This window comes from Streptomyces sp. adm13(2018), assembly GCF_008042145.1.
Classification (GTDB): Bacteria; Actinomycetota; Actinomycetes; order Streptomycetales; family Streptomycetaceae; genus Streptomyces.
In genome coordinates this window covers 438,621-484,429 of the sequence record NZ_RDBH01000114.1, presented here as the reverse complement: position 1 = coordinate 484,429, position 45,809 = coordinate 438,621, and the positions used below count along the sequence as shown (strand labels likewise).

Annotated in this window: 41 protein-coding genes, 2 tRNA genes and 3 pseudogenes; 19 read left to right on the top strand and 27 right to left on the bottom strand. The window is 69.7% G+C overall.

Going from position 1 to position 45,809, the window contains the following annotated elements; translation table 11 throughout:
- Positions 1-257 precede the first annotated feature (257 nt).
- The 6 genes and pseudogenes from EAO70_RS14565 to pknB all read left to right on the top strand — a co-directional run bounded on the left by EAO70_RS14565 (position 258) and on the right by pknB (position 8,404).
- A pseudogene (locus EAO70_RS14565) lies at positions 258-1,075 on the top strand (FhaA domain-containing protein).
- A gap of 10 nt (positions 1,076-1,085) precedes the next feature.
- Complete coding sequence (locus tag EAO70_RS14560; protein ID WP_148003379.1) at positions 1,086-1,610, top strand: FHA domain-containing protein; 525 nt, start codon at positions 1,086-1,088, stop codon at positions 1,608-1,610.
- 179 nt (positions 1,611-1,789) lie between these two features.
- Positions 1,790-3,277 (top strand): Stp1/IreP family PP2C-type Ser/Thr phosphatase, encoded by a 1,488-nt coding sequence (locus EAO70_RS14555; RefSeq protein WP_148003378.1) that lies wholly within the window; start codon positions 1,790-1,792, stop codon positions 3,275-3,277.
- Between the two features lie 26 nt (positions 3,278-3,303).
- Positions 3,304-4,746, top strand: a complete 1,443-nt coding sequence (locus EAO70_RS14550; RefSeq protein ID WP_148003377.1) for an FtsW/RodA/SpoVE family cell cycle protein — start codon at positions 3,304-3,306, stop codon at positions 4,744-4,746.
- Positions 4,743-6,209: a peptidoglycan D,D-transpeptidase FtsI family protein gene (locus EAO70_RS14545; RefSeq protein ID WP_148003376.1), complete on the top strand. Its 1,467-nt coding sequence runs from the start codon at positions 4,743-4,745 to the stop codon at positions 6,207-6,209. Before EAO70_RS14550 ends, EAO70_RS14545 begins: the two co-directional genes overlap by 4 nt.
- Positions 6,210-6,364: 155 nt before the next feature.
- The gene (gene pknB / locus EAO70_RS14535; RefSeq protein WP_148003375.1) at positions 6,365-8,404 is read left to right on the top strand and encodes a Stk1 family PASTA domain-containing Ser/Thr kinase; all 2,040 of its coding nucleotides are present in this window, start codon (positions 6,365-6,367) and stop codon (positions 8,402-8,404) included.
- Between the two features lie 104 nt (positions 8,405-8,508).
- Here pknB and EAO70_RS14530 read toward each other — a convergent pair whose 3' ends face one another.
- The 6 genes from EAO70_RS14530 to EAO70_RS14505 all read right to left on the bottom strand — a co-directional run bounded on the left by EAO70_RS14530 (position 8,509) and on the right by EAO70_RS14505 (position 12,892).
- Positions 8,509-9,183 carry a class E sortase gene (locus EAO70_RS14530; protein ID WP_148003374.1) on the bottom strand — a complete coding sequence of 225 codons (675 nt, stop codon included), beginning with the start codon at positions 9,181-9,183 and terminating at the stop codon, positions 8,509-8,511.
- 37 nt (positions 9,184-9,220) lie between these two features.
- The gene (locus tag EAO70_RS14525; protein ID WP_148003373.1) at positions 9,221-10,531 is read right to left on the bottom strand and encodes a class E sortase; all 1,311 of its coding nucleotides are present in this window, start codon (positions 10,529-10,531) and stop codon (positions 9,221-9,223) included.
- Complete coding sequence (locus EAO70_RS14520) at positions 10,528-11,166, bottom strand: aminodeoxychorismate/anthranilate synthase component II (protein ID WP_148003372.1); 639 nt, start codon at positions 11,164-11,166, stop codon at positions 10,528-10,530. Before EAO70_RS14520 ends, EAO70_RS14525 begins: the two co-directional genes overlap by 4 nt.
- On the bottom strand, positions 11,163-11,324 hold the full coding sequence (locus EAO70_RS14515; protein ID WP_148003371.1) for a hypothetical protein: 162 nt from the start codon (positions 11,322-11,324) through the stop codon (positions 11,163-11,165). The genes EAO70_RS14520 and EAO70_RS14515 overlap by 4 nt, the downstream gene beginning before the upstream one ends.
- A gap of 64 nt (positions 11,325-11,388) precedes the next feature.
- Positions 11,389-12,072: a class E sortase gene (locus tag EAO70_RS14510; protein WP_148003370.1), complete on the bottom strand. Its 684-nt coding sequence runs from the start codon at positions 12,070-12,072 to the stop codon at positions 11,389-11,391.
- Between the two features lie 52 nt (positions 12,073-12,124).
- Positions 12,125-12,892, bottom strand: coding sequence for a DUF881 domain-containing protein (locus EAO70_RS14505; protein ID WP_148003369.1), 768 nt, complete (start codon positions 12,890-12,892; stop codon positions 12,125-12,127).
- A 140-nt stretch (positions 12,893-13,032) separates the two neighbouring features.
- On the opposite strand from EAO70_RS14505, the gene crgA reads away from it, so the two are divergent.
- The gene (crgA, locus tag EAO70_RS14500) at positions 13,033-13,287 is read left to right on the top strand and encodes a cell division protein CrgA (protein WP_148003368.1); all 255 of its coding nucleotides are present in this window, start codon (positions 13,033-13,035) and stop codon (positions 13,285-13,287) included.
- Positions 13,288-13,620: 333 nt separating this feature from the next.
- On the opposite strand, the gene EAO70_RS14495 is transcribed toward crgA, so the two are convergent.
- On the bottom strand, positions 13,621-14,505 hold the full coding sequence (locus EAO70_RS14495) for a rhomboid family intramembrane serine protease (RefSeq protein WP_148003367.1): 885 nt from the start codon (positions 14,503-14,505) through the stop codon (positions 13,621-13,623).
- 22 nt (positions 14,506-14,527) lie between these two features.
- Entirely contained in the window at positions 14,528-15,055 is a 528-nt protein-coding gene (locus EAO70_RS14490; protein WP_148003366.1) for a peptidylprolyl isomerase, read from the bottom strand.
- 165 nt (positions 15,056-15,220) lie between these two features.
- Between EAO70_RS14490 and EAO70_RS14485 the strand changes: the two genes are divergently transcribed.
- Positions 15,221-15,925, top strand: coding sequence for a DUF5324 family protein (locus tag EAO70_RS14485; protein ID WP_148003365.1), 705 nt, complete (start codon positions 15,221-15,223; stop codon positions 15,923-15,925).
- Positions 15,926-16,280: 355 nt separating this feature from the next.
- On the opposite strand, the gene EAO70_RS14480 is transcribed toward EAO70_RS14485, so the two are convergent.
- From EAO70_RS14480 to EAO70_RS14470, 3 genes and pseudogenes are all read right to left on the bottom strand, one after another.
- Complete coding sequence (locus EAO70_RS14480; RefSeq protein WP_148003364.1) at positions 16,281-16,670, bottom strand: DUF6344 domain-containing protein; 390 nt, start codon at positions 16,668-16,670, stop codon at positions 16,281-16,283.
- Positions 16,671-16,856: 186 nt separating this feature from the next.
- A pseudogene (locus EAO70_RS39175) lies at positions 16,857-17,012 on the bottom strand (serine/threonine protein kinase); the annotation flags it as partial.
- Positions 17,013-17,070: 58 nt separating this feature from the next.
- Positions 17,071-17,143: transfer RNA gene (locus EAO70_RS14470), tRNA-Ala, on the bottom strand.
- A 128-nt stretch (positions 17,144-17,271) separates the two neighbouring features.
- On the opposite strand from EAO70_RS14470, the gene EAO70_RS14465 reads away from it, so the two are divergent.
- Both EAO70_RS14465 and EAO70_RS14460 read left to right on the top strand, forming a co-directional pair.
- On the top strand, positions 17,272-17,820 hold the full coding sequence (locus EAO70_RS14465; RefSeq protein ID WP_055601717.1) for a helix-turn-helix domain-containing protein: 549 nt from the start codon (positions 17,272-17,274) through the stop codon (positions 17,818-17,820).
- A gap of 76 nt (positions 17,821-17,896) precedes the next feature.
- Positions 17,897-18,775: pseudogene (locus EAO70_RS14460) on the top strand (serine/threonine-protein kinase); the annotation flags it as partial.
- Between the two features lie 323 nt (positions 18,776-19,098).
- Here the strand turns inward: EAO70_RS14460 and EAO70_RS38485 are convergent.
- The 10 genes from EAO70_RS38485 to dnaA all read right to left on the bottom strand — a co-directional run bounded on the left by EAO70_RS38485 (position 19,099) and on the right by dnaA (position 31,898).
- A complete protein-coding gene (locus EAO70_RS38485) occupies positions 19,099-19,233 on the bottom strand; it encodes a DLW-39 family protein (RefSeq protein WP_003958712.1) in 135 nt (44 codons plus the stop codon).
- Positions 19,234-19,391: 158 nt separating this feature from the next.
- Positions 19,392-19,465: transfer RNA gene (locus EAO70_RS14445), tRNA-Ile, on the bottom strand.
- Positions 19,466-19,574: 109 nt separating this feature from the next.
- Complete coding sequence (locus tag EAO70_RS14440) at positions 19,575-20,141, bottom strand: DUF3566 domain-containing protein (RefSeq protein WP_148003363.1); 567 nt, start codon at positions 20,139-20,141, stop codon at positions 19,575-19,577.
- Between the two features lie 106 nt (positions 20,142-20,247).
- The gene (gene gyrA, locus EAO70_RS14435; protein ID WP_148003362.1) at positions 20,248-22,875 is read right to left on the bottom strand and encodes a DNA gyrase subunit A; all 2,628 of its coding nucleotides are present in this window, start codon (positions 22,873-22,875) and stop codon (positions 20,248-20,250) included.
- A gap of 41 nt (positions 22,876-22,916) precedes the next feature.
- Positions 22,917-24,947 carry a DNA topoisomerase (ATP-hydrolyzing) subunit B gene (gyrB, locus tag EAO70_RS14430; RefSeq protein ID WP_148003361.1) on the bottom strand — a complete coding sequence of 677 codons (2,031 nt, stop codon included), beginning with the start codon at positions 24,945-24,947 and terminating at the stop codon, positions 22,917-22,919.
- A gap of 356 nt (positions 24,948-25,303) precedes the next feature.
- Complete coding sequence (locus EAO70_RS14425; protein WP_148003360.1) at positions 25,304-25,864, bottom strand: DUF721 domain-containing protein; 561 nt, start codon at positions 25,862-25,864, stop codon at positions 25,304-25,306.
- Positions 25,861-26,982, bottom strand: a complete 1,122-nt coding sequence (gene recF / locus EAO70_RS14420) for a DNA replication/repair protein RecF (protein WP_148003359.1) — start codon at positions 26,980-26,982, stop codon at positions 25,861-25,863. Before recF ends, EAO70_RS14425 begins: the two co-directional genes overlap by 4 nt.
- A gap of 60 nt (positions 26,983-27,042) precedes the next feature.
- Entirely contained in the window at positions 27,043-27,921 is an 879-nt protein-coding gene (gnd, locus tag EAO70_RS14415) for a phosphogluconate dehydrogenase (NAD(+)-dependent, decarboxylating) (protein ID WP_148003358.1), read from the bottom strand.
- A gap of 120 nt (positions 27,922-28,041) precedes the next feature.
- On the bottom strand, positions 28,042-29,172 hold the full coding sequence (gene dnaN, locus EAO70_RS14410; protein WP_148003357.1) for a DNA polymerase III subunit beta: 1,131 nt from the start codon (positions 29,170-29,172) through the stop codon (positions 28,042-28,044).
- 953 nt (positions 29,173-30,125) lie between these two features.
- Complete coding sequence (gene dnaA, locus EAO70_RS14400) at positions 30,126-31,898, bottom strand: chromosomal replication initiator protein DnaA (protein WP_148003356.1); 1,773 nt, start codon at positions 31,896-31,898, stop codon at positions 30,126-30,128.
- Positions 31,899-32,294: 396 nt separating this feature from the next.
- Here dnaA and rpmH point away from each other — a divergent pair, with 396 nt between their 5' ends.
- The 9 genes from rpmH (at position 32,295) to EAO70_RS14355 (ending at position 39,022) form a co-directional block, all read left to right on the top strand.
- On the top strand, positions 32,295-32,432 hold the full coding sequence (gene rpmH, locus EAO70_RS14395) for a 50S ribosomal protein L34 (protein ID WP_007265229.1): 138 nt from the start codon (positions 32,295-32,297) through the stop codon (positions 32,430-32,432).
- A gap of 21 nt (positions 32,433-32,453) precedes the next feature.
- Positions 32,454-32,825, top strand: a complete 372-nt coding sequence (gene rnpA / locus EAO70_RS14390) for a ribonuclease P protein component (RefSeq protein ID WP_148003355.1) — start codon at positions 32,454-32,456, stop codon at positions 32,823-32,825.
- A complete protein-coding gene (gene yidD, locus EAO70_RS14385; protein WP_015034858.1) occupies positions 32,822-33,148 on the top strand; it encodes a membrane protein insertion efficiency factor YidD in 327 nt (108 codons plus the stop codon). Before rnpA ends, yidD begins: the two co-directional genes overlap by 4 nt.
- 3 nt (positions 33,149-33,151) lie before the next feature.
- Positions 33,152-34,477, top strand: a complete 1,326-nt coding sequence (yidC, locus tag EAO70_RS14380; RefSeq protein WP_148003354.1) for a membrane protein insertase YidC — start codon at positions 33,152-33,154, stop codon at positions 34,475-34,477.
- Between the two features lie 28 nt (positions 34,478-34,505).
- On the top strand, positions 34,506-35,015 hold the full coding sequence (locus tag EAO70_RS14375) for a protein jag (protein ID WP_148003353.1): 510 nt from the start codon (positions 34,506-34,508) through the stop codon (positions 35,013-35,015).
- Between the two features lie 117 nt (positions 35,016-35,132).
- Positions 35,133-35,849, top strand: coding sequence for a 16S rRNA (guanine(527)-N(7))-methyltransferase RsmG (gene rsmG / locus EAO70_RS14370; RefSeq protein ID WP_148003352.1), 717 nt, complete (start codon positions 35,133-35,135; stop codon positions 35,847-35,849).
- A 236-nt stretch (positions 35,850-36,085) separates the two neighbouring features.
- On the top strand, positions 36,086-37,162 hold the full coding sequence (locus tag EAO70_RS14365) for a ParA family protein (protein WP_148003351.1): 1,077 nt from the start codon (positions 36,086-36,088) through the stop codon (positions 37,160-37,162).
- Complete coding sequence (locus EAO70_RS14360) at positions 37,159-38,244, top strand: ParB/RepB/Spo0J family partition protein (RefSeq protein ID WP_148003350.1); 1,086 nt, start codon at positions 37,159-37,161, stop codon at positions 38,242-38,244. Before EAO70_RS14365 ends, EAO70_RS14360 begins: the two co-directional genes overlap by 4 nt.
- 160 nt (positions 38,245-38,404) lie before the next feature.
- The gene (locus EAO70_RS14355; protein WP_148003349.1) at positions 38,405-39,022 is read left to right on the top strand and encodes a GNAT family N-acetyltransferase; all 618 of its coding nucleotides are present in this window, start codon (positions 38,405-38,407) and stop codon (positions 39,020-39,022) included.
- A 121-nt stretch (positions 39,023-39,143) separates the two neighbouring features.
- Here the strand turns inward: EAO70_RS14355 and trxA are convergent, their stop codons facing one another.
- From trxA to murJ, 6 genes are all read right to left on the bottom strand, one after another.
- Positions 39,144-39,476, bottom strand: a complete 333-nt coding sequence (gene trxA / locus EAO70_RS14350) for a thioredoxin (protein ID WP_148003348.1) — start codon at positions 39,474-39,476, stop codon at positions 39,144-39,146.
- A gap of 46 nt (positions 39,477-39,522) precedes the next feature.
- Positions 39,523-40,488: a thioredoxin-disulfide reductase gene (gene trxB, locus EAO70_RS14345; RefSeq protein WP_148003347.1), complete on the bottom strand. Its 966-nt coding sequence runs from the start codon at positions 40,486-40,488 to the stop codon at positions 39,523-39,525.
- Positions 40,489-40,626: 138 nt separating this feature from the next.
- Positions 40,627-41,637 carry a hypothetical protein gene (locus tag EAO70_RS14340; protein WP_148003346.1) on the bottom strand — a complete coding sequence of 337 codons (1,011 nt, stop codon included), beginning with the start codon at positions 41,635-41,637 and terminating at the stop codon, positions 40,627-40,629.
- Positions 41,634-42,326 carry an RNA polymerase sigma factor SigM gene (gene sigM / locus EAO70_RS14335; RefSeq protein WP_148003345.1) on the bottom strand — a complete coding sequence of 231 codons (693 nt, stop codon included), beginning with the start codon at positions 42,324-42,326 and terminating at the stop codon, positions 41,634-41,636. Before sigM ends, EAO70_RS14340 begins: the two co-directional genes overlap by 4 nt.
- Before the next feature lie 37 nt (positions 42,327-42,363).
- Positions 42,364-44,052, bottom strand: a complete 1,689-nt coding sequence (locus tag EAO70_RS14330) for a protein kinase family protein (RefSeq protein ID WP_148003344.1) — start codon at positions 44,050-44,052, stop codon at positions 42,364-42,366.
- Between the two features lie 118 nt (positions 44,053-44,170).
- The coding region (murJ, locus tag EAO70_RS14325; RefSeq protein ID WP_148003484.1) for a murein biosynthesis integral membrane protein MurJ at positions 44,171-45,809 on the bottom strand (1,639 nt) is incomplete at its 5' end.

Sequence of the window (45,809 nt, the reverse complement as noted above, 5' to 3'; positions counted from 1 at the left end):
GCCCCGCCCCGGTTCGCCCCCGGAATGTCCCGATCCGCGCTCGMTCCGCGCTCGATCCGCGCCCGGACACCGACCGAGCCCCCGCTCCCACAGCCGGGTGCGGGACACTGTCCACAGGCCGCCTCTACGATCCGTGGGGAAAGCCTGTGAGAGGTGACACTCGTCCACAGGGCAGAGAAGGGGAACCAGCCGATTTCCCGACGCGTGGATACGATCAGTAAGCAGTACCAGGACGACAACGACGGAGGAGGTGCCCCATGGGAGTGATGAAGCGTTTCGAGCAGCGTCTCGAAGGTCTGGTCAACGGCACCTTCGCCAAGGTGTTCAAGTCCGAGGTCCAGCCTGTCGAGATCGCCGGCGCGCTCCAGCGCGAGTGCGACAACAACGCGCAGATCTGGAACCGCGAGCGGACGGTCGTCCCCAACGACTTCATCGTGGAGTTGAGCGCGCCGGACTACGAGCGCCTCAGCCCCTACTCGGGTCAGCTCGGCGACGAGCTCGCCGGCCTGGTCAGGGACTACGCGAAGCAGCAGCGGTACACCTTCATGGGACCGATCAAGGTCCACCTGGAGAAGGCCGAGGACCTGGACACGGGTCTGTACCGCGTACGCAGCCGCACCCTGGCGTCGAGTACGTCACAGCCGCAGCCGCCCACCGGCGGCCAGCAGCCCCACCAGCAGCAGGGCCAGGGACAGGGCCGCGGCGGATACGGGTACACGGCCACCGGCCGGCGGCCGCGACCGGAGGCCGTCCCGCGGCCCCCGGCCCCGGTACGCACGGGGGAGCGGGCGGTCAGGTCCGCCGCTGGATCGAGATCAACGGCACCCGCCATCAGATCTCCCGCCCGACCCTGGTCCTCGGCCGCAGCACCGACGCGGACGTGAGGATCGACGATCCCGGCGTCTCCCGCCGGCACTGCGAGATCCGGACCGGAACGCCCTCGACGATCCAGGATCTGGGTTCCACCAACGGCATCGTGGTGGACGGGCAGCACACCACCCGCGCTACGCTCCGCGACGGCTCGCGGATCGTCGTGGGCAGCACCACCATCGTTTACCGGCAAGCCGAAGGGTGAAGCGGGGGCAATGTCAGAGCTGACCCTTACGGTCATGCGGTTGGGTTTCCTGGCCGTTCTGTGGCTGTTCGTCATCGTGGCCGTGCAGGTCATCCGCAGCGACCTCTTCGGTACGCGGGTCACCCAGCGCGGTTCGCGGCGCCAGGAGGCGCGACCTCAGCAGCAGCAGGCGCGGCAGGCCGCCGCGCCGCCGCAGCAGCGTGGCCAGCAGAGCGCGGGCGGTGGGCGGCAGCGCCGCGGCGCCCCGACCAAGCTGGTCGTGTCCGAGGGCACCCTCACCGGCACGACCGTCGCCCTCCAGGGGCAGACGATCACGCTGGGCCGGGCCCACGATTCGACGATCGTGCTGGACGACGACTACGCGTCCAGCCGGCACGCCAGGATCTACCCGGACCGGGACGGTCAGTGGATCGTCGAGGACCTCGGGTCGACGAACGGCACGTACCTCGACCGGGCCCGTCTCACCACCGCTACACCCATTCCGCTGGGCGCGCCGATCCGCATCGGCAAGACCGTCATCGAGCTGCGGAAGTAGTGCTACATCATGAATAGGCGCGAGCGGAGCGAGCGAGTCGGGACGGTCCCCGCCACAGTCCGTGGCGCGGCCCCGACCGGAGCGACTGAGGCGACCGGCGTGACCGGAGCGACCGGAGGGTGGGCAGTGTGGGTCGAGACCGGCTGTACCCCGATGCAGCGTCGACAGGGCAGGTGCGCATGACTCTGTCCCTGCGATTCGCCGCGGGCTCGCACAAGGGCATGATCCGCGAGGGGAACGAGGACTCCGGCTACGCCGGGCCCCGACTCCTCGCGATCGCCGACGGCATGGGCGGCCAGGCCGCCGGCGAGGTCGCCTCCTCCGAGGTGATCTCCACCCTCGTCACGCTCGACGACGACGTGCCCGGCTCGGACATCCTCACCTCGCTCGGCACGGCCGTGCAGCGCGCCAACGACCAGCTCCGGATGATGGTCGAGGAGGACCCGCAGCTGGAGGGCATGGGGACCACGCTCACCGCCCTGCTGTGGACCGGCCAGCGGCTCGGTCTGGTGCATGTCGGCGACTCGCGCGCCTATCTGCTCCGCGACGGTGTGCTGACCCAGATCACCCAGGACCACACCTGGGTCCAGCGGCTCGTCGACGAGGGCCGGATCACCGAGGAAGAGGCCACCACCCACCCGCAGCGCTCGCTCCTCATGCGCGCGCTCGGCAGCGGCGACCACGTCGAGCCGGACCTCTCCATCCGCGAGGTCCGCGCCGGCGACCGCTACCTGATCTGCTCCGACGGCCTGTCCGGCGTGGTGTCGCACCAGACGCTGGAGGACACCCTCGCCAGCTACCAGGGCCCACAGGAGACCGTGCAGGAGCTGATCCAGCTCGCGCTGCGCGGCGGCGGCCCCGACAACATCACGGTGATCGTCGCCGACGTCCTGGACGTCGACGGCGGCGACACCCTCGCCGGCCACCTCAGCGACACCCCGGTCATCGTCGGCGCGGTCGCCGAGAACCAGGCCGCCCAGCTGAGCGACGGCGGCGCGATGCAGACCCCGGCCGGCCGCGCCTCGGGACTCGGCCGCCCCGCCCCGCACCAGCAGCAGCCGCCCGCCGGCGGATTCGGCCCGCCCGGAAGCGGCGACGAGGGCCACGGCTACGGCGGGATGCCCCCGCAGGGCTCCTTCGAGTCGTACACCGAGGACGACTTCGAGAAGCCGCGCAAGGGCCGCAGGTGGCTGAAGCGCACCTTCTTCCTGATCCTCGTCCTCGCGCTCATCGGCGGCGGCCTCTACGGCGGCTGGCGCTGGACGCAGACCCAGTACTTCGTCGGGTCCAAGGACCAGCACGTGGCCCTGTACCAGGGCATCAGCCAGGACCTGGCCTGGGTGTCGCTGTCGAAGGTCGAGAAGGACCACCCCGAGATCGAACTCAAGTACCTCCCGGCCTACCAGCAGAAGCAGGTCGAGGACACGATCACGGGCGGCAGCCTCGCGAAGGCCGAGACGAAGATCGCCGAGCTGGCGGTGCAGGCCTCCGCCTGCAAGAAGACCGCCGAGCGCCGCGCCGCCGCCGAGAAGGCGGCCGACCAGGCCAGCAAGCCGCCGGCCGACGGCGCCACCCCCGACCCCAAGCCCACCACAGCCGCTCCGACCCCGGGTCCCACCCTCACCGCGGAGGAGCAGAAGCTGGCCTCGAACTGCGGCAAGCAGTAAGCACCCGTAGGGGGCCTTTCACCACCATGAGCGTTGTCACCAACACGACCACCATCGGCGCGATCGAGGCGCCGAGCCGCCGCAACACCGAGCTGGCGCTGCTGGCGTTCGCCGTCATCATCCCGGTGTTCGCCTACCTCAACGTGGGCCTGGCCATCGACGGCAAGGTCCCGGCCGGCATGCTCGGGTACGGACTCGGGCTCGCGCTCCTGGCGGGCGTCGCCCACCTCGTGGTGCGCAAGTGGGCCCCGTACGCGGACCCGCTGCTGCTGCCCCTGGCGACCCTGCTCAACGGCATGGGCCTGGTGCTGATCTGGCGGCTGGACCAGTCGCCGCGGCTGATCGCCCTGGCGAAGCGCCAGTACGGCGCGTTCAGCGCGTCCGCGCCGAACCAGATGATGTACTCCGCCATCGGCATCGCCATGTTCGTGGGCGTGCTGCTGCTCCTGAAGGACCACCGGGTCCTCCAGCGGTACACGTACATCTCCATGGTCGTGGCGCTCGTGCTGCTGCTGCTCCCGCTCGTCCCCGGCCTCGGCGCGGACGTCTTCGGCGCCAAGATCTGGATCCGCGTCGGCGGCTTCTCCATCCAGCCCGGCGAGTTCGCCAAGCTGGTCCTGGCGGTCTTCTTCTCCGGCTACCTGATGGTGAAGCGGGACGCGCTGGCCCTGGCCAGCCGCCGCTTCATGGGGCTCTACCTGCCGCGCGGCCGTGACCTCGGCCCGATCATCACGATCTGGGCGGTCAGCCTCCTCATCCTGGTCTTCGAGAACGACCTCGGTACGTCGATGCTGTTCTTCGGCATGTTCGTGATCATGCTGTACGTGGCGACCGAGCGGACCAGCTGGATCGTCATGGGTCTGCTGATGGCCGTCGCCGGCGCCGTGGTCGTCGGCTCCACCGCGAGCCACGTGCAGTCCCGTGTGGCGGCCTGGCTCGACCCGTTCGAGTGCCTGAAGACGGCGCCCCCCGGCACCAACATGGCGTACGCCTGTGACCAGATGACCCAAGTGCTGATGTCCTTCGGCTCCGGCGGCATCCTCGGCACCGGTCTCGGCCAGGGCAACTCTGACCTGATCCAGTTCGCCGCGAACTCCGACTTCATCTTCGCCACCGTCGGCGAGGAGCTCGGCCTCGCCGGTGTGATGGTCTTCCTGCTCCTCTACGGGCTGATCGTCGAGCGCGGCATCCGCACCTCCCTCGCCGCCCGCGACCCCTTCGGCAAGCTCCTCGCGATGGGCCTCTCCGGCGCGTTCGCGCTCCAGATCTTCGTCGTCGCCGGCGGTGTGATGGGCCTCATCCCGCTCACCGGTATGACGATGCCGTTCCTCGCGTACGGCGGATCCTCGGTGATCGCCAACTGGGCTCTGATCGGCATCCTGATCCGGATCAGCGACACCGCGCGCCGCCCGGCGCCCGCGCCCGCCCCGTCCCCCGACGCCGAGATGACCCAGGTGGTCCGTCCGTGAACAAGCCGCTGCGCCGGGTCGCGATCTTCTGCGGCCTGCTCATCCTCGCCCTGCTCGTGCGGGACAACTGGCTCCAGTTCGTCCGTGCCGACGAACTGAACGCGCACCCGAAGAACACCCGCGTCCGGATCGAGCGCTACGCCAACGAGCGCGGCAACATCATCGTGGACGGCAAGCCCATCACCGGCTCGGTCGACTCCGGCGACGAGTACTTCAAGTTCAAGCGGACCTACATCGACGGCCCCATGTGGGCCCCGGTCACCGGCTACGCCTCGCAGGCCTACGACGCCAACCAGATCGAGAAGATCGAGGACGGCATCCTCACCGGCAACGACGACCGGCTCTTCTTCGACCGCACGCTCGCCATGTTCACCGGCGACAAGAAGAAGGGCGGCGACGTCGTCACCACCCTCAACGGGGCCGCCCAGAAGGCCGCCTTCGAGGGCCTCGGTGACAAGACCGGCGCCGTCGTGGCCATCGAGCCGTCGACCGGCAAGATCCTCGCGCTCGCCTCCACCCCCTCGTACGACCCCTCCTCGTTCGCCGGCTACTCCACCAAGGACGAGAAGGCCTGGGTCGCCCTCGAGAAGGACAAGAACAAGCCCAAGCAGAACCGCGCGATCCGTGAGATCTACCCGCCCGGCTCCGTCTTCAAGGTCGTGACCGCCGCCGCCGCCCTGGAGAACGGCAAGGTCAAGGACATCGACGCGAAGACCGACACCCCCGACGGCTGGAAGATCCCCCTCTCCAACAAGGAGATGATCAACCACGCCCAGGGCTGCGCCAACGCCAGCCTGAAGCGCGCCCTCGACATCTCCTGCAACTCGGTCTTCGCGAAGCTCGGCGACGACGTCGGCGTCGAGAAGATGAACGAGATGGCCGAGAAGTTCGGCTTCAACGCCGAGCAGTTCACCCCGGTCCGCTCCTCCGCCTCCGTCTACGACAAGAAGGCGGACCGCGGCGGCAACGCGCTCTCCTCCATCGGCCAGTTCAACACCGCGACCACCCCGCTCCAGATGGCGATGGTCACGGCGGCGATCGCCAACGACGGCAAGCTGATGAAGCCGTACATGATCGACGAGCTGCGCGCCCCCAACGTCGACCTGCTCAAGAAGACCGAGCCGGAGGAGATGAGCCGCCCGGTCTCGCAGGAGAACGCGCAGCTGCTCCAGGAGATGATGGAGAGCGTCGTCACCAACGGCACCGGCGGCAACGCCGACGTGAACATGGACGGCGTCAAGGTCGGCGGCAAGACGGGTACGGCCCAGCACGGCGACAAGAACGCCAAGCGCCCCTACGCCTGGTTCATCTCGTACGCGAAGACCGACCAGGGCTCCCCGGTCGCGGTCGCCGTGATCGTCGAGGACTCGGCCGGCACCTCGCGTGAGGACATCAGCGGCGGCGGCCTCGCGGCCCCCATCGCGAAGGCCGTGATGAAGGCGGTTCTGAAGACCCGGAGCTGACGTCCCGGCTCCGTTCATGCCACGTACCGGTCAGGTATCAGCTACCGGCCCCGGGCGGAACGTCTCCCCGGGGCCGGTACCGTATCCGCGAACAGCACACACCGCCGGACCACCCATGGGTGCGGTCGGGACAGACGGAGAGGGCTGGATTAGCTATGGAAGAGCCGCGTCGCCTCGGCGGCCGGTACGAGCTGGGCTCGGTGCTCGGCCGTGGTGGCATGGCCGAGGTGTACCTCGGACAGGACACCCGGCTCGGCCGCACCGTCGCCGTGAAGACGCTGCGGGCCGACCTGGCCCGCGACCCGTCCTTCCAGGCCCGGTTCCGCCGTGAGGCACAGTCCGCCGCCTCGCTGAACCATCCGGCGATCGTCGCGGTCTACGACACCGGCGAGGACTACGTCGACGGGGTCTCCATCCCGTACATCGTGATGGAGTACGTCGACGGTTCGACCCTGCGTGAGCTGTTGCACTCCGGGCGCAAGCTGCTCCCCGAGCGCACCCTCGAGATGACGGTCGGCATCCTCCAGGCACTGGAGTACTCGCACCGCGCCGGCATCGTGCACCGTGACATCAAGCCGGCGAACGTCATGCTGACGCGCACCGGCCAGGTCAAGGTCATGGACTTCGGCATCGCGCGCGCCATGGGCGACGCCGGCATGACCATGACGCAGACCGCCGCGGTCATCGGCACGGCCCAGTACCTCTCCCCCGAGCAGGCCAAGGGCGAGCAGGTCGACGCCCGCTCCGACCTGTACTCCACGGGCTGCCTGCTGTACGAGCTCCTCACCGTCCGCCCCCCGTTCATCGGTGACTCCCCGGTCGCGGTCGCGTACCAGCACGTGCGCGAGGAGCCGCAGCCGCCGAGCAACTTCGACCACGAGATCACGCCCGAGATGGACGCCATCGTCCTCAAGGCGCTGGTCAAGGACCCCGACTACCGCTACCAGTCCGCCGACGAGATGCGCGCGGACATCGAGGCCTGCCTCGACGGCCAGCCGGTCGCGGCGGCCGCCGCGATGGGCCTGGGGATGGGCATGGCGGGCGCGCCCGCGTACGGCGGAGGGTACGGGGGCTACCCCGAGGACCAGCCGACGACGGCGCTGCGCCAGGCCGACCCGGCGGGCCAGACCTCGATGCTGCCCCCGATCAACGCGGACGACGGCGGCTACGGCTACGACGACCGCCCGGACCGCCGCCGCGGCGGCCCGAAGAAGTCGAACACCTCGACGATCCTGCTGGCCCTCGCGGGCATCCTGGTGCTGGTCGGCGCCATCTTCATCGGTGTCTCGCTGTTCGACAAGAAGGACGGCACCCGCCAGGTCACCGTCCCGCAGCTGGTCGGCCAGACCGTCGCGGTCGCGACGGACCGGGCGGCCAACGCGGAGGTGAAGATCCAGGAGGCCGGCACCGAGCGCTGCGACCAGCCCAAGGGCACGATCTGCCGCCAGGTGCCGGTCGCGGACAACATCGCGAAGATGGACACCGGCAGCACGATCCAGGTGTTCGTCTCCGAGGGCGCCCCGCTGGCCGAGGTCCCGGACGTGCAGGAGCAGTCCCAGGAGCGCGCCGAGAAGACCCTGAAGGACAAGGGCTTCAAGGTGAAGGTCGAGCAGGAGGAGTCCGACGAGGACCCGGGCACGGTCCTGCGCCAGAACCCCGACGGCGGCACCAAGGCGGAGCGGAACTCCGAGGTGACGATCACCGTCGCGAAGCAGAAGCTGCTCCAGCTCCCCGACGTGAAGACGCGGAGCTACGACCAGGCCGTCCAGCAGCTGAACGGGGTCGGCTTCACCAACATCACCAAGGAGGACGTCGACTCCGACCAGCCCGCGGGCACCGTCGTCGACCAGACTCCGCAGGGCCCCTCGGACCAGTCCAAGGAGACCCAGATCACGCTGAAGGTCTCCAAGGGCCCGCAGCAGACGCAGGTCCAGATCCCCGGCGGCCTGACCGGTAAGCCGTTCAAGGAGGTCAGGGACGCGCTGCAGGCCCTGGGCCTGACCGTCGTCCAGAAGGGTTCGGACAAGGAGGACGCCATGGTCCTCAGCACGAACCCGCCGGAGGGCTCGACGGTTCCCACCACGCAGCCGATCACCGTCATGACGCTCGGCGGCGGGGGCGGCGGAAACAACGGGAACGACGGCAACGGCGACAACGGGGACAACGGCGGCGGCATCGGCGGCATCTTCGACTGACGCCCGAGCAGTAGCACGCGGGAACGGGGAGGGCCCCGGCAACCACTGGTTGCCGGGGCCCTCCCCGTTCGCCGTCTCATCCCTTGCGCCCGGCGGCGCCTCGCTCAGCCCAGTTCGGCCGGCGGCGTCCGGTCGCGGTCGACCTTCTCCGTGCGCACCAGCTCGCCCCAGACGATGTAGCGGTAGTCGGAGGTGTACATGGGGGTGCAGGTCGTCAGCGTGATGAACCGGCCGGGCTTCGTCTTCCCCGACTCCTCGGGGACGGGCTGGAGGACGTCCACGTTGTACTTCGTGGTCTCCGGCAGGGTCTTGTAGACCTTGTAGACGTACCAGGTGTCCTTGGACTCGAAGACGATCGGGTCGCCGTTCTTCAACTTGTGGATGTTGTGGAACTTGGCGCCGTGTCCGTCGCGGTGCGCGGCGAGCGTGAAGTTGCCCTGCTTGTCCTGCGGGAGCGCGGACTTGATCGGATCGGTGTAGTAGCCGGCGACGCCGTTGTTGAGGACGGAACTCTGGGTGCCCTGCTTGACCAGGACCTCGCCGTCGCCCATCGCCGGCACGTGGAGGAAGCCGATGCCGTCCTTGGTGTCGAGCGCGCCGGGTCCGTCGGCCCAGCGGTCGCGGACCTGGGCGCCGTCCTTGTCGGCGGCGCGGTCGGCGAGGACGTTCGTCCACCACAGCGAGTAGACGACGAAGAGGCCGAGCACCAGGCCCGCCGTGATGAGGAGTTCACCGAAGAGGCTGATGACTCCGGCGATCCGATTACGCACGCGTGCCACTAGGTCGTCCCGTCGTCCCGTCCGGAGGTGTGGGGACTCAGCCTACGAGCGCTTGGGGCTTTCCCTGACTGCGCGGGCGTTCTTCTACGAGCCTGCCCCACACGATCATGCGGTAGGTGCTGGTGAATTCGGGGGTGCAGGTGGTCAGGGTGAGGTAGCGGCCGGGCTCGGTGAAGCCGGATCCCTTGGGCACCGGGTCGATGACGGAGACGTTCGAGGGGGCGGTCTGCGGCAGGATGCTCGCCATCTCGTAGGTGTAGTAGGCGTTGCGGGTCTCCACGACGATGGGGTCGCCGGGCTGGAGCCGGTTGATGTAGCGGAACGGTTCGCCGTGGGTGTTGCGGTGGCCGGCGACGGCGAAGTTGCCCTGCCTGTCGGAGGGCATGGCCGTCTTGAGCTTGCCCTCGGCGTAGTGGCCGACCATGCCCTTGTCGAGGACCTTCGCCTTGTTGATGCCCTCGGCGACCGGGACGACGACGTCGAGCTTGGGGATGTACATGATGGCGAAGCCCTCGCCCGGCTCGAACACGCCCGGCTTGCTGTCGTCCTCCCCGGCGCCGTCCCGGGCCCAGGTGTCCTCGATCCGCTCCTTGGCGCGGTCCGTCTCCTGACCGGCCAGCACGTTCGTCCACCACAACTGGTAGGCCACGAACAGCAGCATGACCACGCCGAACGTGATGAAGATTTCGCCGACGGCGCGGCTGGCGACGACCCCGACGCTGTCCTTGGCGGCGCGGGCGGCCCGGCGTGCCTCGACGCGGGAGAGCGGGGCTGCGGGGCCCGCGGGGGCTGTTGCGCCGGCCGGGGTGGCGGTCGCGGCGGCGGGGCCGCCTCGGCGTCCCTTGCCCCGGGTGCCGCCCTTGGCCGCCCGTCGGCGCTCCGCCCGACCGGGCCCGGGAAGGGGCTCCACGGCCTCCAGGACGGTCGTGTCGCCAAGGGAAGGCCGCCGAGGAGTCTCGGGGACGTCCGAAGGCTCGTAGGGCTCGTACGAGGCCGTGGGGGCGTCTCCGCGGGGAGCCTCGTAGGGGGTCGTGCTGGGAGCCTCGCGACGCGCCTCGTACGGGGTTGCGCGGGGAGCCTCGTAGGCGGGCTCCGGGGAAGCCTCGTACTGGTAGGCCTGTTGGGGCTCCTGGTACGCCTGGCCCTGGCCCTGGTAGGCCTGCCCCTGCTCCTGGCCCTGGTAGGCCTGCCCCTGCTCCTGGCCCTGGTACGTCTGCTCCTGCCCCTGGTACGGGTACGGCGCCGGGGCCGGTTCCTGGTACGGCGACGGGGCCGCGTAGGGGTCCGCGGGTATCGGCTCGGGCTCCGGATCGTTCGACGCCCGGAACCAGGGGGAGCCCGTCGTCACGCGACGGCCTTGCCCACCACCGGCGCGAGCCCCGCCGACCGTCCGACCGCCCCCTTGTCGCCGCACTGCTCGAGCCAGTTGGCGAGCATCAGGTGCCCGTGCTCGGTGAGGACGGACTCGGGATGGAACTGGACGCCCTCGACGGGCAGTTCACGGTGGCGCAGCCCCATGATGATGCCGTCCTCGGTCCGCGCGGTGACCTCCAGCTCGGCCGGCAGGGCGGCGGGCTCGGCGGCGAGCGAGTGGTAGCGGGTCGCGGTGAACGGCGAGGGCAGCCCGGCGAAGACGCCCCGGCCCTCGTGCGTGACGGGGGAGGTCTTGCCGTGCAGCAGCTCGGGCGCGCGGTCGACGACTCCGCCGTACGCCACCGCCATCGACTGCATGCCGAGGCAGACGCCGAAGACGGGCACGCCGGTGGCCGCGCAGTGCCGGACCATGTCGATGCAGACCCCGGCCTGCTCCGGCGCGCCGGGCCCGGGCGAGAGCAGGACCCCGTCGAACCCGTCCTGGGCGTGGCTCAGCTCCACCTCGTCGTTGCGGAGGACTTCGCACTCCGCGCCGAGCTGGTAGAGGTACTGGACGAGGTTGAAGACGAAGCTGTCGTAGTTGTCGACGACGAGAATGCGCGCGCTCACTGGCCGTCCACCGTCACATCGTTGAACGGAAGCAGCGGCTCCGCCCAGGGGAACACGTACTGGAAGAGGACGTAGACGACCGCGAGGGCCAGCACGATCGAGATCAGCGCCCGCACCCACGCGTTGCCCGGCAGATGCCGCCAGATCCAGCCGTACATGACGTCGACCGCCCCTTCCGTTCGTTACGGGGACCAGAGTACGGGGCGAGGGGGCCGTCGGGGGTCAGCTGTCCAAAGCCTGTGGACGACCGTCGGCGACCGGGAGCGTGGCGTCGAGGTGCGCCCAGACGACGAGCCGGTGGCTGCTGCCCCACTCCGGCTCACAGGTGGTGAGGGTGAGGTAGCGGCCGGGCCCGTCGAATCCCGACTTCGCGGGGACGGGGTCGATGACGCCGACGTCGGTGGGCACGGTCCGGTACGGCGCGCGGTCGACGCGGTAGGTGAACCAGGTGGTCCCGTCGGTGAGGACGATCGGGTCGCCGGCGCGCAGCCGGGGGAAGTCCTTGAAGGGGTCGCCGTGGGTGCGGCGGTGGCCGGCGACGGCGAAGTTGCCGGTGGCGCCGAGGCGGGCGGTGCCGGCGTAGTGGCCGAGGCCCTTCTTGAGGGTGTCGACCCCGGTGCCCTGGAGGACGGGCCACTTCCAGTCCCTGCCGAGCCGGGGGACGTACATGACGGCGATGCCCTTGCCGGGGGCGTACGGCGCGGCCTCGGGGGCGGTGGGCGCGGCGGTCGGGAGGGCGGTCGGGAGGGGGGTCTCGGTCCACGCGCGCTGGAGGGTGTCGATCTGGCCGGCGCTCGCGCTCGCGGCCTGGACCCCGGTCCAGTACAGGACGTACGCGACGAAGAGGACGATCAGGGCCCCGACGGTGATGCACAGCTCGCTGAAGGTCCTCACGACGAGACGCAAGCGCCCCTCCCGCAGTCGGCTCCCGGCGGTGCCGGGCCAGCCGCGCGTGGCGTCAGCCGACCGGCTTCGCTTGGTGGAGGTCCACTGTGCCCGAGTACCCGGGAAGAGTCACCGCCCGGTGGTCGTCGACTTTCCAGCCGAGCCCGTACGCCTTCACGTACAGCTGGTAGTTCTGGATCGCCGGGGAGGCCGAGAGGGCCCGGTTCAGCTTCCCCCGGTCGCCCACGGCGGTGATCTTGTAGGGGGGCGAGTAGACGCGGCCCTGGAGGATCAGGGTGTTGCCGACGCAGCGGACGGCGCTGGTGGAGATGAGCCGCTGGTCCATGACCCGGATGCCCTCGGCGCCGCCCTGCCACAGCGCGTTGACGACGGCCTGGAGGTCCTGCTGGTGGATGACCAGGTCGTTCGCCTGCGGCTCGGGGTAGCCGGGGGCGGCGTGGGCGTTCGGCGGGGCGTCGTTGAGGGTGACGGTGAGACCGGAGCCGGAGATCTCGGTGGTGCCGGCCGCCTTCTCCAGCGCGTGGAGTTTCGCGTCCTCCGCGCGCGTGGAGCCGTCGTCCCGGGCGGCGAGGGAGTCGACCTGGGAGCGGAGGGCCGAGGTGGACTCGTCGAGTCCCTCGTTCTTGTGACTGCGCTCCTCGATCAGGTCGGAGAGCCGCAGGAGCGAGGCGTCGGTGCGGATGTTCGTACCCTTGGCGGTGTTGAAGCTCGTGACGAAGATCAGTCCGGCGAGGGCGAAAACGGCAAGGGTGAGCACCCGGACGGGGCGCCACCTCGCGGTGCGGCCCGGTCCTCCGGGAGTGCCGGCGGAATTGCTCAACGTACCCTGATCCCCTTCGGTGCCGCGGAACCACTACGCTAACGGACGCCTGGGGGACGCAGTCGTCCTCCTTCGTCACATCCCGGCGTCAGCCACAGTTCCCTGCGCGGTCACGCAGCGCATCGACAGGAGAGTCCCTCGTGCCGAAGTCACGGATCCGCAAGAAGGCGGACTTCACGCCCCCGCCCGCGAAGCAGGCCACCTCGATCAAGCTGACCAGCCGCAGCTGGGTGGCGCCGGTGATGCTCGCGCTGTTCGCCATCGGTCTGGTGTGGATCGTGGTCTTCTACGTCACCGACGGTTCGATGCCGATCGAGTCGCTCCGGAACTGGAACATCGTGGTGGGCTTCGGCTTCATCGCGGCCGGGTTCGGCGTCTCGACGCAGTGGAAGTAGCCCAGAAGCCCCGAACAAGCACGAACACCAGGGGTACGGCGGCCGTCTAGCGGTCGTACGGGCTGCTCGTCAAGCTCTCCCCTGAACTTATCCACAGCGTTGTGCACAGCACTGGATAACTTACGAAGATCTGTGGATAACTCGCACGCGGTTGACGCCGGTATGACCGGAATCACCCTCGGCCGAGACGACGGAGCCCCTCGCCTCCCTGGAGAAACACCAGGTCAGAGGTGAGGGGCTCCGTCCTTCCCCACAGAGTGGGGAGAGTCCGCCACGCACTGTGGATAACTCTGGGGAAAGCTCACCGAGAAGCTCGTCCACAGCCCTGTCCGCTCAGGTGAGCGTCGCAGAGCGGGCCAGCACGATCCCCAGGTCGATCAGCAGCACCAGGGACAGCGCCCCGTACTGCACCAGGTTCCGGCGGGCCCTCGGCGCGTGCACGAGCGCGTACGTCACCACGGCGCCCGCGACCAGACCACCGACGTGGGCCTCCCAGGAGATCCCCGGTCGGGTGAACGTCATCAGCAGCGACAGGGCGACGAAGAGGACCACCGGCCGCATGTCGTGGCGCTGCCGCCGGGCGAGCACCACCCAGGCCCCGATCAGGCCGTAGACGACCCCGGACGCGCCCAGCGAGGGCTGGTTCTGCGCGGCGACCAGATAGGCCAGCACGGAGCCGGAGAGCCCGGAGAGCAGACACAGGGCCGCGTACCGGATCCGCCCCAGCTCGGGCTCGACGATCCCGCCGATCACCCACAGGCCCAGCACGTTGAACAGGATGTGCCAGAGCTCCTGGTGGAGGACGGTCGAGGTGAGCAGCCGGTACCACTCGCCGTCCGCGACCCCGACGAGCTCGCCGAGCGCCGGACTGTACGCGTAGCCGATGAGCACCAGCTCGTCGACCAGCCGGTCGCCGAACGCCAGTACGGCGAGGTACACCGCGAGGTTGATCCCGATGAGGATCTTCGTGACGAGGCGGCCGTCCGACGCGACCCGGCCGCCCGCGAGCGTCCGCGGCTGGTTGGCGTCGGCGGCGTGACCGGTCCCCGACCCGCTGCGCACGCAGTCGGGGCACTGGAAGCCGACGGAGGCGGAGACCATGCAGGAGGGGCAGATCGGCTTCTCGCAGCGCGTGCAGCGGATGCCGGTCTCCACCTCGGGGTGGCGGTAGCAGCGCGGCACACCGGTGTGCTCGCGCTCGGAGGGTTTCGGTTCCATGGGAGGTGCCGTCCCGTCCGTCTCAGCGCTTCTCGATCACCACGGAGTCGATGACCACGTCCTGGAGCGGTCGCTCGGTGTGCGGGTCGGTCGCGGTGGCCGCGATCGCGTCCACGACCTTCCGGCTCTCCTTGTCCACGACCTCGCCGAAGATGGTGTGCTTGCGGTTCAGCCAGGTCGCGGGGGCGACGGTGACGAAGAACTGCGAGCCGTTGGTGCCCGGGCCGGCGTTGGCCATGGCCAGCAGGTAGGGGCGGTCGAAGAACAGCTCCGGGTGGAACTCGTCGGCGAACTCGTAGCCCGGGCCGCCCGTGCCGTTCCCCAGCGGATCGCCCGCCTGGATCATGAACCCCTTGATGACCCGGTGGAAGACCGTGCCGTCGTACAGCGGGTCCGAGGAGACCGTGCCGGTCGCGGGGTGCGTCCACTCGCGCTCACCGCCGGCGAGCTCGACGAAGTTCCGGACCGTCTTCGGGGCGTGGAACGGCATCAGCCGCACCTCGATGTCGCCCAGGCTGGTCTTGAGGATCGCGTACAGCTGCTCGGCCACGGTCGCCTTCCGTCCACGTCATGTCACGTCTGTCGCTGCCGTGTCCGATCCTCGCATGCCCCGGATGCCCACCCCACATGCCGGACTTCGCTCCGGGAGGCATGATTCCGAAAAGGATGGAGAAGCGAAAACCCGACATCGTCGCCACCGAGGAGGAGGAATCCCGTGACCCGCATGGACAGCGTGCGCGCCGCGTCAGATTCGGCGAAGGAGAGCGTCCTGCACGCCGCGGAAGCGGTGGCGCCGTACGCCGGCACGGCGAAGGACCAGGCCGCACACTACGCGCACGAAGCGCGTGTGGTGATCGCGCCGAAGGTCTCCAAGGCCGCTCACCAGGCTCGGGCGCAGGCTCGGGCGCAGTACGACTCGTACGTCGCACCGCATGTTCCGCCGCGGGTCGACGCGGCCGCACAGCGTGCGGCGGTCAAGACCCGTCGGGCCTACCGTCAGGCGGCCGACTACACCGCCCCGCGTGTCGAGCACGCGGTCGCCGCGACCGGTCCCGTCCTGGAGGAGGCCGGGTCGCGTTCCACCGCCGCCTGGGCCGCGCTGCGCGGGCAGGTGACACCGGGAGAGATCCACAAGATCGTGAAGAAGCACGAGCGCCGGGCTCGGGCCGGACGCTTCGCCAAGGGCCTCTTGGTCGTGGGCGTCGTCGTCGGCGGCGCCTTCGCCGCCTGGAAGTGGTGGGACAAGCAGGCCAATCCCGACTGGCTGGTCGAGCCGCCCGTCGCCACCGAGGTGGAGGAGGGCGCGGTTCTGGCCGCCTACGAAGAGGGCGGGGATGTCCTCGACCCCGAGGTGGAGGCCAAGGTGTCCGAGGCTGAGGCCGCGGCCGAGGAGGCCGGCGACCACGACGAGCGCCGCTGACCCACGGGAGCTCCGCCGGACCGTTCCGGCCGACTCCCACCGACTGTGACCAGGGCCCTGTCGTTCTCCGCCGGGGTCCTGGTTGCTGCCTGGGTGCGGGGTGCTGCTGAGGTGCGGGTGCCTGCTGCGGTGCGGGGTGCTGCTGAGGTGCGGGTGACGGCCGAGGTGCGAGGTGCTGCTGAGGCCCTGGTGACGGCCGAGGTGCGGGTTCCTGCTGCGGTGCTGGGTGCTGCCGAGGTGCTGCGGGGTCCCGCGGTCGCGGGATCGTGCGAGGCGAAGCCGTGAGCAAGCGTGCTGATACGAGTGCGAGTGCGGGTACGAGTGCGGGACGTGCGCATCATCGTCTCCCCGGTCCCTACGCCGCCGCGGCGAGCGCCAGCTCCGTCAGCGCGGCCGGCTCGTCGCCCTCGGTCGTGGTGGTCACACCGGCCGCGGAGCGGTTACGGGTGGCCGGGGAGGAACCGTGCGCCTCGGCGGCGATGCGCTGCTTGATCGTGGGCGGCAGGGAGCGGTCGCCGACGAGCGGCAGGCGATGGGCCCGCGGTGCCGGTACGGAGGCGAGCGCGGCCCGCTTCTCCGCGGCGGCGGACGCGCCGGCGGCGGCCGGACCGGCCGGCTCCTCCGGCTGCTGGACGCCGTGCTGCTGGGCGGCCGCGGCGGTGCCCGCCAGGCCGACGGAGGCGAGCAGGGCGAAGAGGACGGAGATGAAGGCGGTCCAGAACTGCTTGACCTTGGCGGTGGCCATGGCCCCTCACTTTCGTGATGTTCTCGAATGGTTCATTTCGGTTTGCGCGCTTTACGTACTTTCCTCATGATGTGGATGCGCGCCCGTTTTCCACGGAACGTCGCCGCCGTCGCGCAGTTCTTCCGATGAACACCACCCGTCCGGAGCAGTGGCCCGGCCCGGTCCCCCGTTCGACGCCCACAGGGACGGTCGGGGACCGACGGAACGGATTCGGTGGGCCAGGGAGCCGCCGGCGACCAGGTCCATGGTGAACAGGACCTTGTCGTCGTCGGCGGCCCAGCTGGCCGGCGCGAGGACGTGCGGATGGTCGATCCGCAGCGCCTGTTCGCGGACGAAGCGGAGCCCACGGAAAGCACCCCCTGTGACCTGCGTTTCCGCAGTTCACAGGGGGTGCTTTCCGTGGAGCCTAGGGGAGTCGAACCCCTGACATCTGCCATGCAAAGACAGCGCTCTACCAACTGAGCTAAGGCCCCGGAACGAGAACAGCGTACCGGGTCACCCCCCATGCCCGGCAAAAGGATTGGGACTCCCGGTCGGCGACCACGCTCCGTAAGATGCTGACCGAGGTTCGCAGTGGCGAACCTAGGGATGGGGAGAAGAAATGGACGCAGCGCAGCAGGAAGCCACGGCGCGAGCCAGAGAGCTTCAGCGCAGTTGGTACGGAGAGCCGCTGGGGGCGCTCTTCCGTCGGCTGATCGACGATCTCGGACTCAACCAGGCCAGGCTCGCGGCGGTGCTGGGGCTCTCCGCGCCCATGCTGTCCCAGCTGATGAGCGGCCAGCGGGCCAAGATCGGCAACCCGGCCGTCGTCCAGCGCGTCCAGGCGCTCCAGGAACTCGCCGTGCAGGTCGCCGACGGCACCGTCAGCGCCGCCGAGGCCACCGACCGCATGGACGAGGTCAAGAAGTCGCAGGGCGGCTCCGTTCTCACCAGCACCGGTCAGCCGGCCACCGGGTCGGGCGCCCCGACCGTGCGCAGGGTGGTCCGCGAGATCCAGTCGCTGCTGCGCTCCGTAGCCGCGGCCGGCGACATCATCGACGCCGCCGACTCCCTCGCCCCGGCCCACCCCGAACTGGCAGAGTTCCTCCGGGTGTACGGCGCGGGACGCACCGCGGACGCGGTCGCGCACTACGAGTCGCACCAGAACTGACGCGGCCGGCGGCCGGCGGCCGGCCGGCATCGCCTCGACACGGACCAACGGACCAACGGGGAGCGGACGCAGCACGATGGGTGAGGTTTTCGCCGGGCGGTACGAGCTGGTCGACCCGATCGGGCGGGGCGGTGCGGGCGCGGTGTGGCGCGCCTGGGACCACCGGCGCCGCCGCTACGTGGCGGCCAAGGTGCTCCTGCAGAGCGACGCGCACACCCTGCTCCGCTTCGTCCGCGAACAGGCGCTGCGGATCGACCATCCGCACGTCCTCGCGCCGGCCAGCTGGGCCGCCGACGACGACAAGGTCCTGTTCACCATGGACCTGGTCGCCGGCGGCTCCCTGGCCCACGTGATCGGCGACTACGGCCCGCTGCCGCCCCGGTTCGTCTGCGTCCTGCTCGACCAGCTGCTCTCGGGCCTGGCCACGGTGCACGCGGAGGGGGTCGTGCACCGAGACATCAAGCCCGCGAACATCCTCATGGACGTCACCGGGACCGGGCGGCCGCACCTGCGGCTGTCCGACTTCGGCATCTCCATGCGCAAGGGCGAACCCCGCCTCACCGAGACCGACTACGTGGTGGGCACGCCCGGCTACTTCGCGCCCGAGCAGCTGCTCGGCGCCGAACCCGACTTCACCGCCGACCTGTTCGCCGTCGGCCTGGTCGCCCTCTATCTGCTCCAGGGCCGCAAGCCGGACTCCCGCGCCCTGATCGAGCACTACGCGGCCCACGGCGCCCCCGGGGCTCCCGAGGGCGTCCCCGAGCCCCTGTGGCAGGTGCTCGCCGGTCTGCTGCAACCGGACCCGCAGGCCCGCTTCCGGACGGCCACCGGCGCGCGCAAGGCCCTGGCGGCGGCCGTCGAGATGCTGCCCGAGCCCCACCCCGACGAGGAGCGGGTCGAGATCTTCGACCAACTCGGCCCGCTGCCGCCCGGCTTCGGCCCACAGGGCCCGACGGGCCCCACCGACGGCGAACAGGTCGGCGGTGAAGTCGGGTTCGGCGCCGAGCAGCTGCTCGGGCGCGAAGTAGCCGGGCGTGCCCACCACGTAGTCGGTCTCGGTGAGGCGGGGTTCGCCCTTGCGCATGGAGATGCCGAAGTCGGACAGCGCCCCCACCGCGGCGACCGCCGTGATCAGGGCCCCCGCCCTCCGGCCGAGGCCGCCCTGCGTCGTCACGCGCTGCTCCTCTTCACTCAAGCACGTCGGCTTTTTGCTCAGGCAAAGCAAAGCCCCGGCCCGCTCTCGCGCGGCCGGGGCTTCACCCACAGAGGGTTCGGGTCTCAGACACCGGAACCTGCGGGCACGGAGTCGGTCGCCTCCGTCCACAGGTCCTGCTCGGCGCGATCCGCCTGGATCTGGCGGTACACGAGGAGCCCGCCGATGGCGGCCAGTGCGACCAGGAGCAGCTTCTTCACCGCGCGACCTCGTCTTTCGTTGACGTAGGAGACTTCTGACGCCCACTCTACACATCGACCGATACCGATCGGTGACCTGTACGAGGTTCAAACCTCCCAGGGACCCCGGACAACGAAATCGACCCGGACGGAGGAACCGTCCGGGTCGATCTTCACTGTGGGGCTAACAGGATTTGAACCTGTGGCCTCATCCTTATCAGGGATGCGCTCTAACCAACTGAGCTATAGCCCCGCCGCGCTCTGCGGTGTATGTCCCGCGCGCTGACTCCTGAACATTAGCGCACAGGAGGGCCAGTCCCAAAATCGGTAACCGACCGGCCCCCTCGCAGGTCACTCGGCTGTCACTCGTCCTCGGCGAGCGTGAGCTCCACACCGCCCACGAAGCCGGCCGACAGGTTGTAGATGAACGCGCCCAGCGTCGCCAGCGCGGTCATCAGGACCACGTCGATCACGGCGATCACCGAGGTGAACATCAGCACCCGCGGCAGCGAAAGGAACGACTGCAGGTCGAAGCCGTTGGACTCGTTCGAGCCCGTGGCCTCGCTGATCGTGCCGCCGACGGTCGAGAAGACGCCCATGGCGTCCATGACCATCCACAGCACCGCCGCGGCGACGACCGTGCAGATGCCCAGCGCGATGGAGAGCAGGAAGCTCACCTTCATCACCGACCACGGGTCGGCCTTGGCCACCCGCAGCCGCGCCTTGCGCGTTCGGGGCGTCGTGCGGGCCCCCGTACGCGGCCGGCGCACCGCGCCGGTCTGACCGCCCGCCGTGCCGCCCGGCGCCGGAGCGCCGTACGCCTGCGGCGGGTGGTACGGGCCCGCCGACTGCTGCGCGCCCGCGCGCTCGCCGGGCAGCGGCCCGTTGTAGGTCTCGTACGAGGGCTGCTGCCCCCGAGTGTCCGTCACCGCAACCCCCTGGGAGTCCGTGGCGGAGCCACGGGCGCCGTTCGCTCCAGCACCAGCAGAAGCTCCGGCGGCCGCCGATCCGGCGCCCGTGGCTCCACTCACGCTCTTACTCCTCGTGCTCCCCGGCCGAGGGCTCCGTGCCCTCGACTGCCTCGGTCTCGACCACGACGGTCCCGACCGCTGCCTCGGCCGCCTCCACGGCGCCCTCGGCGTCGACTGCCTCGTCGATGTCGTCGTCCTCGCTGCCGGCCTCGGCGTTCCGTGCGATGCCGACGACGGCATCACGCTTGCCCAGGTTGATCAGCTGGACGCCCATGGTGTCACGGCCGGTCTCCCTGACTTCGTTGACTCGCGTGCGAATCACACCGCCGGACAGCGTGATGGCGAGGATCTCGTCCGTCTCCTCGACCACCAGCGCGCCCACGAGCGAGCCACGGTCCTCCACGATCTTGGCGGCCTTGATGCCGAGGCCGCCACGACCCTGGACGCGGTACTCGTCGACGGGGGTGCGCTTCGCGTACCCGCCGTCGGTCGCGGTGAAGACGAACGTACCGGGCCGGACGACATTCATCGAGAGCAGTTCGTCGTCGGTTCGGAAACTCATCCCCTTGACGCCCGATGTGGCACGTCCCATCGGACGCAGCGCGTCGTCCGTGGCGGTGAAGCGGATCGACTGCGCCTTCTTGCTGATGAGCAGCAGATCGTCCTCGGCGGAGACCAGTTCGGCGCCGATCAGCTCGTCGTCGCGACCATCCTCGGTCTCCCTGAGGTTGATCGCGATGACACCGCCGGCCCGCGGCGAGTCGTAGTCCTTCAGCGCGGTCTTCTTGACCAGGCCGGCCTTGGTGGCGAGCACCAGGTAGGGAGCGGCCTCGTAGTCGCGGATCGCCAGGATGCGGGCGATCTGCTCGTCCGGCTGGAAGGCCAGCAGGTTGGCCACGTGCTGGCCGCGCGCGTCCCGGCCGGCGTCGGGCAGCTCGTACGCCTTGACGCGGTAGACCCGGCCCTTGTTCGTGAAGAACAGCAGCCAGTGGTGGGTGGTGGAGACGAAGAAGTGGTCGACGATGTCGTCCTGCTTCAGCTTCGTGCCCCGCACGCCCTTGCCGCCGCGCTTCTGCGAGCGGTAGTCCTCGGTCTTCGTCCGCTTCACGTAGCCACCGCGCGAGATGGTGACGACGATGTCCTCCTCGGCGATCAGGTCCTCGATGGACATGTCACCGTCGAAGGGCACGAGCTTGGAGCGGCGGTCGTCGCCGAACTTCTCGACGAGCGCGGCCAGTTCCTCGCTGACGATCGCGCGCTGGCGCTCCGGCGAGGCCAGGATCGCGTTGTACTCGTTGATCTTCGCCTGGAGCTCGTCGTGCTCGGCGACGATCTTCTGGCGCTCCAGGGCGGCGAGCCGGCGGAGCTGCATCTCCAGGATCGCGTTGGCCTGGATCTCGTCGATCTGGAGCAGGTCCATCAGGCCGCCGCGGGCGACCTCGACCGTGTCGCTGCGCCGGATGAGCGCGATGACCTCGTCGATCGCGTCCAGGGCCTTGAGCAGGCCGCGCAGGATGTGGGCGCGCTCCTCGGCCTTGCGCAGCCGGAACTTCGTCCGGCGGACGATGACCTCGATCTGGTGCGTCACCCAGTGGCGGATGAACGCGTCCAGCGAGAGGGTGCGCGGCACGCCGTCGACGAGCGCCAGCATGTTGGCGCCGAAGTTCGTCTGGAGGTCGGTGTGCTTGTACAGGTTGTTGAGGACGACCTTGGCGACGGCGTCGCGCTTGAGCACGATGACGAGGCGCTGGCCGGTGCGGGACGAGGTCTCGTCGCGGACGTCGGCGATGCCGCCGATCTTGCCGTCCTTGACCAGGTCGGCGATCTTCTGCGCGAGGTTGTCCGGGTTGGTCTGGTACGGCAGCTCCGTGACCACCAGGCACTGGCGGTTCTGGATCTCCTCGACCTCGACGACCGCGCGCATCGTGATGGAGCCGCGACCGGTGCGGTACGCCTCCTCGATGCCCTTGCGGCCGACGACGAGCGCGCCGGTGGGGAAGTCCGGGCCCTTGATCCGCTCGATCAGGGCGTCGAGGAGCTCCTCGTGACTGGCGTCGGGGTGCTCCAGGGCCCACTGGGCGCCCGCCGCGACCTCGCGGAGGTTGTGCGGCGGGATGTTGGTCGCCATGCCGACCGCGATGCCGGCGCTGCCGTTGATCAGCAGGTTCGGGAAGCGGGACGGCAGGACCGTCGGCTCCTGGTTCCGGCCGTCGTAGTTGTCCTGGAAGTCGACGGTCTCCTCGTCGATGTCCCGGAGCATCTCCATCGACAGCGTCATGAGCTTGCACTCGGTGTACCGCATGGCGGCGGCCGGGTCGTTGCCCGGGGAACCGAAGTTGCCGTTGGAGTCGACGAGCGGCATGCGCATCGACCAGGGCTGGGCGAGGCGGACGAGCGCGTCGTAGATCGAGGAGTCGCCGTGCGGGTGGTACGTACCCATGACGTCGCCGACGACGCGGGCGCACTTGTAGAAGCCCTTCTCGGGCCGGTAGCCGCCGTCGTACATCGCGTACAGGACGCGCCGGTGGACGGGCTTGAGGCCGTCCCGTACGTCGGGCAGCGCGCGGGACACGATGACGGACATCGCGTAGTCGAGGTACGAGCGCTGCATCTCGGTCTCGAGCCCGACGGGCTCGATCCGCAGCGTGGGCTCTTCTTCGGTGGTCCCGGTCGGGGTGGTTTCGTCGGCCATTGCTGGTCGTCAGTCCTTTCGTACGGTCAGCTGAGACCGACTCAGATGTCGAGGAAGCGAACGTCCTTGGCGTTGCGCTGGATGAACGAGCGGCGTGCCTCGACGTCCTCGCCCATCAGCACCGAGAACAGGTCGTCGGCCTGCGCGGCGTCGTCCAGGGTGACCTGGCCGAGTACGCGGTGCTCGACGTCCATGGTGGTGACGCGCAGCTCCTCGGCGTTCATCTCGCCGAGACCCTTGAAGCGCTGGATCGAGTCTTCCTTGATGCGCTTGCCGCTCTGCTTGCCCAGCTCGACGAGCGCGTCCCGCTCCCGGTCCGAGTAGGCGTACTCGAAGTCGTCCCGGCCCCACTTGATCTTGTAGAGCGGGGGGCGGGAGAGGTAGACGTGGCCCGCCTCGACCAGCGGCCGCATGAAGCGGAAGAGGAAGGTCAGCAGCAGGGTGTTGATGTGCTGGCCGTCGACGTCGGCGTCCGCCATCAGGATGATCTTGTGATAGCGGAGCTTCTCGATGTCGAAGTCCTCGTGCACACCGGTGCCGAAGGCCGAGATGAGCGCCTGGACCTCGGTGTTCTGGAGGATCTTGTCGATACGGGCCTTCTCGACGTTCAGGATCTTGCCGCGGATCGGCAGGATGGCCTGGTACATCGGGTTGCGGCCGGACTTGGCCGAGCCGCCGGCGGAGTCACCCTCGACGATGAAGATCTCGCACTTGGCCGGGTCGTTCGACTGGCAGTCGGACAGCTTGCCCGGCAGCGACGCCGACTCCAGCAGGCCCTTGCGGCGGGTCAGGTCGCGGGCCTTGCGCGCGGCCACGCGCGCGGTGGCGGCCTGGATCGACTTGCGGATGATGTCCGCGGCCTCGATCGGGTTGCGGTCGAGCCAGTCGTTGAGGTGCTCGTAGACCGCCCGCTGCACGAAGGTCTTGACCTCGGTGTTGCCCAGCTTGGTCTTGGTCTGGCCCTCGAACTGCGGCTCGCTCAGCTTGACCGAGATGATCGCGGTCAGACCCTCGCGGATGTCGTCGCCCGTGAGGTTGTCGTCCTTCTCGCGGAGCAGCTTCTTGTCGCGCGCGTACTTGTTGATCAGCGAGGTCAGCGCCGCACGGAAGCCCTCCTCGTGCGTGCCGCCCTCGTGGGTGTGGATGATGTTGGCGAAGGAGTACACGCCCTCGCTGTAGCCGCTGTTCCACTGCATCGCGACCTCGAGCGACAGGGCCTTGTCCTTGTCCTCCGCCTCCAGGTCGATGACGGTGGGGTGGACCAGCTCGCCCTTGCGCGAGTTGAGGTACTTCACGAAGTCGACGATGCCGCCCTCGTAGTGGTACTTCACCGTGCGCGCGGCCGGCTCGGCGGCCGCCTCGGCGTCGGGGTCGTCGGCGCCGACCGTGGCCTTGGCGGACTCGCGCTCGTCGGTGAGCGTGATCGTCAGGCCCTTGTTGAGGAAGGCCATCTCCTGGAAGCGGCGCGAGAGCGTCTCGAAGGAGTACTCGGTCGTCTCGAAGATGTCCGGGTCGGCCCAGAACGTGACCGAGGTGCCGGTCTCGTCGGTCGCCTCGTGCTGGGCGAGGGGCGCGGTCGGGGCGCCCATCTTGTAGTCCTGCGTCCAGCGGTGGCCGTCCGTTTTGATCTCGACGGAGACCTTGGTGGACAGCGCGTTCACCACGGACACGCCGACGCCGTGCAGACCGCCGGAGACGGCGTAGCCGCCGCCGCCGAACTTGCCGCCCGCGTGCAGCACGGTGAGCACGACCTCGACGGCCGGCTTGCCCTCGGAGGCCACGATGCCGACCGGGATGCCGCGGCCGTTGTCGATGACGCGCACGGCGCCGTCGGCCAGGATCGTCACGTCGATGGTGTCGGCGTGGCCGGCCAGGGCTTCGTCGACCGAGTTGTCGACGACCTCCTGCACCATGTGGTGCAGACCGCGCTCGCCGGTCGAGCCGATGTACATGCCGGGGCGCTTGCGCACCGCATCCAGGCCTTCGAGGACCTGGATGTTGCTGGCGGTGTACTGGTTGTTCTCGTTGGGGTCGCCGGAATCGGCCACGAAGCGCCCTTTCTGGCACAGCACAGGCCGTTCTCCGGGCATACGGGAGCGGCTGCGTCGTTCGACTTGTTCCGCAGGGTGGCGGGATTGTCTCCCAGTCTACCGGTAGCGCCGACAGTCATGGGGGTTTGCCGGTGCCTGAGTCCGCATGTGCCGCCCTGAGCGGGAGCCAAACGACTCCCCATATCCGGACAGGGGCTCCAGAGCCCCCTGACGGCCACCCAGCGCTTCGGACCGATGCCTCGCTGTGGGCACTCGCCGCTCGGGGTGGAAGGGGGGCGGACACGACCCGTCCGCGCGGTGTCCCTCTCCCGGACCCGCGCCGCGTGAACAGCCCCCGGTGAGGGCTACCCGCAGGTAGCTCTCACCCGCTGTCAGGGCTACCCGTAGGTGTCCCCGGGGCCCACGGAACCCGGCGCCCGCAGCGGGCCGTACCCGCGCCGGGGCCCGCCCGGCCCGAGCACCCTGATCATCCGCACGGTGCCGTGGCCGAGGTCCTCGTTGAGCCGCGCGACCAGCGTCGGCGCCAGCAGCCGCAGCTGGGTGGCCCAGGCCGTGGAGTCGCACTGCACGGTCAGCACGCGGGCGTCCGGCTCGTCGTCGAACCGCACCGGTACGCAGTGCTTGGCCAGGTCCTCGCCGACGATCTGCGGCCAGCGGCCCATGACCCCGCCGACGGCCGCCGGCGTCTCCCAGCCCCGCTCGGTGATCAGCCGGTTGATCGCGGCGCCGAGCGCCATCGGGTCGCGCCCGTCGGCGCGCGGGCCGGAGCGCAGGCCGCCCCCGCGCCGGGCCTGCTTCTTCTGCTGGGCGGCCGCGCCCCTGGCCCTGGCCTGTTCCTTGGCGGCGCGCAGCGCGACCCGGGCGAGGTCCACCCCCGAGGACTCGGGAACGGCCGGCGCCGGAGTGTCCACAGGCTGGGGAAGGTTCTCCTCGCTCATGCGCGTTCCACCTCTCCTCCGGCCACCCGGTACCGGGTCCCCGCGAGGACCCCCGGCACGTCGTCGTCGACGGCGGCCGTCACCAGGACCTGCTCGCCGCCCGCGACGAGCTCCGCGAGCCGCTCGCGCCGCCGCGCGTCCAGCTCGGCGAAGACGTCGTCGAGGACGAGGACCGGCTCGTTGCCCTCGGACCGCAGCAGGTCGTACGAGGCCAGCCGCAGCGCGAGGGCGTACGACCAGGACTCGCCGTGACTGGCGTACCCCTTCGCGGGCAGCTCGCCGAGCTTGAGGAGCAGTTCGTCGCGGTGGGGTCCGACGAGGGTCACGCCCCGCTCGATCTCCTGCTTGCGGACCTCGGACAGCGCGGCGATCACCTGCTCGTACAGCTCCTCGCGGGTGTGGCCGGTGCCGGGCGCGGAGGGCCGGTACTCCAGCTGGACCGGCCCGCCGCCGGGCGCGAGCTGCTCGTACGCCTTGTCCGCGAGCGGCTGCAGTACGGCGATCAGGTCGAGCCGCTGGGCGAGCAGCTCGGCCCCGGCCCGCGCGAGGTGCTGGTCCCAGACGTCCAGGGTGGACAGGTCCATGCCGCGGCCGCCGTGCCGCCGGGCCATCGCGGCGGACTTCAGGAGCGTGTTGCGCTGCTTGAGGACGCGGTCGTAGTCGGAGCGCACGCCCGCCATGCGCGGCGCGCGCGCCGTGATCAGCTCGTCGAGGAAGCGCCGGCGCTCGCCGGGGTCGCCCTTCACCAGGGCGAGGTCCTCGGGCGCGAACAGCACGGTCCGCACGATGCCGAGCACGTCACGCGGTCTGACCTGCGAGGACCTGTTGATCCTGGCACGGTTGGCGCGGCCGGGGTTGAGTTCGAGCTCGACCAGCTGGGAGCGCTCGCCCTGGGTGACGGCGGCGCGGATCACCGCGCGCTCCGCCCCCATCCGGACGAGGGGGGCGTCGGAGGCGACGCGGTGGCTGGCGAGGGTCGCGAGATAGCCGACGGCCTCGACCAGATTGGTCTTGCCCTGGCCGTTCGCGCCCACGAAAGCGGTGACGCCCGGGTCGAGCGGGACCTCGACCCGGGCGTAGGAGCGGAAGTCGGCCAGCGACAGATGCGTGACGTGCATGGTTGGGCGCCGACCTTCTTCCCCCGGCGGCTGTGCACCGCGGGGTGCACAGCCTGTGGATTACTTCTTCGTCTCGACCGCGTGGCCGCCGAACTGGTTGCGCAGCGCGGCGATCATCTTCATCTGCGGGGAGTCGTCCTGACGGGAGGCGAACCGCGCGAACAGCGAGGCGGTGATCGCCGGCAGCGGCACGGCGTTGTCGATGGCGGCCTCGACCGTCCACCGGCCCTCGCCGGAGTCCGACGCGTAGCCGCGCAGCTGGTCCAGGTGCTCGTCCTCGTCGAGGGCGTTGACCGCGAGGTCCAGCAGCCAGGAACGGATGACCGTGCCCTCCTGCCAGGAGCGGAAGACCTCGCGCACGTCGGTGACGGAGTCGACCTTCTCCAGGAGCTCCCAGCCCTCGGCGTAGGCCTGCATCATCGCGTACTCGATGCCGTTGTGGACCATCTTCGCGAAGTGGCCGGCGCCGACCTTGCCCGCGTGCACCGAGCCGAACTCGCCCTCGGGCTTGAGCGCGTCGAAGATCGGCTGGACCTTGGCGACGTCCTCGGCGGAGCCGCCGTACATCAGCGCGTAGCCGTTCTCCAGGCCCCAGACGCCACCGGAGACGCCGCAGTCGACGAAGCCGATGCCCTTGGCCGCCAGCTCCTCCGCGTGCTTCTCGTCGTCGGTCCAGCGGGAGTTGCCGCCGTCCACGACGATGTCGCCGGGGGAGAGCAGCTCGGACAGCTCGTCGATGGTGGACTGGGTCGCGGCACCGGCCGGGACCATGACCCACACGACGCGGGGCCCCTTGAGCTTGGTGACAAGCTCTTCGAGGCTCTGGACGTCGGCGAGGTCCGGGTTGCGGTCGTATCCGATGACGGTGTGGCCTGCGCGGCGGATGCGCTCGCGCATGTTGCCGCCCATCTTGCCGAGACCGACGAGACCGAGCTCCATCAGAGATTCCTTAAGCGTCGTGTGCGGTGTACCCGGGTCCGAGCCTACGCCCGGACCCGGGTGCACACCTGTGGGGTCAGCCGCTCAGGCGATCCCCCGGAAAGCGCGACGCGGACCGGCTCAGCCGCTCAGGCGCACCGGCATGATCAGGTACTTGTAGGCCTCGTCCGCCTCGGCGTCCAGGGCCGGCCTGCCGCTCAGCAGCGCCGGCTTCGTGGAGGTCGTGAAGGAGAGCTGGGCGACCGGGGAGTCGATCGCGCTGAGGCCGTCCAGCAGGAAGGTCGGGTTGAAGGCGATCGAGATGTCGTCGCCCTCCAGCTGCGCGTCGACGCGCTCCACAGCCTGTGCGTCGTCGCTGGAGCCGGCCTCCAGGATCAGCACGCCCTGCTCGAAGCTCAGCCGGACCGGGGTGTTGCGCTCGGCCACCAGGGCCACGCGCTTGACGGCCTCGACGAACGGCGCGGTCTCGATGACCGCGACCGAGTTGAACTCGGTGGGGAAGAGCGTCCGGTACTTCGGCAGGTCGCCCTCGAGCAGGCGGGTGGTGGTGCGGCGGCCCGCACCCTCGAAGCCGATGAGGCCCTCGCCCTTGCCGGAGCCCGAGAGCGCCAGGGTGACCGTGTCGCCGCTCGTGAGCGCCTTGGCGGTGTCCAGGAGGGTCTTCGCGGGCACCAGGGCGACCGCGGAGGCGTCCGGGGACTCCGGCTTCCACAGGAACTCGCGGACCGCGAAGCGGTAGCGGTCGGTGGAGGCGAGGGTGACGGTGTCGCCCTCGATCTCGATGCGCACACCGGTGAGCACGGGCAGCGTGTCGTCCCGGCCGGCGGCGATGGCCACCTGGGCGGCGGCGGAGGCGAAGACCTCACCGGGGACGGTGCCGGTCGCGGTGGGCATCTCCGGCAGCGCCGGGTACTCCTCCACAGGAAGGGTGTGGAGGGTGAAGCGGGAGGAGCCGCAGACCACGGTCGCCCGTACACCGTCTGTGGAGATCTCCACCGGTCGGTTGGGGAGGGCGCGGCAGATGTCGGCGAGCAGGCGGCCGGAGACCAGGACGGTGCCGTCCTCCTCGACCTCCGCCTCGACGGAGACCCGGGCCGAGACCTCGTAGTCGAAGCTCGAGAAGCTCAGCGCGCCGTTCTCGGCCTTCAGCAGCAGGCCCGCGAGCACGGGAGCCGGCGGACGGGCCGGGAGGCTGCGGGCCACCCAGGCCACCGCCTCGGCAAGTACGTCGCGCTCCACCCGGATCTTCACCGGAACCGCCTCCTGCTTGTTGCTGGCTCTTCGTCGACTGCGGGAACCAGTCTGACGTACGCCGCAGACACTCGGTGCTGCTGCGGGTCAAGTCGCGACGAGAGCGGCTCGGAGCTCCGGCGCCGAGTTGTGCACAGGCCCCACTTCGAAGCGGATTCCTAGCTAACTCTGAGTGGGAGTAGTAGTAGGGCCTGTGGAAACGGTGGATAACGTCGTTTTCCCAGGTCAGACCCGATTTTTTGTCCACCGAGCCTGTGGGTGGAACCGGTGGACAACTAGGGCTCTCTGTGGACACCCGAAAGTTCTGCACACCCGATACACAGGCCACGGGGAGTTCTCCCCAGCGCTGTCCCCAGGTTTACCCACGTTCCCCACAGCCCAACCGTCCTCGTTGGTGTGACGGCTTTCACTCGACGCGGTGAGCGGAGCCGATTCGTTGCCGAACAGTGGACAGGGGTGTGGAGAAGCTGTGGGCAACGGACCGTCCCCTGTGGGCGGCCAGTGGACAACTTTCCGGAGCCCCTGTGGACGGATCCTCTGTCCACAGGCTGTGGAGATCTTTTACCAACAATTCCACAGGGGCCTGACCTGGGGTGATGGTCTGTCAACAGCCTGGCCTGTGGACACAATCCGGATAACTCAACAGTCCCCACCCTGTGGACGGGAGATCATCCCGCAATCTGTGGAGAACCCGCCACCGGAACGGAGTAATCGAACAGCCCGTCCCCCGGACGAGGGCTCCGTCGGGGTCCGCGCACGCCCGCGGAGGGCTCCGGAAGCCCTCCGCGCCCTCTCCCGGAGGGCCGGGACAGCGCGCGGACGACCCCCGTGGCCGACCGCAGAACGGCTCCAGGGGAAGCGCGCGCGGGAGCGCCGGGAACGCCGACGGGCGCCCCGGGGAGGTGTCCCGGAGCGCCCGTCGGAGGCGGTCGGCCGCGGTCGCGGCGCCGGCGTCAGCCGTTCTTGATGCGGTTGGTGAGCTCGGTGACCTGGTTGTAGATGGAGCGCCGCTCGGCCATCAGCGCGCGGATCTTGCGGTCCGCGTGCATCACCGTCGTGTGGTCGCGGCCGCCGAACTGCGCGCCGATCTTCGGCAGCGACAGGTCCGTCAGCTCGCGGCACAGGTACATGGCGATCTGCCGGGCCGTCACCAGGACGCGGCTGCGCGAGGATCCGCAGAGGTCCTCCACCGTCAGACCGAAGTAGTCGGCGGTGGCCGCCATGATCGCCGGCGCGGTGATCTCCGGCGAGGAGTCCTCGCCGCCCGGGATCAGGTCCTTGAGGACGATCTCGGTGAGCCCCAGGTCCACCGGCTGCCGGTTGAGGCTCGCGAAGGCCGTCACCCGGATCAGCGCGCCCTCCAGCTCACGGATGTTCCGCGAGATCCGGGACGCGATGAACTCCAGCACCTCCGGCGGGGCGTTGAGCTGCTCCTGCACCGCCTTCTTGCGGAGGATCGCGATGCGCGTCTCCAGCTCCGGCGGCTGCACGTCGGTGGTCAGGCCCCACTCGAAGCGGTTGCGGAGCCGGTCCTCCAGGGTCACCAGCTGCTTGGGCGGCCGGTCGGAGGAGAGCACGATCTGCTTGTTCGCGTTGTGCAGGGTGTTGAAGGTGTGGAAGAACTCCTCCTGCGTCGACTCCTTGCTCGCGAGGAACTGGATGTCGTCGACGAGCAGGATGTCCACATCGCGGTAGCGCTTGCGGAAGGTGTCGCCCTTGCCGTCGCGGATCGAGTTGATGAACTCGTTCGTGAACTCCTCGGAGCTCACGTACCGCACGCGGGTGCCCGGGTAGAGGCTCCGCGCGTAGTGCCCGATCGCGTGCAGCAGGTGCGTCTTGCCGAGCCCGGACTCCCCGTAGATGAAGAGCGGGTTGTACGCCTTCGCCGGCGCCTCGGCCACCGCGACCGCGGCCGCGTGCGCGAAGCGGTTCGAGGAACCGATGACGAAGGTGTCGAAGAGGTACTTGGGGTTCAGCCGCGCGTGCGGCTCACCCGGTGCCCCCGCGCCGCCCTGCCCGGCGGAGGAACCGTGACCGCCGTGGCCTCCGCCCGGCACCCCCGGCCGGGGACCGGGACGGACGCCGTGGCTCTGCGGGTCGGGCAGCTCGGCCCGCTCGGGACGCTGCTGCTCGTAGCTCCGGGGCGGCTCGTCGTACCGCGACGGCCGGGACTGCTCGGGGCCGCTCGGACCGGTGTACGGGGCCCGCTCCTGGTAGCCGCCCAGCCGGGGCTGCTGCCAGGACAGATCCTCCTGGGTGCGCGGCCAGGACCCGGGGTCGGGGCGCTGCTGCGCGTAGTCCGGGTAGGCCGGGCGCGCGGTCGGCAGGCCGTCGTCGGGCATCGGCCGGTGGCCGTAGCCGTCGTACTTGTCGTACGGCTCGGGCTGCCGGCTCTCGTCGTACCGGGGCGGCTGTGACTGCTGGAGCGGCGGCGCCGGCGGGGTCGGCTCGCCGACGGAGTCGTCGACGGTGATCGCGATCCGGATCGGACGGCCGCACTCACGGCTGAGCGTCTCGCTGATCAGCGGGGCCAGCCGGCCCTCCAGGACGCGCTTGCCCCACTCGTTCGGCACGGCGAGCAGCGCCGTGTCCGCGACGAGGGCGAGGGGCTGGCAGCGCTCGATCCACTGCTTGTCCTTGGGCTCGATGCCCTGCTGGCCCTCGGAGAGGAGATGCTCCAGGACGCGTGGCCACACTGCGGCAAGATCAGCAGGAACGTCAGCCACAGGGCACGCTTTCTCGCAGGTCCCACGATGGTGTGGTTCTCGGGGACGACGGGTCGATGTCCAAGAGGACAGATCCGCGGGGAACAGGTAAGGACAGAACGGAAAAGATTGTGGAGACCAACCACGGTAGTCGCGGCGGCTGACGTGGTTCAAGTTGTTGTCCACAGGCTGTGCACAATAGGAGGTGGCGACAGGTCGGTTTGACCGGATGGCGTAGCCGCGCGTACCGTAACCAGGTCGAGTTGTCGATGGCTGCTGCCGCCTGCCTCCGATGGGCAAAGATCACGGTCTGTGATCGTGAAGCGGTGCACTCGGGCGTATTGCGAGCTACTCGTGGGCGCACGGTGACAGCCAGGCGATGTCCCGCCATCTACGAATCATTTCTGGAGCCCCCGAGTGAGCAAGCGCACCTTCCAGCCGAACAACCGTCGTCGCGCCAAGACCCACGGCTTCCGCCTGCGGATGCGTACGCGCGCCGGCCGCGCCATCCTTGCGAACCGCCGTTCCAAGGGTCGCTCGGCGCTGTCCGCCTGATCCGCTTAAACAGGTCATGACGTGCTGCCTACCGAGAATCGGCTGAGGCGGCGCGAGGACTTCGCAACCGCGGTACGCCGAGGTCGCCGGGCTGGTCGCCCGCTCCTCGTCGTCCACCTACGCAGCGGTGCAACGAACCCGCACGCGCCTGGGGAGAGCGCTCCCCCGGCACGTGCGGGTTTCGTCGTGAGCAAGGCCGTGGGCGGCGCTGTCGTACGCAATCAGGTCAAGCGTCGCCTGCGCCACCTCGTCCGCGACCGGCTCTCCGAGCTGCCCCCCGGTAGCCTGGTGGTCGTACGGGCGTTGCCCGGAGCCGGCGACGCCGAACACGCACAGCTGTCCCGAGACCTGGACGCCGCTCTCCAGCGGCTGCTGGGAGGGGGCGCGCGATGAAGTACCCGCTGCTGGCTCTCATCAAGCTGTACCAGTGGACGATCAGCCCGCTTCTCGGGCCCGTCTGCCGGTACTACCCGTCGTGTTCCCACTACGGATTCACGGCCATCGACCGGCATGGCGCGATCAAGGGCACGGCCCTGACCGCCTGGCGCATCCTGCGGTGCAACCCGTGGTCGCCCGGCGGTGTGGACCATGTCCCCCCGCGTAAGCGCCCCCGCTGGCACGAAATGCTGAGGAACGCGCTGCGCGGCGACAAGGGCGGGTCCACCGCCGAGACGAGCCCGGCCGCAGAGACCTCGCCCAATGCTCAAGGAGCCTGATTAGTGGACACGATTGCCAGTCTGTTCAGCTTCATCACCACACCTGTCTCATGGGTGATCGTCCAGTTCCACAAGGTGTACGGGGCGCTCTTCGGCCCTGACACGGGCTGGGCCTGGGGCCTGTCCATCGTGTCCCTCGTGGTGCTGATCCGTATCTGCCTGATCCCGCTGTTCGTCAAGCAGATCAAGTCGACCCGGAACATGCAGGCGCTCCAGCCGAAGATGAAGGCGATCCAGGAGCGCTACAAGAGCGACAAGCAGCGTCAGTCCGAAGAGATGATGAAGTTGTACAAGGAGACGGGTACCAACCCGCTCTCCTCGTGCCTTCCCATCCTGGCGCAGTCGCCGTTCTTCTTCGCCCTCTACCACGTGCTCTCCAGCATCGCCTCGGGCAAGACCATCGGCGTCATCGACGACCAGCTCCTCGCCAGCGCCCGGCAGGCTCACATCTTCGGTGCCCCGCTGGCGTCGAAGTTCACGGACTCCGCCGCCGAGGTCGCCGCGCTCGACGCCTCGCTGACCTCGGTCCGCATCGTCACCGCGATCATGATCATCATGATGTCGGCCTCGCAGTTCTTCACCCAGCGCCAGCTGATGATGAAGAACGTCGACCTCTCGGTGAAGACCCCGTACATGCAGCAGCAGAAGATGCTCATGTACATCTTCCCGGTGATCTTCGCCGTCATGGGCATCAACTTCCCCGTCGGTGTCCTCGTCTACTGGCTGACCACCAACGTGTGGACCATGGGCCAGCAGATGTACGTGATCAACCAGAACCCGACCCCGGGCAGCAAGGCGCAGGACTCCTACCTCCAGCGCCTGCTGAAGAGCATCACGCAGCACGGTGAGGTCCGCGGCCGCCGCCGCAAGACGATCGTCAAGGTCATCGTCGCCAAGGGCAGCGACCGCAACGAGAACGAGCGCCGCTTCTTCGCGGGTCTGACCAAGGCGGGCTTCGCCGCCCAGGCCGACGGCACCGTGATCAAGGGCGACACGATCGTCGCCGACGCCGAGGGCGCCGCCGCTGCCAGGCGTCAGCAGCCCAAGCGTCAGACCAAGGCCCAGCGCCAGGCCGCCGCGGCCCAGCACGCCACGGCGAAGGACACCGAGGAAGCTTCCGAGGCGGCCGCCGAGGAGGCCCCGGTGACCTCGCTCGAGAAGAAGCCCGAGGGTTCCGCCCCGGCCGGCGCCAAGGAAGAGCCCAAGGGCGAGGCCCAGGGCGACAAGCCCGCACGTCCCCGCGCCAACTCCGGAGGGGCCCGCCAGCAGGGCAAGTCCGGTCAGCGCAAGGGCCAGCAGCGGCCCAAGCACCCGTCCTCCAAGAAGTAAGCCTCGCGAAGCAAGAAGGAGTCCATCCGTGACGGAAGGCACCATCTCCGCCGCCGCCGAGGGTGGCGACACCCTGACCCGCCTGGAGCAGGAGGGTGAGATCGCGGCCGACTACCTCGAAGGCCTGCTCGACATCGCCGATCTCGACGGCGACATCGACATGGACGTCGAGGCGGACCGCGCCGCGGTCTCGATCATCAGCGACTCGGCGCGCGAGCTGCAGAAGCTCGTGGGCCGCGACGGTGAGGTCCTGGAGGCCCTCCAGGAGCTGACCCGGCTGGCCGTGCACCGCGAGACCGGTGACCGCAGCCGTCTGATGCTCGACATCGCGGGATTCCGCGCCAAGAAGCGTGCCGAGCTCGCCGAGCTGGGCGCCAAGGCCGCGGGCGAGGTGAAGTCCACCGGCCAGCCGGTCAAGCTGGACCCGATGACGCCGTTCGAGCGCAAGGTCGTGCACGACGCGATCGCCGCCGCCGGTCTGCGCAGCGAGTCCGAGGGCGAGGAGCCGCAGCGCTTCGTCGTTGTTCTCCCGGCCTGAACCCTCACGTAGTGTCGGCCCCGTCTGTTCGCAGGCGGGGCCGATCTTTGTCAGCCTGATAGTCAGCCATCACAGCGCGCCCGCAGACGATGCGTGCGGTACGGAAGGACGGTTCCCGTGACGGAGGAAGCGCAGCTCCCCGAGGCTCCGGAGCAGGCGCGGACAGTCTTCGGCGAGTACTTCCCGGAGGCCGTGCGGTACGCGGAACTCCTCGCGGACGCGGGTGTGAAGCGCGGTCTGATCGGCCCGCGTGAGGTGCCCCGGCTGTGGGAGCGCCACCTGCTGAACTGTGCCGTCCTCTCCGAGGTCGTCCCCGAGGGCGTCACCGTCTGCGACGTGGGCTCCGGAGCCGGCCTGCCCGGCATCCCGCTGGCCCTGGTCCGGCCCGACCTGAAGATCACGCTCCTGGAGCCGCTCCTCCGCCGGACGAACTTTCTCCAGGAGGTCGTCGAGCTGCTCGGCCTCGATCATGTAACCGTGGTCCGCGGGCGCGCGGAGGAGATGCTCGGCAAGATCACGCCGGTGCACGTGGTGACGGCCCGCGCGGTGGCGCCGCTCGACCGGCTGGCCGGTTGGGGCGTGCCCCTGCTGCGCCCGTACGGGGAGATGCTGGCGCTCAAGGGTGACACCGCGGAGGAGGAGATCAGCGGAGCACGTGCCGCGCTCTCCCGTCTCGGCGTGGTGGAGACCTCCGTGATGCAGGTGGGCGAGGGGATCGTCGATCCGCTGTCCACCGTGGTCCGGGTTGAGGTCGGCGAGAGCCCGGGCGGTGTGCGATTCGCCGCCAAGCGCGCCAAGGCTGCCCGGACCAGCAAGACCCGTCGACGCCGCTGAGCGTCGCATTCGTACCATTTCGGAGTGTCGAACGGTCCCGGCCCAAGAGCAGGGGCATGGTGTTTCACGTGAAACGTCGCTCACTGCTGCAGGGAATCATCAGCCGCGGTCGCGCGGCTGCCACGCCCCGGGACCGTCGACCTCGCGTGAACCCACCCACGAGGGTGACGAGGATGTCCACAGAGGTGGATTCACCCACAGAACCACCGGCCTCGCTGGTTCACGACCCCGAAAGCATGGCAGGCTCTCCCCATCGCGAGCCTGAAGCCGAGGAGAGTGAATCCTTGCGGTCCGACGCCAACATCGCGGGACCGATGACCGATCCGGTCCCCGGTCCCCGAACCGAATCGGTGGGGGAGGATGTTTCACGTGAAACACCGCCCCCGATGGACGACACCCCCATTGGTCGTGCTGCCCAGCTGGCAGTAGAGGCCCTGGGTCGTGCCGGTGAGGGACTTCCCCGCCCGGCGCAGACGCGCGTGATGGTGGTCGCCAATCAGAAGGGCGGCGTGGGCAAGACGACCACGACGGTCAACCTTGCCGCGTCCCTCGCCCTCCATGGCGCCCGGGTCCTGGTCATCGACCTCGACCCGCAGGGCAACGCCTCCACGGCGCTCGGCATCGACCACCACGCCGAGGTGCCCTCGATCTACGACGTGCTCGTGGACAGCAGGCCGCTCTCCGAGGTCGTGCAGCCGGTCCTGGACGTCGAGGGCCTGTTCTGCGCCCCCGCGACCATCGACCTCGCCGGCGCGGAGATCGAGCTGGTGTCGCTCGTCGCCCGTGAGAGCCGCCTCCAGCGCGCGATCCAGGCCTACGAGCAGCCGCTCGACTACATCCTGATCGACTGCCCGCCCTCGCTCGGCCTCCTCACGGTCAACGCCATGGTGGCCGGAGCCGAGGTGCTGATCCCGATCCAGTGCGAGTACTACGCACTGGAAGGACTCGGCCAGCTCCTGCGGAACGTCGACCTGGTCCGGGGCCACCTCAACCCGGGACTCCATGTCTCGACGATCCTGCTCACCATGTACGACGGCCGGACGAGGCTCGCCTCACAGGTCGCCGACGAGGTGCGCACCCACTTCGCCGAGGAGGTGCTGCGGACCAGCATTCCGCGGTCCGTCCGCATCTCGGAGGCACCGAGCTACGGGCAGACGGTCCTCACCTACGACCCGGGCTCCAGCGGTGCCCTGTCGTATCTCGAAGCGGCCCGTGAGATCGCCCTGCGGGGGGCGGCCGTGCACTACGACCCGCAGCACGCCCATGTCGGGCACCAGAACCACCAGCGCAGCATGTCGGAGGGGATCCAGTGAGCGAGCGACGTAGGGGATTGGGGCGTGGGCTCGGTGCGCTGATTCCCGCTGCTCCCCAGGAACGGCAGTCGCCGTCGAACGGCGTGGGCGTGGCCTCGCCCGGCTCGACGGCCGGCATTCCTTCGGATCGCGGGGTGGCGGCCGCGAAGCTGGCGTCGCTCCCGCAGAGCACGCAGTCGCCGGAGTCGGCGCCCTCGTGGAACGGCGCCGAGCCGGTGGTCCGGCCGGAGCCCCCGGCGGGTGCCTACTTCACCGAGCTTCCGCTCGACTCCATCGTCCCCAACCGGCACCAGCCCCGCGAGGTCTTCGACGAGGACGCCCTGGCGGAGCTCGTCGTCTCCATCAAGGAGGTCGGCCTCCTCCAGCCCGTGGTCGTGCGCACGACCGAGGAGGGCTATGAGCTGGTCATGGGTGAGCGGCGTCTCCGGGCGTCCAAGGAAGCGGGTCTGGAGCGGATCCCGGCGATCGTCCGGGACACCGACGATGAGAAGATGCTCCTGGACGCGCTCCTGGAGAACCTCCACCGTGCCCAGCTGAACGCGATCGAAGAGGCGCACGCCTACGAGCAGCTGCTCAAGGACTTCGGCTGCACGCACGATCAGCTCGCGGAGCGGATCGGGCGCTCCCGTCCGCAGATCTCCAACACGCTGCGTCTGCTGCGGCTGTCGCCGGCGGTGCAGCGGCGGGTGGCCGCCGGGGTGCTCTCCGCCGGGCACGCGCGGGCGCTGCTCGGTGTCGACGACCCGGAGGCCCAGGACAAGCTGGCCTACCGGATCGTCTCCGAGGGTCTGTCGGTGCGGACCGTCGAGGAGATGGTGAGCCTCATGGGTTCCGAGGAGCCCGACGCGGTGAAGCCGACGAAGCCGCGAGCCGGTGGCCGGGTGTCGCCCGCGCTCTCGGATCTCGCCTCCCGCCTCTCGGACCGCTTCGAGACCCGGGTGAAGGTCGACCTCGGGCAGAAGAAGGGCAAGATCGTCGTCGAGTTCGCCTCGGTGGATGATCTCGACCGCATCCTGGCGACGCTGGCTCCCGGCGAGGGCCGGGTCATGGACCAGCATGCCGAGAAGGGGGCGGAGGGCTGAGGCCTTCCGCTGTCGCAGGCCGCTGAGGGCGGGCCGTGCTCTGGTTTCACCGGAACGCGGTCCGCCCTTTGCCTGTGAGCGGTGTCATCCGGATCGGCCGATGGATACGATTCCAAGAGGCGTATCCGTGATCGATTCGCGAGGGAAGTGAGGCGCGGCCGTGGGGCGTCGGCTCGTACCGCTCACGCTGGACAACCTTCCGGATCTGCCCACGAGGTGTCGCTCCTGCGTCTTCTGGGAGCTCGATCCCGTCAGCGGGGAAGCCGCGGTGAAGGCGGGGCGCTCAGAGCCGGAGAAGGAGGCCTGGATCTCCGGGGTCCTCCTGGAGTGGGGTTCCTGCGGCCGCGTGGTCTATGTCGACGACGTACCGGTCGGCTATGTCCTCTACGCTCCCCCGGCCTATGTACCGCGTTCCACCGCCTTCCCCACGAGCCCGGTCGCGGCCGACGCGGTGCAGCTGATGACCTCCTGGATCATGCCGGAGTATCAGGGGCAGGGACTCGGCCGGATGGTCGTCCAGACGGTGGCCAAGGATCTGCTGCGGCGAGGCTTCAAGGCCATCGAGGCGTTCGGGGACGCCCGGTGGAAGGAGCCGGCCTGCGTGCTGCCGGCCGAGCATCTGCTGGCGGTGGGCTTCAAGACGGTCCGTCCCCACCCCGCCTACCCCAGGATGCGGCTGGAGCTCAGGACGACGCTCTCCTGGAAGGAGGACGTCGAGATGGCGCTCGACCGGCTCCTCGGTGCGGTCCAGAAGGATCCGGTCCTGCGGCCTCTGTAGCGCCGGGCTCGGCGTGGTGTGCTCAGGCCCACGCGAACGGCCCGCCCCTTTCCGGGGGCGGGCCGTTCGTTGTTTCACGTGAAACGCTGCTTCGGTTTCACGTGAAACAGAAGCGGGAGTATCAGGCCTTGGTCGGCTCGACGAAGCCCTCGAGGTCGCGCAGGATGGCCGCCTTCGGCTTGGCACCGACGATCGTCTTCACGACCTCGCCGCCCTGGTAGACGTTCAACGTCGGGATCGACATGACGCCGTACTTGGCAGCCGTGGCCGGGTTCTGGTCGATGTTGAGCTTCACGATCTCGATCTCGCCGTGCTCGGCGGCGATGGCCTCGAGCGACGGGGCGATCTGGCGGCACGGGCCGCACCACTCGGCCCAGAAGTCCACCAGGACAGGCTTGTTGCTCTTGAGGACGTCCTCTTCGAAGGAAGCGTCGGTCACAGTCTTCAGGGCCACAGCGGCCTCCTTGATCTCGCGGGGTGTGGGATGGGGAGAGTGGGTGTCAGACCGCGGGGGTCTCGGCCAGCTTCTCGCTGTCGGCGAGGGCGGCCAGGAAGCGCTCGGCGTCCAGCGCGGCGGAGCAGCCCGTGCCGGCGGCCGTGATGGCCTGACGGTAGGTGTGGTCGACGACATCGCCGGCGCCGAAGACACCCGTGAGGTTGGTGCGCGTCGACGGGGCGGAGACCTTGAGGTAGCCCTCCGCGTCGAGCTCCAGCTGACCCTTGAAGAGCTCGGTCCGCGGGTCGTGGCCGACCGCGATGAAGAGCCCGGTGACGGGCAGCTGACGGGTCTCGCCGGTCTTCGTGTCGCGCAGGGTCACACCGCTGAGCTTCTGCTCACCGTGAATCTCGGTGACCTCGCTGTCCCAGGCGAAGGAGATCTTCGGGTCGGCGAAGGCACGCTCCTGCATGGCCTTCGAGGCACGCAGGCTGTCGCGGCGGTGGACGATGGTGACCGTCTTGGCGAAGCGCGAGAGGAAGGTGGCCTCCTCGATCGCGGTGTCGCCGCCGCCGACGACGGCGATGTCCTGGTCCTTGAAGAAGAACCCGTCGCAGGTGGCGCACCAGGAGACACCGCGGCCGGAGAGAGTGTCCTCGTTGGGGAGGCCGAGCTTGCGGTGCTGCGAGCCGGTGGTGACGATGACGGCCTTGGCGCGGTGCACGGTGCCGGCGGTGTCGGTGACGGTCTTGATCTCACCGGTCAGGTCCACGGCGATGATGTCGTCGGGGACGAGCTCGGCGCCGAAGCGCTCGGCCTGGGCCCGCATGTTGTCCATGAGGTCCGGGCCCATGATGCCGTCGCGGAAGCCCGGGAAGTTCTCGACCTCGGTCGTGTTCATGAGGGCGCCACCGGCGGTGACGGCACCTTCGAAGACCAGGGGGTTCAGCGACGCTCGGGCGGTGTAGAGCGCAGCGGTGTAACCCGCGGGCCCGGAGCCGATGATGATCACGTTACGGACGTCGCTCACGGGTTTCTTCCTCGTCTCTGCAGACTGCCACTGCCTACGGGGCGGTTGTCTCGGTCACTCTCACCCCACCCAACGGATCCTAAGGGGCGTACATTCCCGAAACCGCCGCGCGGCACCGCTGCCGGACGGAGAGAGGGGTCAGGAGCGGGGGTAGGTCTCGCTGAACAGCAGATCAGCGGCCGGGCTTCCACTCCCGGCGGTCCGTTCCGCGCAGGAGGCATCCACCACATAGGCCTGGACCCGCTTGCTGTCCGCGGGGTCGCTGAGGACCAGGAGGTAGGCCGGCTTCCCCTGGTACTCGCCTCGCTCGTGCTGCAGCACCGTGTCGGAGCGACCGGTCCCGGCGACGACGCAGCCGGGGACGGCGCCGTCCCTGTTCCGCTGGGGGGCGGTGCCCTGGCCTTCGGCCGACATCGACTCCGGCGTGATGCCTCGGGGCGTGATGGCGGAATCGCCCTTGGCCAGGAGCGCGCTGACCCGGTCCTCCACCGGAGCGCCGGAGAAGGAATTGAGGGCGGCGGCGCTGCTGTCGGCCTTGGTGGTGCCCGCCTGGTCTCCGGCGGTGACGTCGGCCGACTGGCTGAGATAGAGGCTCGTGCCGAGGATCACGGCACCGAAGGCGGCGCCGAGCGTCGAGAGCAGGGCGATGCGGCGGCGACGCGGCTTCCCGGCCCGTCCGGGGCCGGTGGCGGCACCGGAGCGACCGGCGGGACGATCGGCGGCCCGGCCGACGGAGCGGTCGGAGGAGCGGTCGGTGGGACCGGAGGAGGAGTGTGTGACCGAGGGAGCCGTGTCGGCGGTGTCAGCCGTGTCGGCTGGGTCTGGGGTGTCTGCTGCGTCAGGCTCCGTTTCACGTGAAACGGAGACGTCGCCGTCCGGCGTGGTGGCATTGAGGAGGGCTTCGGCGGCGAGGGCGGCGTCGATGCGCCCCGCGATCTCCGCGGGCATGCGGGGCGGGCCGGGAAGGGTGCCGAGAAGCCCCCGGATCTCCTCCAGGGAGGTGCGTACATCCGCGCAGAGGGGGCAAGCGTCCAGATGTCGGCGGACCGCGGCCGAGCGGGTCGGTGAGAGAAGCCCCTCGGTCAGCTCGGAGATCTCCGAGACGTCCGGGTGCTGTGTGGTGTTGGCCTTGTCGGCCGTGGAAGTCACGTGCGCCCGCCTCCGCCCTTCACAGCAGCTGGATCATTCGTTCCGGTGTCCGTCGGCCCCGGCACCGGTGGGACGGATGTCCCCGGCGTCCGGTTCCTTCCCCCGTCGGGTGCTTCGGTACCCACGGATTCGGCGCGCAGATGAGTGACCATCGGAAGCAGTCGGGCCCGCCCGCGTGCGCAGCGGCTCTTCACGGTGCCGGTGGGAACGCCGAGGATACGGGCCGCCTCCGCGACGGGGTATCCCTGCATGTCGACCAGGACGAGGGCGGCGCGCTGATCGGCGGGGATCGACGCGAGCGCGGCGAGGACCTCGCGGTGGACGTCCTGCCGCTCCACCGGTGCCTCGGCGGATTCATGGGGTTCGAGGAGCTGCTCGAAGCGGTCGTTGTCGTCGACGGGTGAGGTCTTGCGCGAGGCCGACTTACGGAGACGGTCGAGACAGGCGTTCACCGTGATGCGGTGGAGCCAGGTGGTGACGGCCGACTGGCCGCGGAATGTGTGGGCGGCCCGGAAGGCCGACAGCAGGGCGTCCTGGACGGCGTCAGCGGCCTCCTCGCGGTCTCCCAGGGTGCGCAGGGCCACCGCCCAGAGCCGGTCGCGGTGACGCCGCACGAGCTCACCGAAGGCGTCCGGATCGCCGGCCACATGGCGTGCCAGGAGTTCCTGGTCGTCCGTGGCGTCGTCCATCGGTCGGTCCAACGGTGAGCCCCCTCCCCTGCGGTCGTCAGCCCCTGATCTTGACTTCGCTCAGCTTGCCCCGGTAGCCGCCGTCGTTGGAGGGCAGTTCCGTCAGCCACACGAGAACGTAGCGGGTCATGACGGGCTTGGTCAGCTTCAGGGCGACCTCACTGCCCTGTCCCTTCGCCTGGGTGGTGTACGAGTCCGGCTGGGACGGCTGCGACGTCGCGTCGGACGGTGCCGTACGCAGCTCCACCGACGTGACGCCGACGAACGACAGGTCGACCTCGCTGATGTTCTGCGCCTTGCCCAGGTCGAGCACGAGGCCCACGCCGGTCTTCAGATTGGCGAAGCCGAGGCCGCGGTAGTTCTCGGTGTACCAGTACGTGCTGGGATCGCCGTCGTAGGCGAGGTTTATGGCCTGGGGCTTCTCGGAGCCGTTGCCCAGCGGGTCGAAGTCCTGGGCCGACTCGATGGTGACCGGCTTGAGCGGGGCGGGCTTCTCGTCGGCCGTAGCCGTCGGGGCCGGGGTCTCCTCACGGGTGGAGTCCGATGCGAGGAGCCGGTCCGCGATCTGCCAGCTGCCGAGGCCCAGGGCGGCGATCAGCAGGGCCGAGACGGCCCACTTCAGCGCCTTGCCGGTACGGCTCTGCAGCGGGGGCGGCGGGACGACCAGCGGCTGGGTGACCGAGGGGTGCACCGGGGGACGACCGTAGGTGCCCTGCTGGTACGTCGTGCGCTGGTACTCGGGCGGGGCGGTGAACTCGGGCTCCGGGGGCTTCACGCGGGGCATCGCGGCCACCGCCTTGGCCAGCTCGTCCGGAGTGGTGCAGGGCGGCTCCTGACGGGACGCGGTGGCCCCGTCGTTCGCGAGGGCGCGCATGGCGATCTCGGAGAGGCCCCGGTGCACACCGGCGCGGACCTGGTCGGGCGGGAGCAGGCCGACGCCCTTGGGCAGGCCGGAGAGCCCGTAGGCGTCGCTGTCGTACGGCCAGCGCTGGGTGAGAGCGGCGTACAGGAGCGCGCCGATGGCCTCGGTGTCGTTGCGCTGTGGACGGTCGGCGGTGATGCCGCGCAGGGCGGCGTTCACGGCGAGGCCGCGGATCCGGTACTGGCCGGTGGAGCTGCGCAGGACGGCGCTCGGCGTGAGCCGGAGGTGGGCCAGGCCTTCGCGGTGGGCGGCGGCCATGGCCTGGGAGACCTGGCTGACGAGCTGGTAGGCGTCGTGCGGCTCCAGCGGGCCGGCCGCGAGCAGCGCGGTCAGCTCGGTGGAGTCGGGCAGCCACTCGTGCACGACGTACACGAGGTCGTTCTCCTCGACGGCGTCGAGGACCTGCACGAAGCGGGGGTCGCCGAGGAGCGCCGAGGCCCGGGCCGAGGCCAGGACCGAACGGGCCCGGGGGTGGTCCGCGGGCAGCAGATGGACCCCGACGGCACGCCGTAGCTTCTCGTCGACGGCACGCCAACTGCTGAACCCGTCCAGACGGGTGACGCACTCCTCCAGCCGGTAGCGTCTGGCCAGCTTGTGGCCGCTGTGCAGCTCCGGAGCCGTGAGGGAGGGCTGCTCCCCGCTCTGTCGTTCGACCGCCTTCTTCTCCGTGGCCTCGGCGGGCTGTTCCGCCGCCTTCTGCTTGTCCGCCACCCCGTCGGTCGCGGCCGTGTCCGCCTTGGCGGTCAGCGGGTCGTCACCGCTGTTGTCGGCCACGTCGACGGCAGCCGTGCTACGTTCCGCCACCGTCGTTCCTGCCTCCCCATCCGTTGCGCCACATCCAACAGCCAAGCCAATTGTGCCCACAGTCGGACGCTATGCACGACACGCGGTTCCCCCCGATGGTTGTGCCGGCCCGACGGGTTCAGCGTCCCAGGCGTCCGCGCACCATTCCGACCAGGGTGTTCAGCTCGGCGATCCGCATCCGCTTGGCCGCGACGAAGAAGACTCCGAGGAGTACCGCTCCGCCGACGATCAGGGCGACGAGCGAGCCCAACGCGCCTTCGCCGAGGAGCTTGAGCAGGCCGAATCCGACGGCGCCGGCGACGATCGCGGCGGGCACGGAGGCCATGCAGAGGCGGGCGTAGGTCCGCATCACGTGGGTGCCGTCCAGGTCGCCTCCCAGCCGCTTGCGGAGGCGGCGCCAGGCGATGCCGACGCCGACGGCGTAGGCCAGGCCGTAGGAGGCGGCCATGCCGACGACGGCCCACTGGGCGGGCAGGACGACGTAACAGAGCGCGGAGGCGGCCGCGTTGACGGCGGCGACGATGACCGTGTTGTAGAAGGGCGTCCGGGTGTCCTCATAGGCGTAGAAGCCGCGGAGCACGACGTACTGGACGGAGTAGGGGATCAGGCCGAGGCCGAAGGCCATCAGGATGAAGCCCATGCCCTGGGCGGCCTCGACGCCGCTGGAGGCGTAGAGCAGGGTGCACATCGGGACGCCGAGCGCCAGGAAGGCGAAGGAGACCGGGACGATCGCGACCGCCGAGTTGCGCAGTCCCTGCGAGATGTCGTCCCGGACGGCGCCGGGGTCGTTGTCGTGGGCGGCGCGGGAGATCCGCGGCAGCAGGGCGGCCATGACGGAGACCGTGATGATGGCCTGCGGCATGCCCCAGATCAGCTGGGCGTTGGAGTAGGCCAGGAAGCCGGCGCCGTTCTTGCCGGACGCCTCACCGGCCGCGGTGGCGAGCTGGGTGACGACCAGGACGCCCGCCTGGTTGGCGAGGACGAAGAGGACCGTCCACTTGGCGAGCTTGACCGTCTTGCCGAGCCCGTGGCCCTTCCAGTCGAAGCGGGGCCGGAAGCGGAAGCCGGTCTCGCGCAGGTACGGGATCATCGCCAGGGCCTGGACGACGAGTCCGAGCAGGGTGCCGATGCCGAGCAGGCGGATGCCGTCGTCGGGGATGGTCTGGACGCCCATGTGGGACTCGGCGGAGGTGCCGTAGACCCAGATGAACAGGCCGAAGGTGACGATCATGACGATGTTGTTGAGGACCGGGGTCCACATCATCGCGCCGAACTTGCCCCGGGCGTTGAGGATCTGACCCATCACCACGTGCACGCCCATGAAGAAGATGGTGGGCAGGCAGTAGCGGGCGAACGTCACGGCCACGCTGTTGGCCGCGGCGTCGTCGGCGATGGTGTTCGACATCAGCCGGATCAGCAGGGGGGCCGCGAAGACGGCCAGGACCACGATCGCGCCGAGCGCCACCATCACCAGGGTGAGCAGGCGGTTGGCGTAGGCCTCGCCGCCGTCCTCGTCGTTCTTCATGGAGCGGACGAGCTGCGGGACGAAGACCGAGTTGAGGCCGCCGCCGACGGTGAGGATGTAGATCATCGTCGGCAGGGTGTAGGCGATGGTGAAGGTGTCGCCGAGCAGGGCTGCGCCGAGCGCGCCGGTGATCACCAGGCTGCGGACGAAGCCGGTGAGCCGGGAGACCAGGGTGCCGGCGGCCATCACCGCGCTCGACTTCAGCAGCCCCGAGGCGCGGCCGGACTTCTTG

Bases quoted from the DNA above. Each gene is read 5' to 3' on its own strand.
- EAO70_RS14560 (WP_148003379.1), top strand. From the start codon at position 1,086: ATGTCAGAGCTGACCCTTACGGTCATGCGGTTGGGTTTCCTGGCCGTT.
- EAO70_RS14555 (WP_148003378.1), top strand. From the start codon at position 1,790: ATGACTCTGTCCCTGCGATTCGCCGCGGGCTCGCACAAGGGCATGATC.
- EAO70_RS14550 (WP_148003377.1), top strand. From the start codon at position 3,304: ATGAGCGTTGTCACCAACACGACCACCATCGGCGCGATCGAGGCGCCG.
- pknB (WP_148003375.1), top strand. From the start codon at position 6,365: ATGGAAGAGCCGCGTCGCCTCGGCGGCCGGTACGAGCTGGGCTCGGTG.
- EAO70_RS14515 (WP_148003371.1), bottom strand. From the start codon at position 11,324: ATGTACGGCTGGATCTGGCGGCATCTGCCGGGCAACGCGTGGGTGCGG.
- EAO70_RS14495 (WP_148003367.1), bottom strand. From the start codon at position 14,505: ATGGAACCGAAACCCTCCGAGCGCGAGCACACCGGTGTGCCGCGCTGC.
- EAO70_RS14480 (WP_148003364.1), bottom strand. From the start codon at position 16,670: ATGGCCACCGCCAAGGTCAAGCAGTTCTGGACCGCCTTCATCTCCGTC.
- EAO70_RS14465 (WP_055601717.1), top strand. From the start codon at position 17,272: ATGGACGCAGCGCAGCAGGAAGCCACGGCGCGAGCCAGAGAGCTTCAG.
- gyrA (WP_148003362.1), bottom strand. From the start codon at position 22,875: ATGGCCGACGAAACCACCCCGACCGGGACCACCGAAGAAGAGCCCACG.
- EAO70_RS14425 (WP_148003360.1), bottom strand. From the start codon at position 25,864: ATGAGCGAGGAGAACCTTCCCCAGCCTGTGGACACTCCGGCGCCGGCC.
- recF (WP_148003359.1), bottom strand. From the start codon at position 26,982: ATGCACGTCACGCATCTGTCGCTGGCCGACTTCCGCTCCTACGCCCGG.
- gnd (WP_148003358.1), bottom strand. From the start codon at position 27,921: ATGGAGCTCGGTCTCGTCGGTCTCGGCAAGATGGGCGGCAACATGCGC.
- yidD (WP_015034858.1), top strand. From the start codon at position 32,822: ATGAAGTACCCGCTGCTGGCTCTCATCAAGCTGTACCAGTGGACGATC.
- EAO70_RS14365 (WP_148003351.1), top strand. From the start codon at position 36,086: ATGGCAGGCTCTCCCCATCGCGAGCCTGAAGCCGAGGAGAGTGAATCC.
- sigM (WP_148003345.1), bottom strand. From the start codon at position 42,326: ATGGACGACGCCACGGACGACCAGGAACTCCTGGCACGCCATGTGGCC.